This is a genomic window from Amycolatopsis sp. lyj-84 (assembly GCF_046549075.1).
Taxonomy (GTDB): Bacteria; Actinomycetota; Actinomycetes; order Mycobacteriales; family Pseudonocardiaceae; genus Amycolatopsis.
On record NZ_JAJPWO010000004.1, the window covers coordinates 112,434 to 166,909 of the forward strand.

A 54,476-nucleotide genomic window follows, 5' to 3' on the forward strand; every position below is an offset into this window, starting at 1 on the left:
GCAGCCCGCACCCGCGCCGAGGTTCGACCGCACGCCGTCCGCGACGCCGGAACCGCCGCGGCCCAAGGGCGGCGACACCGCCGACGTCCTCGCGGAGCTCGGTGTGGACGCCGACGGGATCGAGCGGCTCAAGGCCGCGGGCACGATCGTCTAGCCGCGTTCCGGGTCGGGGCCCAGGTCCGATCGCACCATCGAATAGAGGATGTGGTCGCGCCAGGCCCCGTCCCGGAACGCGTAGCCGCGCAGCACGCCTTCCTTGGTGAAGCCCGCCTTCGTCAGGGAACGCTGCTCCGCGACGTTGCCGGCCTCCGTCGACGCCTCGACGCGGTTCATCTGCGTGTGCGCGAAGAGGTAGCGGACCAGCAGCCGCTGGGCCTCGGTCCCGTGGCCGTGGCCGCGCGCCTCGGGGATGAGCACCAGCCCGGCGTTCCAGCAGAACGACGTCGACCCGCTCCTGGTCTTGTGCCAGGAGACGAAGCCGAGCCGCTGCCCGGCGAGCTCGATCATCAGCATCCCGTTGTCCGCCGCGAGCATGCCGGTCTCGGTCCAGCGGCGGCGCAGGAAATGCGGGTCGTGCCAGCCATGCCATTCGAACGAGCCCGCGGCCTGGGGATCGTTCGTCAGGCTCTCGAGCATCGGCAGGTCGGCTTCGGATACCGGTCTGAGCGCTACTCCGGTTTCGGTCATTTGACAGAGACTAGGACCGCGGGGTGCCGAAATCGCCGTGACGCCCCGCGCCGTCACTGAACCGGCTCGCGCCCTTCACCGCCTCTTCGGCGAGCCCGCCGCCGATCAGCGCGTTCGAGAACTCGGCGCGCATCGCCTCTTCTTCGGTGAGCCCGTACTGGCCGTACGCGGATTTGCGATCCGCGCGCAGACAGGCTTGCGGGAACGCGGCCAGCTCACGCGCGAGTGCTTGCGCGGCCGAAAGCGCTTCGCCGTCGGGGACGACCCGGTTCGCCAGCCCGATCGCGAGCGCCTCGTCCGCCTCGACCGGGCGGCCGGTGAGGATCAGGTCCATCGCCCGCGAGTGCCCGATCAGCCGGGGGAGCCGCACCGTGCCCCCGTCGATCAGCGGAACACCCCAGCGGCGGCAGAAGACCCCGAAGACGGCCGTGCTGTCGGCGACCCTCAGATCGCACCACAGCGCCAGTTCCAGGCCACCCGCGACGGCGTGCCCGCGGACCGCGGCGATCACCGGCTTCGACAGCGTCATCCGCGACGGCCCCATCGGCCCGTCACCCACCGGGCCGAGCGAGTTGGTGCGGTCGGTGCCGACGGCCTTCAGATCGGCTCCGGCGCAGAACGCGTCACCCGAACCGGTGAGGACGGCGACCGCGGCCTCCTCGTCGGCGTCGAATGCCCGGAACGCTTCCGCCAGCGCGGCCGCGGTCGGCCCGTCCACCGCGTTGCGGGCGTCGGGCCGGTTCAGCGTGACCGTCGTCACCGGTCCTTCCCGGTGGACGAGAACGTTTTCGCTCATCATTCGCTCCTCGGGGGAAACCGGGTGGGCATCAAGGCCCGAATCTCCTTAAAGTGGTGACAAAGTCCGCAGTGCGCGCGGAGTCATCGTCTGGACACTACGGTGTGATGGGATGGAGCCATGTCGCCCGGCTTGAAGAAATTCGTTGTGATCGCCGTCGTCGCGCTCGTGCTCTTCTTTCTGATCAGCAGGCCGACCCAATCCGCCGACGCCGTCCACACCGCGCTCGGCTGGCTCCGGTCCGGTGCCGAAGCCATCGTGACGTTCGTCCGGAGCCTCTTCTCCTGACCCCGTCGTGACCTCACCGGTGTCCCTGGCGACGCCGGTGATCACCGTGCGCGTCCACCAGCAGTTATCACTCAGCGTCACCCGTCTCGCATTTCGGTCGGGCGACTCGACCATCCGGGTGGATTGCCCCCGAAAACCCGCTGGTCGACGAATTCGTGCCCCAGAAGCTCTGGCGGAAAAGACCTCCGCGCCCCTACGGTGCTCACATTGCGTGATCGGTTGGTCCTCCAGGCGCCGGAGCCGGCCTCCTGGGCGAAGGGTTTCCGCAGGTGCAAGCCTCAGGGCAGCGGAACTTTCAGCCGGGCAAGTAAGTCAGGACTTGTCAGTCGGGGAATCATGAGGAGGCAGGGATGACCGGAGATCCCGGAGTCGATGCGTTGATCCGGCAGTGGGCCGCCGAGCGTGAGCAGACCCCCGAGGAGCAGGAGACCGACCGGATCGCGTCCGCGTGGCTCGCCGACGCTCCCCGTCAAGCTCCCGGTATCCCCGGCCAGCGTCAGCAGTCCGGCCAGGCGCGCTGGGCGCCGGTCGAGGCCGCGGACCCCGGCTACGTCGACGCGATGCGCAGCCGTCTTCCCGAGGTCCCGCGGGACCTGCTCGTCGCGGCCGCCGGCTGGTGGCAGATGGTCGGCGGCGTCGCCGAGGCCGAAGCCTGGTGGGACGCCGGCATCAGCCCGCTCGACCAGCGTGCGTTGGACTACCGCGCGGCCGGGCTCGCCCCGTCCGACCTGAGCCGCCGTCTCGGCCCGATGACCGTCTTGCAGCACCTTCGCCGCGGCAGCGCCCCGGCCTGGTGCGTGGCACGGCTGGCGAGGCAGCAGAAGTCCGCCTGATGAGAACTTCTCGCACGCGCGGGTGAACCGGCGTGGCAGGGGCGATCTCGGCAACCGCGTAACGCTAACCTGCGCGGGCTCGTTGTTCGAGCATCGGTCGTGATCGCCGCCCACGCTGGAGGACTCGCTTCGTGCGCACCACCCCGGAAAACGACGAGCTCGTCGCCGACCCGGCCAAGCCCGCTCCGCCACGCCGCGGGGTGGGCGCCGCCGTCTTCGGCAGGCTGGTCATCGTGCTGGCCGTACTGGGTCTCGCCGGGGGTGGGATCTGGCTGGTGACCAAGGCGTCCGCCCCGGTCGCGAGCCCCACGACGATGGAGATCCCCGCCCTTCAGGTCAAGGCGGCGGACGTCAAACCGGGCACGGTCGTGCCGGTCAACGCCACCCCCGCCGGCGGCGCGGCCCAGCAGACCTCGCCGCAGCAGGTACAGCCGAAACCGGGCAAGGATCCCCTGGCGGCCTGGACCGAGCGGGCCGCGCAGGCCACCGGCATCCCGGCCAGGGCGCTGCTCGCCTACGGCAACGCAGAACTGGCGATGCGCCAGATGCAGCCGAACTGCAAGATCTCGTGGGCCACCCTCGCGGGCATCGGCCGGATCGAGTCGAACCACGGCCAGTACGGCGGCGCCGTCCTCGGCCAGGACGGACGGCCCTCGAAGCCGATCATCGGCGTCCCGCTCGACGGCTCGCCCGGCGTCAAGGCGATCGGCGACACCGACGGTGGCCAGTTCGACGGCGACGCGGCCGTCGACCGCGCGGTCGGCCCGATGCAGTTCATCCCCAGCACCTGGCGCCGGTACGCCGCCGACGGCAACCGCGACGGCGTCGGCGACCCGCAGCAGATCGACGACGCGACGCTGGCGGCGGCGCGCTACCTGTGCGTGAACAACCGGGACATGTCGGCCGCCTCGGGGTGGTGGGAGGGGATCCTGTCGTACAACAACTCGACCGAGTACGCGCAGAAGGTCTTCGGGCTGGCGGACGACTACGCGAAGGCCGTCCAGACCGCTAAGTGACGCTCGGCGGTTCCTCCCTCTCTCGTGTGTGTGCCATGAAAGGCCCGTTGCTTGCAAAATTTGCAAGTAACGGGCCTTTCATGGCGTCGGCGCAGGGGGTCGTGAGTGGCGATTCGGGTTAGAACCCGAATCGCCACTCACGACCAACCCGACCGACCACTCACGAGCGGCAGACCCGGTCCGCGGGAAGCTCTCCGCTCAGCAGGTAGTCCCGCGCCGCCGCGTCGACGCACTTGTCGCCCTTCAGGAACACGGCGTGCCGGAACGCCCCTTCCACCGTCACCAGCCGCGAACCGCCGAGCGCCCGGTGCAGCGCGAGTTGCCCGGCGTACGGCGTCGCGGGGTCGCCGGTCGAGCCGAGGAGCAGGGCCGGCGAGGTGTTGTGGATCCGGGTGGCGGGTTCGGCGGGAGCCACGGGCCAGAACGCGCACGGCGTGATGTTGCGGGCCAGCGGCCCGAACAGCGGCTCGGCCGCCCGGTGTTCCTGGATGTCCCGGTAGTACGTCGCCGGGTCGCGGGAGGCCGCTCGATCCGCGCAGATGACCGGCGTCCCCGCCCGGTCGGTCGCGGAGCCGGAGCCGGTCGTCAGGCCGTCGAGGAGCGCGGCGAGTCCTTCCGAAGGAGTGACGGGACGGCCTGCCGCGGCGTCGCGGAGTGTCCGTACGGTCGCGGCGAACTCGGCCTGTGAAGCGGGACGGTCGTCGTAGAGGTTCGCGAAGAACAGATACGGCACCATGTGACCGTCCACTGTGTACTTCCCGATCTCGAACGGCCGTCGCTCGGCCGACCGGGCGACGTCCCGCACGGTCGTCACCACCTCGTCCGCGGTCTCCCCCAGGCCTTGCCCCACGGCGCTCTTCGCCCAGTTCCGCAACGCGGCGTCGAGCGCCGGGGCGGTCGGGCGGAGCAGGCCCGGACCGTACGCCTCGGGATCCACCGACGAATCGAGCACGAACCGATCGGCCCTGGAACCGAACATCTGGAGATAGACCGCGCCGAGATAGGTCCCGTACGACGCGCCGAGGTAGGAGATCTTCCGTTCGCCGAGCGCGGCGCGCACGACGTCCATGTCCCTGGCGGTGTTGCGGGTCGAGGCGGCCCGCAACAACTCGTGGTCGTTGCCCGAGCAGCCGCGCGCCAGGTCCTTCGCGAGCGCCACGCTCTCGCGGAACGTCCTGAGGTCCGGCCCGGCCGACCGCGCGAACGTGTCGGTCGTCCAGGTGCACCTCAGCGGCGAACTGCGCCCGACGAACCGGGGGTCCATGCCGACGAGGTCGTAGCGGGCCGCGATCTCCGGCATGAGCGGCCCGGCCAGGACCAGTTCCATGGCCGGGCCTCCCGGACCGCCCGGATTGAGCATCAGCGTGCCGAGCCGGTGCGCGGGATCGGTGGCCTTCACCCTGGCCAGCGCGACGGTGAGCTTGCGCCCCCGCGGACGGCGATGGTCCACCGGCACGGCGATGTCCCCGCACTGCGCGCCCGCCTTGTCCAGCTCCGCGCCGAGGACGTCACCGGGGCCGGTCGTGCAGCCGTGCCAGGTGATCGAAGGGACCGCGACGGCGGGCACCGACGGCAGCAACGCCCCGGCGACGAGCAGTGCCACCACGATGGCTGTTTTCCTGAGCAACCCGAACTCCCTGATATCCAACGAAATTCCCGATATCAGGCTAGAAGCGCTACACCCGCGAAGGCGTCCGTCCCGGGGCGGAGACGTCTAGCCCGCTGGGGGGCTTTTTCGGGGTTTTGCGGCGCTCCAGCACCCAGTCGGTGAGCACCAGCAGGAGCAACGGGCTGAGCCAGGCCCCGATGCTCATCGCGCTGTACCGCATGAGCACTTCGCTGCCGCCGAAGGTCGTGCCGATCTCCGGTGTCAGCACGATCGTGGCCACGACGTTGATCACGCGGCTCAGCACGATCGACATCGCGAGCGCGAAACTGCGGGACATCCACCGTCGATGCTCGCCGAAGCGACGCTGCCTGGCCATCCGGATCCCGATGACCGTGACCGCGATCCACAGCACCGAGCCCACCAGGTTGGCCACCCGCACGGACGGGCCGACGCTGGTGTGCCAGCCGATGTACAGGCCGACGAACCCGGCGGGGAGCGCACCGGCGAAGACGTAGATCCGGCCGGTGATCCGGTGCCCGCGCCGGTAGCGGGCGCGGAACGCGGGCCAGATCTGGAAGCAGGCGGTCACCATCGCGACCGTGCCGAAAAGGACGTGCGCGACGAGCAGCGGGTAGTAGAGGCCGTTCCCCGGCGGCGCTTCCAGCCGCGACTCGGCCGGGTCGAAGGTCAGGTACGGCGGCACCGAAAAGGCCAGGAAAGCCGCCGCCACCAGCATCAGCGGCACGATCCAGGGGCGCCGCCACCAGCGGGGCGCGTTCGACGAGGTCATGGTGGTCCGTTCGGGAGAAGACGATCAGAAACTATGTACACCATACACATGAACGTACGTCATACAGAGTTTTAGGATGGTCATCGACGACACCGACGGGATGGCTGATGGCGACACGTGACAACAAGGGCCCGGATCTCCAGCGCAGCCTCGCGCTGCTGTGGGCGGGGCGGACTCCCGGCAGGCGCGGGCCGCGGGCCCAGCTCACCGTGGAGCGGATCGCGCTGGCCGCGATCCAGGTCGCGGACGCCGACGGCCTGGACGCGCTCTCCATGCAGCGGGTCGCCACCGAACTCGGTTACTCGACGATGTCGCTCTACAACCACATCCCCGGCAAGGACCTGCTGCTGGAAGTGATGGCCGACGTCGCGGCCGCGAAACCGCCCGAACTCGACAGCGCGAAGGACTACCGCGACGCTGTCCGGCAGTGGGCAAGCGCGCTCTGGTCCGCTTTCAGGACCCATCCCTGGCTGCTGCGCGTCCCACTCGACCACTCGCCGATCGGCCCCAACCAGCTCGCCTGGCTGGACCGCCTGCTCCGGCCCCTGCTCGAAGCCGGACTCGCTCCCCGCGAGGCGCGGGCCGCGGCCCTGCACCTGACCGCCGTCGTCCGCGGCACCGCGCAGATCGGCCTGGACATGAACAGCGCGCACAAGACCGACGGCGGGCGGCCGCGCACGGAAACCGAGCTGGCGCGGGCGTTGTCCGAGCTCATCGACCCGGAGGGCTACCCCGCGCTGGCGGCCGTCCACGCGGCCGAGGCCAGTGTCGCGTCAGGACCCGAGCAGACCGGCGAGGGAACACTGCCCGCCGAGATCGGCTTCGGCGTGGACCGGTTCCTGGACGGCATCGACGCCTGGGTGGCGAAGTCGTGAGAAAACCAACGTCCCGGACCGGAGCGAGACGCTCCGGCCCGGGACGACCCCCGGTTCAGGTTCCGGCTCAGCGGTCGCGTTCCTTGGCGAACAAGGACTTCGACCACAGGTAGCCGACGATCGACAACACCGCGCACCAGCCGACAGCGAGCCAAGCGCTGCCACCGATCGGGGTGCCGAGCAGCAGTCCCCGGAGCGTCTCGATGACCGGCGTGAACGGCTGGTACTCGGCGAACCAGCGCAGCCAGGCGGGCATCGAGTCGGTGGGCACGAAACCGCTGCCGAGGAAGGGAAGCAGCATGAACACCATCGGGGTGTTGCTCGCCGTCTCGACGCTCTTGGCGGCCAGCCCCAGCGCCACCGACAGCCAGGTGAGCGCGATGGTCAGCAGCAACAGCACCCCGACCGCCGCGAACCATTCGCCGACGCCCGCCGTCGGCGAGAAACCGACGAGCAGCGCGACCCCGAACACGACGGCGAGCGCGAACGCGGTCTGGATGAACGCGCCGACGACGTGACCGGTCAGCACCGACGCCTTGCTGATCGCCATGGTGCGGAACCGGGCGATGATGCCCTCGGCCATGTCCGTCGCCACCGAGATGGCGGTGCCGAGGGCGGCGCTGCACACGGTGATGAGCAGGATGGCGGGCGTGACGTAGCCGACGTATTCGGCGCGGCCGCCCCCGCCGCCGAGGCCGTTGCCGAGGGTGCCGCCGAAGACGTAGACGAACAGCAGCAGGAACACGATCGGCTGGCCGACCAGCATGATGGTGAGCGACGGATACCGTTGCATATGTCTGATGTTGCGGCGCAGCATCGTCGACGAGTCGCGCATCGAGAGGGTCAGGCTGGTCATCGGGCCAACTCCTTGGTCGCTTCGGTCCGGTGACCGGTGAGGCTGAGGAAGACGTCGTCGAGATCCGGGGTGTGCACGGTGAGGCTGTCGACAGCGACGGCTTCGGCGTCGAGCCGGTCCAGCACCGCGCGGAGAGCGGCGACGGTGCCATCGGTCGGCACGCGCAGCGCCAGGCCCTCTTCGTCCGAAGTGGACACTTGCAGCGCGCGGGTCGCGTCGCGCAGCGAGCCCGCGTCGGGGAACTTCAGCTGCATGTGCCCGCCGGGCACGCGCCGCTTCAGTTCGTCGGGCGTGCCCAGTGCGACGACCCGGCCACCGTCGAGGACGGCGACGCGATCGGCGAGCTGATCGGCCTCCTCCAGGTACTGGGTGGTGAGGAAGATCGTCACGCCGTCGGCGACGAGGTCGCGGATGATCTGCCACATCGTGCGGCGGCTGCGCGGGTCGAGACCGGTGGTCGGCTCGTCGAGGAAGATGACCTGGGGATCACCGATCAGGGTCATCGCCAGGTCGAGCTTGCGGCGCATGCCGCCCGAGAAGGTGGCCGGGGTCTTCTTCGCGGCGTCGCTCAGTTCGAACCGTTCCAGCAGTTCGGCGGCACGCTTGCGGCCCGCACGGCGCGGCAGATGGTGAAGATCCGCCATGAGGAACAGGTTTTCCTCGCCGGTGAGCAGATTGTCGACCGCGGAGAACTGGCCGGTGAGGCCGATGGAGGCGCGGACGCCGTCCGGATCGGTGGCCAGGTCGGCTCCGGCGATGGTGGCGCCCCCGGCGTCGGGACTGACCAAAGTGGACAGGATGTTGACCGTGGTGGTCTTGCCCGCGCCGTTGGGGCCGAGCAACGAGAAGACGGTGCCGGTCGGGACGTGCAGGTCGACTCCGTCCAGGACGACCTTGTCACCGTAGGACTTGCGCAGTCCGGTCGCGGAGATGGCCGGGTGTTTCATGTGGATTCCCCTGGTGTGTAAAGGACCCGGAGGGTCAGGAACGGTGAACGAGGATGTCGCCGACGGACGTTCCGGCGTGGACTTCGAGCTTGTCGGTCGTGGCGTCGGGCGCGCCGGCGGCGGCCATGTCGTTGACGACGCGGCCGAAGCGGGTGTTCACGTCGAGCCAGGCCGCGCTGCCCTCGCGGATGCCGACCTCGATGTCCCCCATCGACGTGTCGAGGTCGAGCTTGCCCCTGGCGGCGTCGAGCACGCGGACCGAACCGTTGGCGGTCTTGGCTTCGACGTCGCCCTCGGCCCGCTCGACGGTGATGTCGCCGTTGGCCGAGCGGAGGCGGATCGAGTCGCCCGCCGCCCCGATCGTGGTGGTGCCGTTGGAGTTCTTCACCACCGCGGTGCCCGCGATCTCGCCGACGTGCACCCGGCCGGAGCTCGTGCTGATGTCGGCGTTGCCGTCGACGTGCTCGACGACGATGTTCCCGGACGCGGAGTGCACTTTCAGCTCACCGGTCCGGTCGAGCCGGATGTGCCCGGTCCCGGACTTGTAGCGGCAGGAACCGAGCCGCCCGGTCGCGGTGAGGTCGCCGAGACCAGTGCTCCCTTGCACCCGGGAGCCGGCGGGCAGCTCGATGGTCACGTCGATCGACCTGGTCTTGTTGGAGAAGTCGAGCAGGCGCATCTTCGGTGCGCGGACGGTCAGGATGCCGCCGGAGAATTCGACGACGGTCCGCTTCGCGGCGTCGACGTCGGAGTCGTTGTTCTCGTCCACCGGAGTGACTTCGACGACCGTTTCCGGGCGGTCGCCGGCGACGATGCGGACGTAGCCGACGACCGGCTCGAGGTCCGCGAGAATGGGTTCCGGGGTGGCGAAAGAAGGCATGGTTGTCCCCTCAAAGGTGGTGTGATCGGTGTTTGTGCTGGTCGGACGGGGTCTAGCTGACCCAGCCGGTGTAGCGCTGCGCGGCGCGGTGGCCACTGGTCGCCGAGGTGGGCGGGGCGGGCGGTTCCGACGGCCTCAGCGCGGCTGACGCGGCCCGCACGAGCCACGCGTTGACCGAACGGCCTTGTGCGGCCGCCGCTTCTTCGACGCGCGCCTTGAGCGGTTCCGGCAGCCGGAAGTTGATCCGCGCCGTGGCCCCCTCTTCCTCCGGCAGCGGCGGAGGCGGGGGCATCGGCGGCTCCGGTACCGATGCCGCGACAGCGACGGCAGGTTCGGCTGCCGGAAGCGTGACGGCGAAGCTGGCTTCACCGGCCCGCAGCCGGACCTCGACCGAGCCGGGTGCGAGATCCCGGGTGATCTCGTCCGACGCGGCGGACAACGCGTCCAGCAGCGCGAGACGGATGGCCGACGCGAGCGGCGCGGTCAAGCGTTCGGCGAGGGCGCTCGCCTCCGCTCCGCCTGCCTCGGCGGCGACGGCGAGTTCCCGGCGAACGGTGTCCACAAAGGGCGTCAAGTCCATGGCACCATCATGGCACCGCGATGGCACCAGTGCAAGAACAACTTGGCGCCAAGTGGCGCCACAATGGCGTCTATGCAGGTCGGGGGCCTAAAATTGCTGAAGGGGGCACTCTGGCCGTGCTCTGTGGCCGACGCGCTGCACCGGGTCAGGCAGCGAAGCCGGTACTCCCGGACAGCGGCGGATACGCACGTGCCCATTCGGCCAGGTTCCGCTGGCGGGGCAACCAGGACCCGGCCGAATACGTTGCCGCACCCCTGAGGCGAGGCGAGGATTGCCTTGAGCCACAAGAAAAAGGGAGCGACCCACCGTCAAGTGTGGGGGTCACCGAGGCGGGTCGCTTCCCGAACTCCACGGTACAAGAACTCCGCCCGCTCAGAGGGGCAAGGCTTTCTGTACCGGCGGCTCTTGACAAATCAGGATCCACAGTGGACACGGGCGTCCACGGCAGAAGAGGAACGCATGCGAGCAGTTCGGGTGAGCGTCTGCGCCCTGGACCCCATCACGACGGCCGGGATGGCCGACCTCCTCGGGACACGGGCGTCCGTGAGGGTGGTCGACGACCCGGCGCGGGACGGGATCGAGGTCGTCGTCGCCGCTTTCGAAAGGCTTTCGGCCGACGCGGTCACCGCGTTGCGTGAAGTCGCCCTCGAACTCGGCAAGCCGATCGTGCTGGTGACCGACCGGATCGAGGAAGGCGGTCTCGCGGTCGCGGTGGAGTGCCGGGTGGCCGCCATCCTGCCGAGGTCGGCGGCGACCGACTCACGGGTGGCCGACAGTGTCCGGCGTGCCGCTTCGGGTACCCCGAGCCCGCCGTCCACCCTGCTCGACAGGCTGACCGCACACGCCGAGCGGCTGCACCGGGAGACGCTCACGCCGGGCGAGCCCCCCGGGTCGGCGCTCTCCTCGCGTGAGATCGACGTCCTGCGCCTGATGGCCGACGGGCTCGACACCCAGGAGATCGCCACCGAACTGTCCTATTCGGAGCGGACGGTGAAGAACATCATCTACGCCGTCACCGACCGGCTCCGGCTGCGGAACCGGTCGCACGCGGTGGCGTACGCGATCCGGGAAGGCGTCATCTGAAGATGCCTGTCAGATAAGGCCTTCGCGAAGCGCGTAGGCCACGACGTGCGTGCGGTTCCGTAGACCGAACCGGCTCAGCAGGCCGTGGAGGATGTTCTTCACGGTCCGGTCGGAGTAGGCCACCCGCCGGGCGATCTCGCCGGTGTCGAATCCTTCCGCGAGCAGCCGGAGCACCTCGGTCTCACGGGGCGAAAGCCCGCTGAGCGTGAGTTCGCGCGGCTCGAGGACTTCCTTGTGCAGTCGCGAAATCCCCCGCAGCAGGCTGCCGAGCTGGTCGGCGGGCAGATCGCCCCGGCCGGCGTGGGCGTCCGCGACCGCGCGCAGCAGCCGCCCGGGCGTCGCCTCGGAGCGCGCGACGACGACGGCGAGCCCGCGTTCCACCGCGGCCCACAGTTCGGCCTGATTGGGCTTGTCGGCGACGAGCACCAGCCGCGCGGGCCCGGCCGGGATCCGGTGCGGCTCGTTCCCCGCGACCGCGACGAGGACGTCGGCCGCGGCCGGATCGTCCCGCAAGGTGATGCCGGGGCCCGCGCCGAGCGCGCTGCGCAGGCCCGCCAGGACGAGCGGGTCGCCGGCGTGCACGGCGACCCGGATCTCCCGGCGCTCCTCGGCCCGGACGACCGGCCGCACGGGCGTCGTCATGATCGTGGACATGCTTCCAGGTAACCGGCCGCCGGGAAGGGCGGACAAGCAGAAGAAGGGGGCAGCTTTTCGCCACCGCAAGCCTGCCGGTTGAATGGACCGCGGTGAAACCGGTGGAAGCGAGTGAGAAGCGGTCGGTGTTCGGAAAGCTCCTGCTCGAACACCGGCGGGCCGCGGGCTGGACACAGGAGCGGCTGGCCGAGGCCTCGGGACTGAGCGTCCGCGCCCTGCGCGAGCTGGAACACGGCCGCGCGCGGGCCGCCCAGCAGCGCTCGTCGGAAGTGCTCGCGGACGCGCTCGGCCTGACCGGCGGTGACCGGGAGTTCTTCCTGACCGTCGCGAAACAGGGCAGGCGCCGCAACCCGGCACTGGCCGCCCAGGTCGCGGCGACCTGCTCACTGCCCGCTCCCCTCGCGGATCTCTCCGGCCGGGAAAGCGAACTGGACCAGCTGTCCGCGAAGGTCGCCGAGGGTGGCGGCGTGGTCGCGATCGTCGGGCAGGCCGGGGTCGGGAAGACCGCGCTCGCGGTGACGGCGGCGGACCGGTGGCGCGGGGACTTCCCGGACGGGAGCTACGCCGTCGACCTGCGCGGGATGGACGAAGAACCGTTGAGCGCCCGGGCCGCGCTCGACCGGCTGCTGCGCGCGCTGGACGTCGCGCCGGGGCACGTGCCCGCCTCCGAAGCCGAACGGTCGGCGTTGCTGCGGATGCTGCTCGACGGCCGGAAGGTCCTGCTGCTGCTCGACAACGCCGCCGACGAGGCGCAGGTCCGGCCGCTGCTGGTCACCGGGCCCGGCTGTCTCACCCTGATCACCTGCCGCCGCACGCTCGCCGGGCTCGAAGGCGCGCGCTGGCTGGGGCTCGAGCCGCTTTCGGACGGCGGCGCGACCGGCCTGCTCACCAAGATCATCGGCGAGGAGCGCGTGCGCGCGGAGCCCGCCGCGGCACGGGAACTCGTCGAGCTGTGCGGTCATCTGCCGCTCGCGGTCCGGATCGCGGGCAACCGGCTCGCCACCCGGCCGCAGTGGTCCCTCGCCCAGCTGGCCGACCGGCTGCGCGACGAGAGCACCCGCCTGCGCGCGCTCGCGGCGGGCGATCTGCAGCTGCGATCGGCGTTCGACCTGTCCTATCGCGCGGTTTCGACCGGGGCGCGACAGCTGTTCCGGCGGCTGGCGACCGTTCCCGGCGCGGACTTCGGTCCCGAACTCGCGGCCGTCGTGTCCGGCGCGACCGACGCCGACGTCCGTGACCACCTCGACGAACTCGTCGACGCCAGCCTCCTGCAGACCACGGCCGAGCCGGAACGCCACCAGTTCCACGATCTGATCCGCCTGTTCGCCGAAGAACGGTTCGAGGCGGAGGAGGACCCGTCCGCGCGGGACACCGTGCTCGCCCACCTGCTCGACAAGGCGGCCGAAGCGGCCCGGTTGTTCTACCCGAAAGCACCGGAGACCGGGCGGTTCGGCTCACGGGACGAGAGCGCCCGCTGGCTGGACGTCGAAGGCGGGAACTGGGTCGCCGCGCAGCGGGTGGCGGCGCGGAAGGGCTGGCACCGGGAGGTCGGCGATCTCGCCGTCGCGCTGCACTGGTACTCCGACGGACGGAGTGCCCAGCGGCCGTGGCTGGAGATCTTCTCGCTCGGCGCGGCCGCGGCGAGCGAGCTGGGCAACGCCAGGGACGAGGCGAAGCTGCTCAACTTCGTCGGCTGGGCCTGCAGTGTCTGTCTCGACGACGAAGAAGGCGCCGTGGCGGCACATCGCCGCGCGCTGGACATCGCCACCCGGGTCGGCGACCGCACCGAGCAGACCTGGGCGTCCATCTATCTCGGCCAGGTGCTGCGGTACATCGGCGAGACCGCGGAAGCGTTCGAATACGCGAAACGCGGGTACGAATCGGCGGACGAACTGCCGTTCTGGGACGGGCAAAGCTCGGCCCGGAACGTCTACGGGCACTCGCTGCGCGCGGCCGGGCGGTACTCCGAAGCGCTCGCCGTTTTCCGTGCCGTCCTCGCCGACGCCGAACGGCTGGCGGCCGACACCTACCCCGGACTCCACCGGATGCTGAAGGCACTGTGCCTGCGCGCCATCGGCGACGTGCTCGGGGATCTCGCCGAATGGCGGGAAGCGGCGGGCTACTACCGCACCAGCCGATGGCTCTCGTGGGAAGGCGGATTCGCCGCGATGGAGGCGATCTGCGCGCTCCGCGAGGGGCGTGCCTGGCGGGAAGCGGGCGCCTTCGAGGAGGCCAGGGAGTGCCTCACCCTGGCCGTCGAGCTCTCCCCCGGGCCGTCGTTCAAGGCCCGGAGGGAACAGGCGCTGGCCGAACTGGCGCTTCTGCCGGACGCCTAGCCGACCACGGCGCGGCTTCCTCCAGTTGCGAGGCCAGCCGGATGAGGACGTCTTCGCGATCCTGGGCCGCGACGAGCTGGACGCCGATCGGCAGGCCGTCGGCGTTCCAGTGCAGGGGCAAGGAGATCGCGGGCTGGCCGGTGATGTTGAACGGCGCCGTGAACGCCGCGCCCGTGGCGATACCGGCGGCCAGTTCCTCGGGCGACTTCGCGTCCGGGGCCAGTTCGCCGAGTGCGGCGGGCGGCGCGGGCGACGTCGGGGTGAGGAGGACGTCCAGTTCGTCCTCCCAGAGCGCCGCCACCCCGCGAGCCCATCGCTGCGACGAGAGCGACGCGGCGATCCACTGCACGGCGGTGACCGACCGGCCCGCTTTGGCGAGCATCGCGTTCATCGGCTCCAGGTCGGACGAAGACAGCCGCTCACCGAGCCGCTCCGACCAGGCATCGAGTTCCCAGGTGACCACGGCCGCGAGCAGGGCGGGCATGGTGTCGAACATCCCGGGCGCGTCCAAGGCGGCCGCCGCGCTGGGAGCGACCTGATGGCCGAGGGATTCGAGCAGCCGCGCGGTCCGTTCGACCGCGCCGACGCAGTCGGCGTGCGCGGTTTCGCAGGTGCCCGGCGCGGTGATCCGGTACCCGATCCGCAGCCGTCCGGGATCCGCGCCGACCTCCGTCCGATATGGACGGTCGGGTGGCGGCGCGGAGTAAGGGTCACCCGGCGCGGCCCCCGCCGTGACGTCGAGGACCGCCGCCGTGTCCCGGACCGATCGGGTGAGGACGTGTTCGTGGGTGACCTGGCCCCAGTACTCGCCGAAGTCCGGCCCGAGGCTGGTCCGCGCGCGGCTCGGTTTCAGCCCGACCAGCCCGCAGGCGGCCGCGGGGATCCGGAGCGAACCCGCCATGTCGTTGCCGTGGGCGACGGGGACCATGCCCGCGGCCACCGCGGCGGCCGAACCGCCGCTCGACCCGCCCGGCGACCGCGCCGGGTCCCACGGATTCCTTGTCGCGCCATGGAGAAGCGGTTCGGTGGTGATGCTCGTCGCCAGTTCCGGCGTGTTCGTCCGGCCGCAGAACAGGAAACCCGCGGCCCGCAGGCGCGCGGCGAGGTACGAGTCCGACTGCGCGCGCCAATCCCGCTCCCACAGGGCGCGCATGCCGCCGTGCACCGGATCGCCCGCGGTGTGGCAGAGGAAATCCTTCAGCAGCATCGGCACGCCGCGGAACGGTCCCGGCCCTCGCGCCGTCACCGCCTCACGCCGCGCCTGCTCGAAGCGCGTACTGACCACGGCGTTGAGTTCACCGTCGAGCTTTTCGATCCGCGCGATCGCCGCGTCGAGCAGTTCCAGCGGTGACACCTGTCCCGTGCGGACCAGTTCCGCCTGAGCCGTCGCGTCCAGCCAGGTGAAGTCATCGCCAGCCATCCGGCACGTCCTCCTCCGCACATGAGATCAAGGAGTCCATTGTCGATCAGCGGCGACCGGGCACCCGGTGATTCCGGCGGATCAGAGCGGTTCGTGCAACCGATCATGCCCCTTCGATTCCTCATCGGCCGTAGCTGCAACTAAGCTGCGGGCTCGACGGAGCGGGAGGGCCGATGACGGACGCGGACGGGCAGAGCCCGCGGGAGCGCTACCGCGACCAGGTGCGCGCGGAGATCAAGCAGCGCGCGTGGGAGCAGATCGCCGCCGCCGGGGTCCCCGCGCTGTCGCTCAACGCGATCGCCAAACAGGTGGGCATGAGCGGCCCGGCACTCTATCGGTACTTCGCCAGCCGCGACGACCTCATCACCGCGCTCATCCGCGACGCCTACCGGAGCCTCGCCGACACCGTCCGGGCGGCGTTCGACTCCGGAGCCGACCTTGCCGGGCTCGCCGTCACCATCCGGGACTGGGCCCGGAGCGACCCGCAGCGCTACTTCCTCATCTACGGCACACCCGTCCCCGGCTACCACGCGCCCGACGACACCACCGCCATCTCGCGAGAGGTCATGGCGGTCCTGCTCGAAGCGTGCCGCGCGATCACCGTGGACAAGCCGGACACCCCGTTCGACAAGCACCTGGAAGGTCACCGCGACTGGGCGGGCGACGACCCGGCCACGTCCGCGACCCTGCACCGCGCGCTCGCCTTCTGGACCCGCCTGCACGGCGTGCTCTCGCTCGAACTCGCCGGCCACTTCACCGGCATGAAGTTCGATCCCGACCTGCTGATCGCGGACGAACTGGACGACCTCACGACGCGGTGACCGGCTTTCGCCGAGACCGATCACGTTCGCACTGAACCTTTCACGGCCTTCGGGCGTCTTGCCCTGTGACGCTGCTGCCATCCGTGGGAAGCGTGGCTTCCGCGGTTGACATGCAACGTTGTAACGTTATAACTTCTAAGCAAAGTAAGAACTACTCACCAGCGGATCGGCCGCCTTTCGCCACCCGACGGCCGACAGCCGTTCCGCTTGCCCGTTTCCGGGTTTCCGACGCTTCGGATGGGGACTTCGATCATGAATCGCGGAGGGAAGAGCACCAGGGGGACCGATCGCGTCAGAGTCGCCGTGCACGCCCCGGATCTCCTGGCCGGGCTCGGCACGACGAGCATTCTCGGCGCCGACGAGCGACTGAACGTACTGCCCGACACCGACTTCGGCCGGGCCGAGGTGATCGTGACGGTCGGGGATTCGATCGGCGACGGGGTTTTCACGTTCCTGCGTCAGGTCCGTGCCGCGTCGTCACTCATGTCACCGCCGAGGTGCGTGATCGTCACGGACCATTTCCCGGTCCAGGTCCTGATGACGGCGATCGAATGCGGAATGGCCGCACTGCTGCCGCGGCGCGACCTCGACAGCGAGCATCTGGTGCGGACGATCCTGGCGGTCAGCCAGGGCGCCGCCGCCCTGCCGCCCCGCTTACAGGGCAGCCTGCTCTCCCAGCTCGAACGAATACAGGAAGACCTGCTGGTGCCCAACGGTCTCGCGCTGTCCGGTCTGTCCGATCGGGAGCGTGAAGTCCTCCGGCTGCTGGCCGACGGCCATGGCACGGAAGAGATCGCGGCCAAACTCGCCTACTCGGAGAGCACGGTGAAGAACGTCCTCCATCGGGTGATGGCGCGGTACGGGCTCCACAACCGCACGCACGCTGTCGCCTTCGCGCTGCGCACCGGCTCGATCTGAGGCGGGCCTCGTGAGCGGTAAGGACGGTTAGAACCGTCCTTACCACTCACGAGGCCCCGGTCGTCAGCTCCCGGACACGACGGCCGGCTTCAGCACCTCCTCGCACCACTGCCGGAAGGTCGTCGGCGTGGTGGCCTCCGGCGTCCGCGGCTCGGCGTTGTCGAGGCCCACTTCCTTGGCCGCCATCATTTCGACCATGCCCTGCGCGATCGCCTCGGACTGCCCGTGTTCGAGCTGCGTCGCGCGGAAGTCCTCCATGGGGACCCGCTGGTACCGGACCGGCCGCCCGAGGACGTCGGACATGATCTCCGCGAGGTCGTTCTGGGACAGGTCCTCCGGGCCGAGTACCGGGACGTCGGCCACGCCGTGCCACGACGGGTCGAGCAGCAGCTCGGCGGCGGTCGCGGCGATGTCGCGGATGGCGCAGGTCGGCGCCTTGCGATCGCCCGAAACCGGTCCGAAGAAGACGCCGTCCTTCCCGATCGGCCCGGCCTGCCACAGCAGGTTGTCCATGAACGAGGGCATCGTCAGCGCCCGGTAGCTCACGCCCGTTCCGGTGATCAGGGCGTCCATGGCGTGCGAGGCCGACACGTGCCCGGCGTTCTTCGTGACGCCACGGCCGAGAGCCGAGACACCGACCACCCGGGCGACGCCCTGCTTTTCGAAGGCTTCGCAGGCTGGCCGAGTGAAGTCCACGAAGGTGGCTTCGAGGCTCTCGGCGCGAGGATCCGCGGCTACCAGCCAGAAAACGGTGTCGGCACCGGCGAATGCCTCGTTGACGACGCCGGGGTCGCCGTGTGAGCCCTTGACGATCTCGACGCGCTCGCGGACGCCATCGGCGAGGCGGGCGGGATCACGGACGATCACGCGGACCGGCTCACCGCTTTCGAGGAGGGTGCCGAGCACCCGGCTGCCGATCTGCCCGGTCGGCGTGGTGACGACGATCATGAAGACTCCGTGGTGCTAGGGGATTTTCGACATCCCCAGTTAAGGCGCGAAGACCGCCGAACCGAAGGACCGGCCCGGTCGCCATTGATACCCTGGGGATATGAGTGATCTGGAGACGCGGCAGCTCAGGTACTTCGTGGCGGTCGCGGAGGAGCTCCATTTCGGACGGGCGGCCGAGCGGCTCGCGATGGCGCAACCGCCGCTGTCCAGGGCGATCCGGGATCTGGAGCGACGGCTGGACGTCCGGCTGTTCGAACGCACCACCCGCCAGGTCACGCTGACGAACGCGGGCGAGGTGCTCCTGCGGGACGCCAGGACCGCGCTCGAGGCGGTCGCCGCGGCGGACCGGCGGGCGAGGCAGGCGGGCCGCCCCGATCCCCGGTTGCGGCTGGCGCTGAAGGCCGACCACGACGCCGGGTGCCTGCCGAAGATCATCGAGGCCTACGAGGCCGAGGAAGGCGCGCCGCCGATCGAACTGATCCTCGGCGGCCGGGGCGAGCAGCCGCGGCAGCTCCGCGACGGGCGGGCGGACGTGGCGCTCGTCCCCAGCCCGTTCGACGCGCGCCGCCTGGACTTCGAGCCGTTGCTGACCGAACCCCGGCTGGTCGCGCTGGCGGCGAACGACCCGCTGGCGGCCAGGTCACGGCTGACCCTCGCGGATCTGGCCGGCCGGATTCTGCCCGACGGCGCCCCCGCCGACGAGGGCCCCTCGACCGGTCCTCCCGCCTCCGTGGTGCCCCACGGTCCCGTCTCGGATCTGACGCAGATCCTCAAACTGGTCGAACTGGGCAGCATCGTCTGCTTCATGGCCGTTTCGGTGGCGGATCGCTACCGCAGGCCGGGCATCGCGTACCTGGCCGTCGACGATCTGGAGCCCACGACCCTCACGGTGATGTGGCCGCAGGACTCCCGTTCACCGGCCGTCGCCGCCTTCGTCCGCGCGGCCACCACGGTGGTGTCGACGACCTTCGCGCTCGGTCACCGGAGCTGAACGCGGCTCAGCACCCGGTCCACGACGTCGGGAAGCGGCTGATCGTCCGGGCCTTCCAGCCACAGCACGTTCCCGGTCCTCAGCGTGGCGAGGAACGTCGCCGCCGTGAGCCGGGCCAACTCCTGGTCGAGGCCGTGCCCCCTGGCGAGCAGCACCGCGATCAGGTCGCGTTCGAGGGCGATCTGGTCGCCCGCCTGCCGCGCGAGCAGTGACGGGTGCCGTCGCAGCAGCCGCAGCTGCGCCACCCATTCACGGTCCGGCACCGGGTGCGCCCGGTACAGCTCCCGGCACGCCGCGCGCAGCGCTGGCCACGGTTTCTCACCCGGCGGCCTGCCTTCGACCAGCGACACCAGCAGCCCGGTCCGCTCCCGGTCGGCGTGCAGGATCGCGTCTTCCTTGTTCGCGAAGTAGTTCGAGAACGTCCGCCGGGACACCCCCACCGCGTCGGCGATGTCCTCGACGGTCACCCCGTCGAGACCGTGCTCCATCGCCAGGCGCAGGGCGGCCTCGTGCAGCGAGTGCCGCGTCGCCGCTTTCTTGCGGGTGCGGAGCGTGTCGAGGGTGTCCACCAGGACAGCGTAGCGAGGGGAATAAAGTTCCCACTGTGCAAGTTTGCACAGTGGGCAATAATTGCCCCGAACGCTCGAAGGGACGCCATGAAGACCGATGGAACGACGGTGGCGGCGCCGTCCGGCGCGATGGGGCACCGTCAGGTGCTCGAGTCGCTGTCCGGGCTGCTGCTCGCGCTGCTCGTGGCGATGATCAGCTCGACGGTCGTGTCGACCGCCCTGCCGTTGATCATCGGCTCGCTGAACGGCACGCAGACGCAGTACACGTGGGTGGTCACGGCCACCCTCCTGGCGGCGACGGCCACCACCCCGATCTGGGGCAAACTCGCCGACCTGTTCAACAAGAAGACGCTGGTGCAGATCGCGATCGTGATCTTCGTGATCGGCTCGATGATCAGCGGGTTCAGCCAGAACACCGGCCAGCTGATCGCCGCCCGCGCGTTCCAGGGCATCGGCGTCGGCGGCCTGCAGGCACTGGTCCAGGTCGTGATCGCGGCGATCATCCCGCCGCGTGAACGCGGCCGCTACAACGGCTACCTCGGCGCGGTCATGGCGGTCGCCACGGTCGGCGGACCGCTCCTCGGCGGCCTGATCGTGGACGTGCCGTGGCTGGGCTGGCGCTGGTGCTTCTTCGTCGGCGTCCCGATCGCGGTGCTCGCGTTCGCCGTCCTGCAGCGGACCCTGAAGCTGGAAACCGTGCGCCGCGAGAACGTGCGCGTCGACTACCTCGGCGCCGCTCTCATCGCCGCGGGCGTGAGTGTCCTGCTGATCTGGGTCTCGTTCGTCGGCAACACCTTCGACTGGCTTTCGTGGCAGACGGCCCTCATGGTGGGCGGCGGTGTCGTACTCCTCGCGCTCGCGCTGATGGTGGAACGGAAGGTCAGCGAACCCGTCGTCCCGCTGCACATCATCACCCAGCGCACCCCCGCGCTGGCGATCGTCGCGAGCCTGGCGGTCGGCATGGCGATGTTCGGCGGCGCGGTGTTCCTCGGCCAGTACTTCCAGGTCGGCCGCGGCTACTCCCCCACCGAAGCCGGTCTGCTGACCATCCCGCTGATGGCGGGCGTGCTCGTGTCCTCGACCGTGTCCGGGCGCCTGATCAGCCGCACCGGGCGGATCAAGCCGTACATCGTGGCGGGCACGATCACCCTGGTGATCGGGTTCCTCGGGCTGGGCACCGTCGACCACGCCTCGCCGCTGTGGCTGGTCGGCGTCGCGATGGCGATCGTCGGCATCGGGGTCGGTATGACGATGCAGAACCTCGTCCTCGCCGTGCAGAACACCGTGCCGTTGCGGGATCTCGGCGCGGCGAGCGCCTCGGTCACGTTCTTCCGGTCGCTCGGCGGCACCATCGGGGTCTCGGTACTGGGCGCGGTCCTCGCGAACCGGGTCACCGCCGACCTGTCCACCGCGCTGCACGTGCCTGCGGGGCAGGCATCGACGGGAAGCGTCAGCGCGCTGAACCTCAAGGCGCTGCCGCCGGAGGTCCAGACGATCGTGCACACCGTGTACGGCGACGCGACCGCGCACATCTTCCTGATCTCCGCGGCGGTCGGCGTCGTGGGCGTGATCGCGGCGCTGCTGCTCAAGCCGCTCACCCTGCGCACCACCATCGACCTGGAGTCGAAGTCGGACTCCCCGGCGTCCGACCCGGTCGCGGGATGAGCACGCCCGGGGCTTTCGAGTCCACTGTGGAGCGTTTCGGCCCGCCCCGGAGGACTTCGGGGCGGGCCATCCTGGCCGGGGTCGACGGCTCCGACACGGCGATGCGGGCGGCCGCCTTCGCCTTCGGCATGGCCCGGCGCGAGGGCGGCAGGCTGCTCGTCGCCTTCGTCGTCAGCCGCACGGTGCTGACGAACCTCGGACCGGCTGTCGCGGCGACGGTGGAGCACGACACGACACTGCAGTTGTACGCCGAACTCCGCGAACAGATCCGCGAGGCCGCCGAAGAGCTGGAAGTGCCGGTCAGCTTCCTGAAGACCTACGGCGATCCGTACACCGCGCTCCGCGACACGGCCGACCGCGGCCAGGTCGACATGGTGGTGGTCGGCGCCTCACAGAAGGCGGGCCACCGGTTCGCGGGCTCCGTCGCGACGAAGCTCATCAAGACCGGGCACTGGCCGGTGCTCGTGGTCCCGTGAAGGCCGGCCGCCCAGGAACGAAACGGCGCCGACCACCACGACGACGAGCGCGCACCCCGCCAGCTGCAGCGGGGTCGGCCACTGGCCGAGCAGGGCGGCCCCGAAGAGGATCGCGGCGGCGGGTTGCAGCATGAGCACGGCGGACCCGCCGCTCGCCGGGAGCGCGGACAACGCCTTGCTGATCAGCAGCCAGCCGATCACCTGCCCGGTCAGGGCCAGCACGAGCAGCCACAGCAACGCCGAAGGCGGCGGCGTCACGTCGAGGTTTCCCGCCACCAGCCCCGAAAGGCCGCCCACACTCGCGGAGGCCGCGGTCGCCGTGGCGAGCATCGTCGTCCGGCCGCCGCACTCGGTACCGGCGCGGCGCAGCAAGACGAGGTAACCGGCGTAGGCCACACCCGCCAGCAGCGCCATGACTGTGCCGTACCAGGGATCGCTGCCCGCGGCGCCGCCGTCCGCCAGTCCCCCGGCCAGTGCCGTGCCCGTCAGCATCAGCGGGATCGACAGCCAGAACAGCCGCGACGGCCGCTCGCCGAACCACAGCATCCCGGCCAGGGGAACGAGGACGACCTGGACGTTGACCAGCGCCGTCGCGACGCCGGCGCCGACGGAGAGGATCGCCTCGCTCCACAGCACCATGTCGATCCCGAGCAGGACACCGGCCAGCACGTGCCGTCGCCGCGCCGCCGGGGTGGGCCGGTGTCCCCGCTCTCGCGAGCGTGCCAGGAGCACGAGGATCGGCAACGCCAGCAGGCAACGGAAGAACGTCGCCGTCGTCGAACTCGCGCCGGACAGCGCGACGAGCGGGGCGGACAGGGCGATCGCGAGGGCACCGAGTACTCCTTGTGCGCGCGGATCGGCGAGAACTCTCTGGCGTGGCATGGATTCGATTCGACCGTACGACGCCGGGGAGGACCAGCGAGATCCTCTTACCGCGAGGGTTAAGCTCGGCTAATGAGTGGCGATCTGTCCAATGTGGAGCGGCTGCGGATGCTGCACGCGGTGTGGCGGCGGGGTTCACTCGCCGCGGCGGCCGAACTGCTGCACGTGACACCGTCGGCGATCTCCCAGCAGCTGACCAAACTGGAGCGGGAGGCGGGCACCCGGCTGCTCGTCCGGCACGGGCGCGGCGTCCGGCTCACCCCGGCGGGATTGCTGCTCGCGCAACGCTCGGACCGGGTCCTCGCCGAACTCCGGGCCGCCCGCGCCGATCTGGACTCGCTCACCGGCGAGATGACCGGCGTCGTCGAGATCGGCGCCATCCCCTCCGGGGTGCACACGTTCATCACGCCCGCGCTCACCGGCCTCGCCGTCCGCCATCCCGGTATCGAGGCCCGGCTGCACGAGGTCGAACCGGAGGTGGCCCTGCCCGCGCTCGCCGACGGCGTGTTCGACGTCGTGGTCGTCGAGAGCTGGGAGAACCTGCCGCTCACCCGGCCGCCGGACACGCGCTGGACCGTCCTGCGCGACGACTCGGCGATGATCGTGCTCCCGGCCGGGCATCCCCTGGCGGGCGCGGACTCGATTCCCGCCGAAGACCTCGCGGACGAGATCTGGGTCGCCTGGGCGCGCCCGACCCTGGCGAACACCTGGCTCCGCCAGACCTTGCGCGAGCGCGGCATCGAGCCGACGGTGCGGCACACGGTCAGCGGTTTCGGCACCCAGTTCGCCGTCGTCGCCGGGCTCGGCGCGGTCACGCTGGTGCCGAGCATGGCCACCACGATCGCGCCGCCGACCGTGGTGTGCACCGAACTCGAACCCGCGCTGCACCGGCAGCTCTACGCCGTGCAGCCCCAGGGCGAGACGCGGCCGGCCGTCGCCGAATGCGTCACGGCTCTGGTCGACGCGGCCCGCGCCTGGGGCGGCTGAGGATCAGCCGCGACCGCAGAGGGCGTGGTCGATCACGGGATCCAGCGGATTCCCTTCCGGCAGTTCGGCACCGGGGTTGTAGGGCGTGAGGGTGTTGAGCGACACCATCACGCTGCGCTTGCCGTCCTCGGTCACGCCGTTGCCCGTCAGGTAGCCGGGCAGCGCGCCGCCGTGGCCCCAGTAGTCACCGCAAGAGCCGGTCAGCTTCATGAGCCCCAGCCCGTACGCGCCGAGCCCCGGCGCGGGCACGGTCTTCTTCATTTCGGCCAGCAACGCGGGTTCGAGCACCTCGCCGCCCAGCAGCGCCCGGAGGAACTTGTTGCCGTCCTCGGTGGTGCTGTTGATCGAACCGTCCGCTCCCCCGCCCGCCGACGGATTCATCAGCGTCACGTCCACCCGCCGTCCGAGCCGCGGCGGGTTCGAGCCCTCCTCGACGAACCGGTCGTAGCCACGGGCGTGCGGGGCGGGAAGGAACGGCGAGGTGTAGGGATGCGAGGTTTCCCGCAGGTCCAGCGGCCGGATGAGCCGGTCGGTGATCTCCTTCCGCCAATCCCTCCCGGTCACCTTCTCGGTCACCATCCCGGCGAGCACGTAGTTGGTGTTGGAGTACCCCCAGCTCGACCCGGGCGCGAACTCCGGCGGCTTGCCGACGGCGAGCTTCACCGCCTCGGAAGCGCTGAGCTTGTCGAACCGATGACGCAGGAAGCCTTCTTCGGTGAAGAGATCGAGCTCCGCCAGGTAGTCGTGCAGACCGCTGGTGTGCTGGAGCAGTTGCCGGACGGTGATGGCGCGGCCGTCGTTGCCGTTCCCGCTCACCACACCGGGCAGCCACCGATCGACTTTGTCCTCCAAGGAAAGCCGTCCCTCGCCGACGAGCTGCAGCATCGTCGCGGACAGGAACGTCTTGCTGAAACTGGCGATCCGGAAGTGCGCGTTCCACGGAACCGGCGTCTTGGCCCGCAGATCGCCATGGCCACTGCGCACCTTGACGCTGCCCTTGGCCGTGCTCACTTCCACCAGGGCACCCGGAGAACCGCCCGCCACGAGAGCGTCGGCGTCACGCTGCAGAGTCCGCTGCAACGGGTCTTTCGCTTGCGGCGTCGCGGACGCGACCGCCGGGGAAACGAGCGTAGCCGCGCAAAGTGCGGCGATCACCACTGAAGTTCGTTTCATATCGGTAAAACTACGAAGCATCGCCGCACCCGGCATCGGCTGTGAGGACGATGCCGCCTACCACCACGGTACTAACCCGGGGCAGGGTCGTCTCAGGGTTCAGCCGGAGACCAGGTCCATCCGGAGGAATTCGGTGACACGGAGCAACTTCGGCGGACGGCTCACCCCGGCGGGGAGCTCGTCCGCCCCGACGAGCCTCGGAGCGGCGAGTTCCACCTCCCGCCCGTCGATCCGCAGCCGTGCTCCCCGTGCCGCCATGGCGTTGCGCACCCAGTCCGAATCCGCGCCGTACACCAGGATGAACAGATAGCCGCCGTCGACCGGATGCGCGTCGAGCGGCGTGCGGTAGGTCTTTCCCGAGGTACGGCCGACGTGGATCAGCACCGGGTACTTCCCTCCGGCGATCGCGCGCGGGTTGAAGACCCGGTTGTTGACGCGTCCCCACCATCTCGGCAACGGCATCGGACTCTCCTTTCGATTGCCTTACGCCCGTAAGGTTGGCTTACACCTGTAAGGTTGTCAATGTGCCGCCTCGCCGATCGCTCACCAGGGAACGCGTACTGCGAGCCGCGATCGAGGTCGCGGACAGTGGCGGCGTGGAAGCGATGACGATGCGGCGGGTGGCGCAGCACTTGGGCGTGGAGGCCATGTCCCTGTACCACCACGTGCCGAACAAGGACGCGATCCTCGACGGCGTCATCGACACGGTCTTCGCGGCGATCGCACTGCCCGATGCCGGAAACGACGACTGGCGCGAGGCGATCCGCGCACGCGCTTCGTCCGCCCGCGAAGTTCTGTCACGGCACAGCTGGGCTCTGGGTCTCATGGACTCCCGCCGCAATCCCGGGAAAGCGACGCTACGCCACCACGACGCCGTCCTGGGGGTTTTGCGGCGAGCGGGATTCACGCTCCCGATGGCCGTGCACGCCGTCTCGCTCATCGACAGCTACATCGGGGGCTTCGTTCTCCAGGAGTCGAACCTGCCGGTGAGCGGCGACGTCGATCAGGTGGCGGGCGACCTTCTCGAACAGCTGCCGCCGGACGAGTTCCCTTATCTCACCGAGGTGGTAGTCGAGCACTCCCGGCGGCCGGAGTACGACCACACGGGCGAGTTCGCCTACGGTCTGGATCTCATCCTGGAAGGCCTCGAAGCTCGCCGGAAGTGACCGAGAGGGTCATGCCTGCCGGCGCCACGAGGGCCAGGCGCGCCACTGGTGGCAGCGGCACCTGTTCCGGCGCGGCCCGGAAAGCCTGGATCACCAGCGCCGCGAACCGCCGGGACGCCGCGACCTGCGCGGCGGGCGAAACGGCCTGGATCCCGTTGTTGGCCATGAGCATGAGGATCAGGTCGTCGAGGACGAAGTCGGGCCGCAGGTTCCCGGCGTCCTTGGCCCGGCCTGCCAGTTCGGCGATCGCCTTGAGCGCGTAGTCGCGGTCCGTGGTGAAGTCGATCGCCTTGGGGAAGGCCGAAACGAAGGCCGCGGTGAAACCCCTGTCGCGCGCGTGCAGCTCGCAGATCTTCTCGATCACGGAACAGAAGCCGTGCCACGGATCCGGGTCGGCGAGCCCTTCGTCGACGACGAGGTGACACAAGCGCATCTGGTCGGAGAAGGCCTCCGTCGCCAGGATCTCCTTGGTCGGGAAATGGCGATACAGCGTGGCGGGGCCGACATCGGCACGGCGTGCGACCTCCCGCAACGGCACGTTCAGCCCTTCGGTGGCGAACAGCGCGCGAGCCGCTTCGAGGATGCGGTCGCGGTTGTCCAGGGCGTCGGAGCGCGGGATCCGAGGCAAACGACTGGTCACCACTCTCACTTTAGCGAAAACGGACGGGGGCGTCCGTTACCTTTCCGCCTGACCGAAGACGAAGGACGAGGAGACGAAATGCGAGCAGTCGAGATCCGGGCGTTCGGCGGCCCCGAAGGCCTGGCGGTCATCGACCTCCCCACCCCGGTTCCCGCCGCGGGAGAAGTGCTGATCAGTGTCGAAGCGATCGGCGTCGGCGGCGTCGACACCGTGATCCGGAGCGGGGCTCTCTCCGGATTCGGCTTCCGGGAAGGGCATGTACCCGGCAACGAGGTGGCCGGGACCGTCACCTCGGCGGGCGACGGCGTCGACCCGTCCTGGATCGGGCGGCGCGTCTGGGCGTTCACCGGCGAGGGCGGCGGCTACGTCGAGCACGCGGCCGTCCCCGTCGAGCGGATCGTGCCTCTCCCCGCGAATCTCGCCACCACCGACGCGGTCGCCCTCGGGACTTCCGGCGTGGTGGCCCATTTCGCGCTCGCCCGCGCGCGGTTCGCCCCCGGCGAGGCGGTGCTGGTGCGCGGGGCGGCGGGCAGCATCGGGATCATGACGGTGCAGCTCGCGGCGGCCGGGGGCGCGAGCGCCGTGGCGGTCACGACGTCGTCGGCCGAACGCGGCGAGCGTCTGCGCGAACTGGGCGCGACCCACGTCCTCGGCCGTTCCGGCGACGGGGACGGCCCCGCGGGGTACGACGTCATCATCGACATCGTGTCCGGTGTGGACATGCCTTCCTTCTTCGACCGGCTCGAACCGAACGGCCGCATGGTGGCGGTCGGCGTCGTCGCGGGCATGCCGCCCGCGGACTTCGGCACCAAGCTCATCGCGGCGTTCCGGAAGTCCCTGTCGTTCTCCGCCCTCAGCGCCGACACGGTGCCCCGTTCCGATCAGCGGGCGGTGGGAGCGGCCCAGTTCGACGCCGCGGCCCGCGGTGAACTGCGCCCGGTGGTGCACGAGCTGCTGCCGCTGGAGAAAGCCGTTCTGGCGCACCGGAAGATGGACGACGGCGAAGTGTTCGGCAGGATCGTGCTGACGCCGTAGCCCGTCCTTTGTGGAGTGCGGTCTCCGGATCCGATGAGGACACCCGCGTCACCCGGTCAGTGCAATTTTCGCCACCGCAAGCGTTCTTCGCACTAGGCTGCGCACTCGTGCCCGATCCGACACCCGAGGGACCCGGCTTCACGGCGGTCGACCTGCGTCCGCTCTCCGCCGGAGAGGGCACCGGCGCCTACTGCGTGAACGACGCCGGGATGATCGTGGGCGAGTCGGGGGCGCGGCCGGTGTCCTGGGACGGCGACGGACGTCCGTCGCCGTTGCCGATCCTCGACGGCTTTTCCGGCGGCCGCGCCGTCAGCGCCAACACCGCGGGCCTCGTCGCCGGCGCGCTCTACACCGGCGAGAACCTCCGGCCCGCGTGCTGGGAACCCGGCGGCCGGGTCCGGGTGCTCGAACTCCCCTCCGGCATGGTCTCCGGCACGGCGTGCCGGGTGAACGAACGCGGATCGATCCTGGGGAACGCGATGCGGCCGGGTTACCGGTGGCGGGCGCTGCGGTGGGAACCCGGCGGTGAGGCGGTGGAACTCGGCACCCTTCCCGGCGGCGGTGACACCCAGGCCCACGACCTGAACGGACTGGACGAAGTCGTCGGATCGGCCAAGGACGGCACGGGCGCCCGGACCGCGGTGCGCTGGACCCCGTCGGGCAAGATCGGGAAACTGCCGCCGCCCCGCCGCGCGACCGCCTGCGGCATCACCGATTCCGGCGCCATCCTCGGCGACGGGGTGGTGTGGAACCGCGACGGCGGCACCGTCCTGCTGACCGGAGAACCGGAGTTCACCGCGGGACAGGTCGTCCGGATCGCCGGGCCAGGCGTCGCGATCGGCTGGGGCGTGACACCGGACCGGCGCGGCACCTGCGCGCGCTGGGATCGCGACGGACGGCCCACCGTGCTCCGGCCCCTGCCCTCGGACGTCGCCAGCACGTGCTTCGACCTCGACGACGCGGGAACGGTCGTCGGCGAGTCCGTGAGCCAGGGAACGGTGCGGCCCGTCCGCTGGGACGCCGACGCGACACCCATCCCGCTCCCGTCGCCCCGCGAGCTCACGGCGATCGTGGCCCAGCACATCAACGCGGTGGGCGCCGTCATCATCGGCTACGGCTTCGCCGCGGACAGCTCCACTTATCGCGGGATCGCCTGGCGCCGCTCGTGAACCGGCGGCTCGTCAGGCCGTCGCGAGATCGATCGCCCGCCGCATCGCGTCGTCGAGTGGAATCCCCTCGCGCACGGCGGTTTGCCCGGCGGCGAAGACGGCACCGGTGACGGCGCCGACGATCGCCGCGGCGTCGATCTCGTCCAGCTCGCCGTCGCAGGCCCGGCGCAGCGCGGCCGAAAGCCGCTGCTGAGCGTCGAATGCCCGCTGCAGCATCGTCGCGCGCAACGACGGCACCGACGTGATCAGGTCCAACCGGATCCGCTCCGGCTCGGCCGCCGGGTCGCGGATCCCGGTCCCCGCCTCGGCTAGCATCCGGTGCATCGCGCGCCGCAGAAGTCCCGCCGCCGTCTCGCCCGGCTCGCGCGCCGCGAGCACGTCCAACCCGGCACGCAGGATGTGCTCGCCGTCGTCGGTGAGGAGGAGGTCCTCCTTCGTCGCGAAGTGGTTGAAGAACGTCGCGGTGGACACCTCGGCGGCCGCGGCGATCTCGGCGGTGGTCGTCCGGTCGTAGCCCTGCTGCTCGAAGAGCCGGTACGCCGTCTCGATCAACGCCTTCCTGGTGCGCCACTTCTTCCGTTCCCGCAAGCCCACCGGTTCGGTCATGGGCCCAGCATACTGGAGCCGAGCCAAACTTAGAGCTACTCTAATCTTAGAGTTAGTCTAACGAATGGAGGCGGCATGACGCTCGACGCGTTCCTCGACCGGTTGAAGTACCGCGAACCTGTCCGGCCGGATCTGGCGACGCTGCGGAACCTGCACCGGGCGTGGCGGCTGCGGATCCCCTACGAGAACCTCGACATCCAACTCGGCAGGCCGATCCTGCTCACCCCGGACGCACTGCTCGACAAGTTCACGCGTCGCGGCCGCGGCGGGCTCTGCTACGAAATGAACGGCGCACTCGCCCTCCTGCTCCGGGCAGCCGGATTCACCGTGACGATCGTGGAAGCCGCGGTACAGCGCGCGACCCGCGGCGACGGTCAATGGGGCAACCACATCGCCCTGCTGATCGACGTCGACGGCGAGCGCTGGCTCGCCGACACCGGCATCGGGGACGCGTTCCTCGAGCCGCTACCGCTACGGGAAGGCACGCACCGGCAAGGAGAACTGCCCTACCGGATGGAACGTCTCGACACCGGCACCTGGCGAGTGCACCATCATCCGAACGGCACGATCGCCTCCTGCGATTTCCGCACCGCGCCCCGCGAACTCGCCGAATTCGCCGACCGGGCCCTGACCAGGGACCCGGCCTCCCCGTTCGCCAGAGTGCTTGTGGCGCAACACCATCGCGACGGTCACGAACTGGCCCTCCGCGCGCGGACGGTCACGCGCGACGGCACCGATCGCCGCACACTGTCCACCCTGGACGAATTCGCGGGGGCACTGACGGAATTCCGCATCCCGCTGGAGGACATCGGGACCGGTGAACTGGCCGCACTCTGGGACAGGACGGAGGGGCAGCACGAAGCCTGGCTGGCCATTCAGGCCGACGCCGCGCGGAGGTGAGCGACGCCCCGCCTTAACCTGGCGCGATGGACCACAGCGAGTTGATCGAGTACGTGCGCGCGCAGCGGACAGGTGTCGTGTCGACGCTCGGCCCCGGCGGCGCGCCCCAAGCCGCCTATCTCCCGCTCGCGGTGACCGATCGCGGCGAGCTCGTGTTCGACGCGAAACCGGACTCCCGCAAGGTCGCGAACCTGCGCCGCGACGGGCGGATCGCGATCGTCATCGGCGGCACGGACGGCACGACACTGCAATGCGAAGGTGTCGCCGACGCTCCGGCCGGAAAGGAACTCGAGCGCTGCGAGGCCGCCTATCTCGCGACGTTCCCGGAGTTCGCGGACTCGATCGGCGGCGGGGGCGTGGTCGTCCTGCGCGTCGCGCTCCACTGGGCGAGGTACGGCGATTTCCGTGCTGAGACACCGGAAATGCGGGAGGTCGAGCTTCCGCGGTCCGGCTGAAGTGAGGCGCCGGTACAGGTGGTCGTGAGTGGCGTTTCGGGATCGAGGTGAAGGGCAAAGGTGGCGTGTTCGGGCGGCGTCTACGTGTGTTTGAGGGGCGATCACGTGTGATGGGAGACGGATCTCGCGTGATCGGACGGCGATCACCGTGGGTGCAGACACAACGCCACCTTTGACTTACCCCTCAATAACCCGAATTGCCACTCACGACCCAGCGCATTCCGTCACGCGGACGCGGGCTCATTCCCGCCGGAATCACCCTTCAGTGGCGTTTGTTCGGTTTCATTGTTGCTTAAAATTACGAACACCTGTTCGATAGGTTTGCGGTATTCTTGTGGGGTGTCCGAGACCTTCCTTCCCGAGTTGCCGCAGGAGTTGTGGCGCGCCGGCAAGCTGGAGCTTGCCCATGGCGTGCAGCAGTTTCTGCAGGTGATGCGGGTGGCCTCCGCGGGGTTGGGCCAGTATTTGGCGGAGATTGATTCTCGTGGCGCGAAAGACTTGTACGGTTATGGGACGACGGTGGCGTGGTTCGCCGATGTCGCCGGACTGAGCCAGGGCGAAGCTCGGCCGTATGTGAATCGCGCTATCGATCTGAACCCCACGTGTGGCTTGGATGGCACGGAGATTCCGGCCTTCGCACCGGCGACCGCTGTTGCGGCGGCGGAGGGGGCGATCGGCGAGGAACGGATCAAGCAGATCGTGGAGATCCTGCGGAAGATCCCGGCTGGGGTGTCGGTGGAGGATCGGGAGCACGCGGAGACAACCCTCGCCGATCTCGCCCGGAAGGCGGGACCGCAGCAGGTGTCGGATCTCGGGGACCAGCTGCTGGGCTGGCTGGACCCGGACGGCAAGGAACCGAAGGATCCCGAACCCGCCCAGCCCCGCCGCGAGCTGACCCTGGAGCGCCGCAAAGACGGCTACTGGAAACTGAACGGCCTGCTGGATGACGAGGCCGGTGCCCGGACCGCCGCCGCCCTCGAGGCTCACGCCGCACCCCGTCCGATCGACGAGTTCGGCCAGGCGGATCTGCGGACCAAGGCCGAGCGTCAGGGTGACGCCTGGGTCGACCTCGTGGATCTCGCGGTTGCGTGCCCGGATCAACCTGGGACGAGCGGCTACCGGACGTTGATTCATGTGACGATCAGTCTCGACGAGTTGAAGTCGGGCCTGGGTACGGCGTGTGTGGACTTCGTCGGAACCATGACCGCCCGCGAAGCACGCATGGCCGCCTGCGACTGCCTCATGCTCCCCGTCGTGCTCAACGCCGCCGGTGAGCCCCTCGACGTAGGACGACTGAGACGATTCGTCACCCCCGGACAACGCCGCGCCTTGAACATCCGTGACGGAGGCTGCGCGTTCCCCGGCTGTCATCGCAAGCCGAAGAACTGCCACGCCCACCACATCCACCACTGGGCAGACGGAGGCCCCACCGACCTCCGCAACCTCGTCCTACTGTGCGGCTTCCACCACCGCCTGATCCACCACGGCGACTGGCAAGTCCACATGGCGGCCGACGGGCTACCGGAATTCATCCCACCCCAATATCTGGACCCGCTACGACGATCCCGGCGCAACACCCGTGTGTGACCCGAGGAGCCCGCCAGCCACACCGGCGACGGGCCCCTCGCCATGCCCACAGGTCGAAAGAGCAGTCCTAGCCACGACCATGTCCGCCGACCCGGTCCAGCACCGCGCGCGTGTACCCGGCGGTGTCCGCGGTCCCGCCGAGATCGGCGGTGCTGACGCCGTCGGCCAGCACGCCGAAAGCGGCGGCCAGCAGTTCCTCGCTCGCCTCGGGATGACCCAGGTGGTCGAGCATCATGGCCGCGGACCACAAGGCGCCCAGCGGGTTGGCCTTGCCCTGCCCGGCGATGTCGGGAGCGGAACCGTGCACCGGCTCGAACATCGACGGGAATTCCCGCTCGGGATTGAGGTTCGCCGCCGGGGCGACGCCGATGCTCCCGGCCACGGCGGCGGCCAGGTCGCTGAGGATGTCACCGAAGAGGTTGGAGCCGACGATCACATCGAACCGCTCCGGCGCCAGTACGAGTTTCGCGGCGAGCGCGTCGATGTGTTCCTTGGCGCTGCGCACATCGTGGTGCCGCGCCGCCACTTCTTCGACCAGTTCGTCCCAGAACGGCATCGTGTGGACGATTCCGTTGCTCTTCGTCGCCGAGGTCACGTGCTTCCGGCGGCTCGCGGCCAGCGTGTAGGCGTACTCGACGACGCGGGTGACTCCCTTGCGGGTGAACACCGCCTCCTGCACGGCCAGTTCGTCTTCGGTACCCCGGCCGAGCCGCCCGCCGATCTCGGAATACTCGCCCTCGACGTTCTCCCGCACCACGACGAGGTCGACGTCCCCGGCGCCCGCGGCGCGCAGCGGGCTGGGCACGCCGGCGAGCACTTTGACCGGCCGCAGGTTGACGTACTGCCGGAAGCCTCGCCGGATGGGGATCAGCAGCCCCCACAGCGACACGTGGTCAGGCACGCCCGGCCAGCCGACCGCGCCCAGCAGGACGGCGTCGTGCCGCCGGATCCGGTCGAGGCCGTCCGACGGCATCATCGCGCCCTCGGCGAGGTAGCGCTCGCATGACCAGTCGAAGGAGTCGCAGGTGAATTCGATCCCGTGGCGTTTGCCGACGGCGGCGAGCACCGCCTGGGCCGGGGGCAGTACTTCGGTGCCGATGCCGTCGCCGGGGATGAGCGCGATGCGGTAGCTGGTCATGGGTCCAGTGGACGCCGGGCCTTGCCGCCGCGTCCAAGACCCAGTTCTTGCCGCGGTGAAAGGCTGCGCCTATCAACCGGCTTCCGCCAGAAGCGGTCATACCCGGGTCGGAGGCTTTCGATCCCGCGGTCTGATTCGCCGATCGCGGTGGCGGGAAAGCATTGTCGCCATGATTGAGATCAGGGAACTGACCAAACGCTATGGCCCGACGCTCGCCGTGGACCACCTCTCCTTCCGGGTCGAACCCGGTTGTGTGACCGGCTTTCTCGGTCCCAACGGCGCGGGCAAGTCCACCACGATGCGAGCCGTTCTCGGCCTGGACATCCCGACCTCCGGCGACGCGGTGATCAACGGCCGGCACTACGCCGACATCGATCGCCCCCTTCATCACGTGGGCGCGCTGCTCGACGCCGGCGCCGTCCACGGCGGGCGCGGCGCCTTCGACCACCTGTACTGCCTCGCCCGCAGCAACGGAATCCGGAAGGCGCGGGTGCACACGGTGCTGGACCGGGTCGGTCTCACCGGTGTGGCCGGAAAGAGGATCGGCGGCTTCTCACTCGGCATGAAGCAGCGGCTCGGAATCGCCGCGGCCCTGCTCGGCGATCCCGGGATCTTCCTGTTCGACGAGCCGATCAACGGTCTCGACCCGGAGGGCATCCGCTGGATCCGCGACCTCATGCGGTCGCTGGCGGCCGAAGGCAGGACCGTGCTCGTCTCCAGCCATCTCATGAGTGAAATGGAGCTGACCGCGGACCACATCGTGGTTGTCGGGCGGGGCAGGCTGATCGCGGAGACGTCGATCGCCGAACTCGCCGAGCGGTTCAAACGCGACGTGCTGGTACGCACGCCGGACGACGCCGAACTGGCCCGCCTGCTGCGGTCGGCGGGCGCCACCGTCACCCGGCAGTCCGACGGAAGCCTTGCCGCACAAGGCCTCGACGCGGTGGTCATCGGCGACATCGCGGTGCGGAGCCGAATCGCGGTGCACGAGCTCACGCCGCGGAGCGACTCGCTCGAGGACGCCTACCTCAAGCTCACCAACGACAGCCTCGAATACCGTGCCGAAAGGACAGCACCGTGATCGACGTCATCGCTTCGGAAGCCGTCAAGGCGAGATCGGTCCGCTCGACGCACATCCTGCTGGGCTTCTCGTTCGCGGCCATTCTCGTCGGCGGCCTGATGGCCCTGATCTCCGCAGACGCCTGGGACGCCGCCACTCCCGACGAGCGCGCCCACTTCGGCGGTCTCGGCGACGGAACGTCCGTCCTGACCGTGGTGCAGCTGTGCCTGATGACGTTCGGCATCCTCACCACCACGTCCGAATACTCCACCGGGATGATCCGCACCACCCTGGTCGCCGTCCCGGCGCGGAAGAAACTCTTGCTGGCCAAGGTTCCCGTCGTCGCGGCGATCACGCTGATCGCGGGCGAGGTGATCGCGGTGGCGACGTTCTTCCTGAGCAGGCTGCTGATCGGCGACCGGCCGATCGGGTCACTGACCACAGTGGACACCGGGCTCCCGGTGGTACTGGCCGAGGGCCTGCTCATGATGGTCATCGCCGTCATCGCGCTCGGCCTCGCCACGCTGATCAGATCCACCGCCGGCACACTGGTCACGATGGCGGTGCTGCTCTTCGCGTTGCCGATGCTGCCGCGAATGCTGCTGTCCGCGCCGTGGGACGACCGGATCGCCTCGGTGCTGCCTTCGGAACTGGCGGGCCAGCTCAGCGGCGCGGCGGTGGAAACCGCTCTGTCCCCGGTGGGCGCGCTCCTCGCGATGGCCGGGTGGGCGACAGCGGCGACCTGCCTCGGGCTGGCCGCGATCGGCAGACGAGACGCTTGATGCCTACCCTCGTCCGGACTCCAGCTGACCGTGGAAGGCCGCCGCCGCGGGACTCAACCGCCCCGGCCGGGACACCAGAGACACCTCCAGGGAATCGGCGCAGTCCAGTGCCCGCACAGCGGCGCCCGCCGATTTCGCCAGTGCGCGCCAGGAGTCGCTGACCACCGCGATGCCCACCCCGGCGAGAACGAGGGGCAGGACGGCCTCCCGATGTTCCACCTCGACCACGAACCGGCTGCCGGTGGCCTCACGGAGCACGGCGTCGGCCACGCGCCGCATGCCCGTGCCCTGCTGGCCGACGATGAGCGCGGCTCCGACGAGATCGGCGGGCCGGACCGGATCGGCCGGGGGCAGTGCCGCTTCGTCGCGGCCCAGCACGGCGAAACGCTGGGTCTCCAGGCGCACCGCCTCCAAGCCGGGCAGCGCGGGCGCCGTCGGCGAGGCCGCCACCACGCCGAGTTCGGCGTCGCCGGTCGTGAGCATCTTCGCCACGTCGCCGGGGGTGCTCGCCGCGCGGACGGAGATCAGCACGAACGGGTTGACGGCGGCGAAGGCGGCGATCAGGTCCGTGAGCGGGCTGACCGACTGCGACGGCATCGAGGCGATGACCAGTTCCCCGCCGAGCAGGCCGTCCACCGCCTCCACCGTGGCCCTGGCGAGGTCCAGCCCGCGCATGACCTCCCGTGCGGGCGCCACGAGGGCGTGTCCCGCGGCGGTCAGCACCAGCCGGCGGCCGGTCCGGTGGAACAGCAGGCTTCCCAGGTCCCGCTCGAGCGTGCGCAGGGCTTGGGAGACCGAGGGCTGGGCGACGTAGAGCAGCTCAGCGGCCCGGTGGACGCTCCCGGCGTCGACGACGGCCAGGAAGTACTTCAACTGACGAGCATCCACTCCGGAACCCCTCGTGGTCGATAGCCGGGACCTATCACCTTGCCAGCAACCCGGTCTTGGACCGGCGACCCACCGGCGGGGCTTACTGAGTCGCTACGAGGGACGGCACCGGCGCCGTCCCGCCTCGAGTCCGAGGAGGGCACCGTGTCCGATGCCTGGCTCCTTGCCCACACCGGCATCGCCATCGTGGGCATCGTCGTGATGATCACCTGGCTGAAGACACCGCCGATCTTCGGCCTGCTGATCGGCGCCACCTACCTGGGACTGGCCACGGGCCTCGGAGCGAGCGGCACGACCGAAGCGCTCGCCGCCGGATTCGGTGACGTGATGGCCGAGATCGGCATGCTCATCACCTTCGGCGTCGTCATCGGCTCGCTGCTCACCGCCACGAACACCCTGCATCGTGTCCTGGAACGGCTGCTGGGCGTCTTCGGGGAGAAGCGCGTGCCGATGGTGTTCGCCGTTTCGCTGTCGACGGTGTTCACCTCGATCTATTCCGACGTCGTCCTGGTGCTCACCGCGCCACTGGCCCGCCGTCTCGGCACCCGGCTGGGCCCGCGGGGCGTCGCGCTCATGGGCGGCGCGCTGACCGCGGGGATCGAGGTCGGCCTGGTTTTCGTCGTCCCCGGGGTCGCCGCACTCGCCGTCGCGGGCCTGCTCAAGGTGCCGCTCGGTGAGATGTTCCTGTTCGGACTGGCCGTCGGCCTCCCCACCGCCGTGCTGACCACGCTGATCTTCACCGTGCTGCTGCGGAGGGTGCTGCGCTGGAATCCGGCCGCGGACGAGCTGGAGCGCGATGACGACGAGGGTGTCGCCGAGGCCGCGAGTTCCCCGGCGTCCACGACCGTCCGGCAACTGCCCCTGTCGCTGGCCGTCTCCCCGGTGCTGCTGACGCTGTCGCTGATCGCCCTCGGCGCGCTCGCCGCCGCGTTCCGCTTCCCGCTGGGACCCGTCTCGCTGCTGAGCGAGCCGGTGATCGCCATGGCGATCGGCGCCGGCCTCGCGCATCTGCTGGCCCGGCGAGTCCTCGCCCGCCACGAGGTCAACGCGGCCGTGGGCAAGGCGCTCGCGCTGGCCGGACCCATTCTCGTGCTGTCCGGGCTCTCTGGCTCGGTCGCCGAGGTGATCGGCAAGTCGGGCCTGCGCGACGTGCTCGCCGGCTCGTTCGGCACCGGTTTCCTGCCGCCCTTGGCGCTCGTCTGGCTGATCGCCGCCGTCCTGCACATCGCGATGGGGTCCATCTCGATCTCGGCGATCACCGCGGCGGGCATCCTCGCGCCGATCGCGGGCTCGCTCGGGGTCCCGGTGGTGCTGGTCGCCCTCGCCGCCTGCTCGGGCGCGCTGTTCCTTCCGCACGTCAGCAGCAACTTCTTCTGGATGTTCCAGTCGCTGCTCGGGCTGAGCACCCGGGGCACGTTCAAGACCCACACCGTCGCCATGTCACTGGCCTCGGTGATCTCACTCCCGATCGTGCTGGCGTTCGGCCTCGTGGTCTGACGGCGAAGTCACTCGCGCCAGCGGTTGTTGAGGAAGGCGTCGTCCTCGTCGTCCACCGGAGCCGGACGACGAGGAGCGCGCCGAGGGGTGTCCCGCCCCACGCGGGCGGGCGGCTCCGAGGTGAACGGAGCCGCGGGGTCCTCGAAGGCAGGGGCGCCGTCGAACGCCGACGAGTTCCCGGGCTCCGCGTGCGACCGGTCGGTGCTCCAACCGGACTTCGTCTTGCGCTCCCCCAGCTCACGCCGGTGCTCGACGTAGCGCTGGGCGGTCTGGACCTGCTTGGTCATGAACTCCTGCGAGCTCGCCTTGATCTCGTCGGCCTTCTTGTCCCGCAGGGCCCGGCGCTCCGACTGCTCGCGGACCAGACCGTCCAGGGTCGCCTTCATCCCGGCGGTGTCATCGGCGCTCATCTGTTTCTCTCCTGCCTCGGCTTACCGCCTGCGGGTGACCGGCTGATCCTCATCGTCCAGCAGCGAACCGGTGATCCGGCCGGTGGGTTCGTTGATCTGGTCGAACACCTCGCCCTCGATCCGGTACGCCCGGTTGGACCGTTCCTGGTCACCGCCGCCTCCCTGGCCGCCACCACCCATGCCGCCCATCGGCGGCATCGCGCCGCCGCCGAACGACTGGCCGGTCGATCCGCTCACCGGAGCGGACGGGGCGCCCGCGGGCACGGGTTGCGGCTGATGCGCCCCGCCGCCGGTGTGCACGCCTTCGGTCAACGACGACGGCTGCCCGCTCACGGGGGTCGCGGTTTCGAACGGGGCCGCGATCCCCGCGCCGCCGCCACCGGCGTGGCCGCCGCCTCCTCCGCCGCCGCCGTGGCTGCCACCGCCACCGCCGTCGAGGTCACCGGCGCGGATACCGTCGGGGACGGTTCCCCCGCCACCCTGGTGCGGGGTGAGCGGCGCACGGTGCTCGGGCTGCGTCGTCCCGGTGAGGGGCTTGGCCTCGGATGAGGGCTTGTGCGTGTCCGAGGGGTCCTTGTCCTCGCCGAGGGTGTACGTGGTCGGTTTCCCGGTGCCGTCGTCGACGGTGACGACCGTCGGCCCGGACGGGCCGTCGGGACGTTCGGCGGTGATCTTCACATCGCCGTCCTGGATGTGGATCTTGCCGTCCGCCCCGGGGCGGTGGATGTCGTCCTTCTTGCCGTCGCCATCGGGAGCGTCGCCCAGCTTGGACTCGTCGCCGGTCCAGTCGAGCTTGAAGTCCTTGGCAGGCCCCGAACCGTCGCCGACCTTGATCTCCATCTCGCCGTCTTTGTCCGGCTCGGTCATCTCGAAGGTCTTGTCGCCCTGCTTGACCTTGAGGGTTTCGCGTTCGCCGTCTTCGGCCTTCTCGCCGTCCTTGGTCTTGTCGCCGTCCTCACCGGTCTTGTCACCGGTCAGCTTGTCGCCGTCCCCGCCCGGCATGTCGTCGCCGAGCTTGTCCAGCGCTTCGGATGCCTTCTTCTTCGCGTCCTCGGCGGCCTTCTCGGCGGCTTCCTTGGAATCGGTTTCGCCCGTACCGCCAGGAGCGTCACCGAGTTTGTCGAGCGCTTCGGAAGCCTGCTTCTTCGCTTCTTCGGTCGCCTTCTCGGCCGCTGCCTTGGCTTCGGACGCGGGATCCGTGCCGCCGCCACCGCCGCCACCGCCCGTACCGGAACCACCCGGACCGGATCCGCCGGAACCGCCGAGATCCGCGCCGGTGGGACCGTCGCCCAGCTTGCCCAGGGCCTCGGAAGCCTGCTTCTTCGCGTTCTCGGCCGCCGCTGCGGCCTGCTTCTTGGCCTCTTCGGCCGCGGCCCGCTGCTCGTCGCCGGAATTCGGCGGCGGAGCGGAACCCGAGGGGGACGTCTCGTCCTTGCCTTCCGGACCGCCACCGGAGCCACCGCTGGAACCGCCACCCGGCGATCCGCCGCCGGCTCCGCTGTCGGGGATCTTCACGTCCGGGATCGGCGGAGGCTTGGGCGGGTCCGCCGGGCCGTTGCCGCCACCCGAACCGGAACCGCCGGTGCCCGAGCCGCCACCCGTGCCGCCGCCCGAACCCTCCGGGCCACCGCCGGGTCCACCCCCGGAACCACCTTCGGGGATCTTCACATCCGGAACGGGCGGCGGCTTCTGGCCCGATGAGCCGGTGCCGTCGCCGGAGCCGCCACCAGGACCGCCGCCGGGGCCTCCGCTGCCGGAACCGCCCTTGCCATCGCCGGAACCGCCGGTGAAGTCCGGTCCGCCGTTACCCTGGCCGCCGGGTCCGCCACCCGTGCCACCGCCGGGACCGCCCGCGCCGCCCTTGCCGTCGGCGCCCGCGCCTTCGAACTCGTTCTTGACCTTGCCCATCACCTTGTCGAGTTCGTCATAGGCCTGGTTGACGAAATCCTTGGTTTCCTTGCAGTTCTTCTCGAAGCCCAGGTAGATGGCGGTCCACATCTCCGGGATGAACTGCCTCTGGATCCACTGCTTGGCGAGGTTCTGGCCCGCCTTCTTGAACTCGTCGTCGTCGCAGCAGCCGTCGTTGTTCAACTGCTGCACGAGGTTGGAGCCGAAGTTGGCGTCCATCCAGCCCGCGATCGCGCCGAGGTCTTCCTTGCCGCTCTTCTCGCCGGCGGCGATGGCGACGACCTTCTGCGCCATCGCGAAGTCGGCCTTGCCGACCACCTCTTTGTAACCCTTGACGACCTGGTCGGCCTTCTCCTTGCAGAGCTTGAACACCGTGGTGGTGGTGTGCAGCGTCGCTTCGCCGGCGGTGTTCAGCGTCTGGGCGAGTTTCTTGGCCTTGGGATGGATCTTCTCGTTGTAGTTCTCCGACGAAGCGTCCGCGGCCTTTCCGGTCCAGGTCCCGTACAGGGTGTTCAGCTGGGATCCGGTGTCGTCGATGGCCTTCTCGACGGTCTTCGAGCCCGTTTTGAAGTGCGCGGCGTCGTCGACGAAGTTCTTGAAGTTGATGCCGCGCTGCTCGTCGAACGGCTTCTTGATGTCCTTCTCGAAGTCGAGCGCGCGGCTGGTCCCCCGGCAGTCCTCCGGGAGCTTCGCCAGCAGTGAACCGAAGGTCTGGAAGACCTTGAGCGCGGGTACGGCGGCGTCGAAGATCTCGTCCGACGTCTTGGTCCCGCCGCCTTCCGGCGTGGGTTCCTTTGTGCCGTCCAGCTTCTTGTCGCCGTCGTTGACGGCCTTCGTTTCTTCCTTCTGGGTGAAGCTGGCCTGATCGCCTGCCGCCTTCGCGCCACCGTAGATCTTTTTGGTGTCGCCGTCGTACGGCATGAACGGAAGGGCGTTGAAGGTCTGCGCGTACTTTTCGGCTTCCTTGCGCTTCTGCTTGATCTCTTCCGGCTCCTCGACCCCGCCCCACGGGGGCGGCGCCGGATGCGTCTTGATCCACGAGCCGATGAGCGCCGTCTTGTTACCGGGCGGCACGCTCGGGTCGTCGAGGACGGCCTTGACTTCGGTCCAGGTGAGTTCGTCGGCCACTAGCGCGTCCCCGTCTTGGTGATCTTGTTCTTCGTCTCGTCCTCGTTGGCACCGTAAGTGGTGCCCGCGGTGCCGAGGTTCGTGCCGAACGAGCCGAGCGTTTTGCTGTAGCCCTGGACCGAGGCCCACAGCGCCGCCACGCCGTCGGTGTACTTCTTCGAGTGGTCGCCGTGAGCCTGGCCGAAGCCCGCCGCGTTCACCGGTGTGCTCGACAGATCAGGATTGTCTTCGAGCAACTGTTCCGTCAGCTTGCCGATGTCCTTCGATGCCGTTGAAAGCGCATCGGTCGCCGCGGTGAAGCCCCCGCTCATTCTTTTCAGCGCCTTTCGTCGGATCCGTCGGCTTTATCGCCGAGTGCCTCTGTGAGCACTTCGGCCACCGACCCGATGTCGGTGAACCGGTCGAGCTGGTCCAGATCAATCCTCACGTCGTGGTAGATCTCCAGCGCCGACAGGAGTTTTATCCGTCCCTTTGAGTCGATGCCCAGCTCTTCGAGCGGTGCGTCCGGCTCGATTTCGGCGGGATCAAGCCGAAAAGTCTCGCTGACGACCTTCACGACCTCCGCGCGGTGATCACCCACGGCGCCGACTATAACGCGCCTTGGCCGCCGCCCGCGCCACCTTGCCACTGGAAGTGCGCGGAAGGTCACCGGAGGGAACCAGACGTACCGATCGCAACGTCAGATCATGTTCACGTGACACCGCGCGTAATACCATCCGGGTGACTTCTTTGACATCGGCTTCGGCGTTCTTTGCCCATTCGGCTACCAACATCGCCCCTTCACCCATTTCGTCCGCCACCCCGAAAGCGGCGACGCGGTCGCGGCGGATCGCCGGATGCGCTTCACCCGCCACCGCTTCGATGTCCTGCGGGTGAAAGTTGCGGCCGTCGATGACGATGAGGTCTTTGAGCCTGCCGGTGATGTAGAGGTCGCCGCGGTGGACGACGCCGAGGTCGCCGGTGCGCAGCCAGCCGTCGTCGCCCTCGAGTTCCCCGCCGAACGCGGCGGCGTCGCCACGGCCCCAGTAACCGGCCGCGACGTTCGGGCCGTGGATCCAGATCTCCCCGGCCAAGCCGTCGGGCTGCGCGACACCGTCGCGGACGATCCGCACCCGCTGCCCGAGCGGACGGCCGACCGAGACGAGCTCCTGACCGTCCGGCACCTCGACCGCGCGCCCCTGCGCGAGGGCCTCCCTGTCGAACACCGCGCCCCGCGGTCCTTCCGCGCCCGCGCTCGCCACGTACACCGTGGCCTCGGCCAGACCGTAGGACGGACGGTGGGCTTCGGGCCGGAACCCGCGCGGGCCGAACACCTCCCGGAAGCGCGCGACCGTGCGCGGTTGGACCGGTTCGGCGCCGTTGAGCGCGATCCGCACGTCGGAAAGGTCCAGATCGTCCCCGGCGTCTTCCGCGGCGTCGGCGGCCAGGTCGAACGCGAAGTTCGGCGCGGCGGTGAACACGGCCGGGTGATCGGCGAGCTGACGCAGCCACCTCGCGGGCCGGTGCACGAACTCGGCGGGTGACATGAACACCGACCGCGCGCCCGCGAAGACCGGCAGGCAAAGAAGCTGGATCAAGCCCATGTCGTGGAAGAACGGGATCCAGCCCGCACAAGTGGTCCCCTCGTCGACCGCGTAGGCCTGACTCGCCTGCCAGCAGGCCGCGGTGACCGCCCGATGCGGGATCACGGCACCGGCGGGCTCCCGCGTCGACCCGGACGTGTACTGGAGGTAGGCGGGACCCTCGGGCGTGACCGGGAGCGGATCCGCGCCCGGCCCGGAAAGCTCGTCGACCACGAGAAGATGTTCGGGCGTCCCGGCTTCCCGCGTCTTCGCGGCGGCGGCCGACGACGTCAGCCAGACCCGGGCACCGCAGTCCTCCAGCACACCGGCGAGCCTGCCCCGCTGCGCGGGGCTGCCCGGCGCCATCAACGGCACGGCCACCAGCCCCGCGGCGAGTGCTCCGAAGAACGCGAGGGGGTAGTTCAGGTCTTGGCCGGTCAGCACGGCGACGCGATCACCCGGACGCGTGACCCGGCCCAGCTCCCCCGCGACTTCCCTGACCCGGGAGACGAACTCCGCCCAGGTGACCGTGGTGTCCACGCCCGCGCCGTGATCCTGATGCGTGAACAGCGGGCGCGGGTCGGTCTCGCGAGCGAACAACCGCTCGACGATCGAGGTGCGCAGCACCTGCTCCGGGACTTCCACCGGCGACGCGGTCATGTCCGGCAACTTACTGGAGCCGGTGATCATCCGCTTAGCGCCCCTGCGGGGGTACGCAGGGGCGCCGGGAACCGGGTCAGTTCACCGTCACGGTCGCGAGCGAGGCGTCCTGGCCGGGGGCGATGCCGCACGGCAGGTCGAACGTGCCGAGGTCCGTCGGCGTCCCGTCCGCGTGCCTCGGCGTGACCTTCCCGGTGAAGGCGCCGCCCACCGCGAAGGCGACCGAACCGGGCTTCTTCACGGTGAGCCCGGGGATCGGGCCGGTGATACTGAGTGCCAGCGGGCCGTCCTGCGGTACGGCGGTGACCGGGAAACCCAGGCCGTTGAGCGTGACACCGAGTTCAGTGCCGTTGTAGTCGACGTCGACGTTGGCCGACGCCGTTCCTTCGATCGTCGCCGCGCCGATCAGATTCAGCGCGGTGACGCTGTCCCCGTCGAGGGAAACGGCCACCGAAAAGCCGGTGACATCGATCGGAGAGCCCGCGGTCACCGCCTCGGGAAAGGTCGCTGTCACCTTCGCGGCGACAGGCTGCGCTCCGATGAGCGGCATTTCGCAGGTGAAAGTCAGGTCCTTGGTCACCGGTCCGGCGAGCGGCGCGGCGCTCGCCGAAACGGCGGGCAAGGTGACCGCTGCTCCGGCGAAGACGAGAACGGCGGCGATCCCGGCAAAAGGTCTTACGGACGAAACGCGCGTCATGGAAATCCTCCGGTCAGGAATTCTGGAAAAGGAATGACGAAATCCGGGAAAACGTTACGGCGGCCCGAACCGGTCAACAACACACCAACGTATTCGTATCGATTCAGGCGACCGGGATCCGATTGTTCTTGTCATTCGAGGACGATTCCCGGATCGTATTCTTGCCAGGCGGGTACGCCGCCCGGCTCCTCCCCTCTCGACGCCGCGTGCGCCGCTCGACGCACCGGACACGGCCACTCGTTACTCCGACCGGCCGTTCGCTTCGGCGAATTTCGGACAGAAGACCGGACATTTCTCGCCCTTCCGCAGTCCTCGGCCGCACACTCTGCGAGCAGTGTGTTTCTTTCCCCCGGCCCTGGAGGATCCCATGCGTCGAAGAATCGCCCTGGCACTCGGCGGAGCCGCCGTCCTGACCGCGAGCCTCACTTCCGCCGCCCTCGCCCCCGTCGCGCTGGCTTCCCCCGGACTGATCACCGCCATGCAGCGGGATCTGGGGCTCACCGCCGCACGAGCCGAAACCCGGCTCGCCCAGGAAATGACCGCCTCACGCGTGCTGCCCGCCGCCCAGCAGGCCGCCGGTGCGGCGTTCGGCGGCGCCTGGTTCGATCCGGCCCGCGGCAAACTCGTCGTCGGGGTGACCGACCCCGCAGCGGCTTCCGCCGTCCGGCGGGCCGGTGCCGAACCCGCCACCGCCGCCATCAGCGCGGCGAAACTCGACGCCGCGAAGGCCGAAATCGACTTGTCGGCCCAGAGCAGGCCCGCCCCCGCGGCGGTCAGCGGCTGGCGTGCCGACCCCCGCAGCGGCAGTGTCGTGGTCGCCGTCCGGCCAGGCGCGCACGGCCCTGACATCGATGACTTCCTGGCCAGGGCCAGGAAAGCCGGTCCGGTCACGGTGGTCACCGCGCCGAAGGCCGAACCGTTCGCGGCGGGCACCGTCGGCGGCGACCCGTACTACATCAACGGCAACACCCGCTGCTCGATCGGTTTCTCCGTCCACGGCGGATTCGTCAGCGCCGGCCACTGCGGCGGCAACGGCAGTCCGGTCGTCGGCTGGGACGGCTCGGCGATGGGCAACTTCGCCGGTTCTTCCTTCCCCGGCAACGACTACGCGTTCATCCGGATCGGCAACGGCTGGTGGACCGCGCCGGTCGTCCTCGGCTGGGGCACGGTGAGCGACGCACTCGTCCGGGGTTCGTGGGTCGCCCCCGTCGGCACCTCGGTGTGCCGGTCGGGCTCGACGACGCACTGGCACTGCGGCACCGTGCTGGGGCACAACGAGACCGTCAACTACTCCCAGGGCGCGGTCCACCAGATGACCCGCACCAACGTCTGCGCGGAGCCCGGCGACTCCGGCGGCTCCTTCATCACCGGCGACCAGGCGCAGGGCGTCACCTCCGGCGGCTGGGGCAACTGTGGCTCCGGCGGCGAAACCTGGTTCCAGCCGGTGAACGAGATCCTGCAGACCTACGGTTTGTCGCTCGTCACCGCGTGACCCCCTCGTGAGTGGTAAGGACGGTTAGAACCGTCCTTACCACTCACGAGTTCGGGACGTAGGCGGGAAGCGCGTCCAGGCTGTGGCGCACGGCCTCGGCACCATAAGCGAACATCTGCCGCTCGTAGTCACCGACAGCGCCGAGAAGGTCCTGTCGGCCCTCCGCGGCCTCGATCAGGCAGCGGCGCAGCAGATCGGCGTCGCACAGGGCGGCGTTCGCGCCGTTGCCGCCGGTCGGCGAGGTGGCGTGGATCGCGTCACCGAGCAGGGTGACCGGACCCGGCGCCCAGCGCTCGCGGGGATCGACCACACGGATGGACAGGAGGGTGCTGTTGTCCGGATCGGACTGCTCGACGAGCGCCCGGAGTTCCGGATGCCAACCGTCCATCCTGGACAGAGCGGCGTCTTGCGGGGTCGCGGCGCCGAGCGGACCGGTCGGCAGGATCATCGCCCAGCGCACGTAGTCACGGACATCGGGAAGGGTCACCTCGGGCGCCAGCCGCTCGGCCGCCTCCTTCGGCGGGGTGCGGAACCGCATCGCCCCGAGCAGCAGGCTCACCCCGTCCCCGGCGATCTTCGAGCCGAAAGCCCGCGAAAGTTCGGTTAAGCGTTCGGTCAGCGGCGTGCGGCCGATGACGAACCGGACACCGGTGTCGGTCGGGGTGATCCGCGGTGCCAGCGCCGCGCGGACGGCGGAGCCGACCCCGTCCGCCCCGACCAGCAGATCGGCGGTCACCGGGTCACCGTGCGCGAGGCGGGCGGAAACCTTGCCGCCGGGCAGTACGTCGTAGCCGGTCACCCCGGCACCGGTCCGCACCTGGAGCCCGGTCAGCAGCAGATGCCGGAGCACGTGCCGGTCGACCACGGTGCCGGTCCTGCCGGGGCCGAGCTCACCGATCTTGTTCAGGTGCCGGTCCAGGATCAGGCGCTCGCCGTAGGCGTCACCGACGATCGCGTCCAGCAGTGGATGCCAGCGCGGCGGCAGGCAGGCGCGCACCGCTTCGAACCCCGCCGGGTTCAGCACGAGCCGGTAGCCCTGGAACCGCGCGGTGATCGCCGGATCCCGCTCGTAGACCTCGGCCTCGATGCCGGCGCCGCGCAGACCCTGCGCCAGGCAGAGACCTCCCAGACCGGCTCCGGCAACTGAAACTCGCATCACACGCCTCCGAATCGAACTTAGTTCGCCGCTAACGAACTAAGTTCTACGCGGCGAACTAAGTTCGCGTCAAGCTAGAGTGACCGGCATGCCCTCCGACCCCCGGCAACGCCGAGCAGCTCGTCACGCCCAGCCCACCGGGGATTCCGCGACGTCGCCGCCGCGCAAGAAGCCCATCACGGTCGACCGGATCACCGACGCCGCATTGCAGGTCGTCGCCACCGAGGGCTACGACGCCCTGACCATCCGCCGGGTCGCCGCGGTGCTCGGCGCCGGGCCGTCGTCGCTGTACGCGCACATCGTCAACAAGGACGACATCGACGATCTGCTCGTCGGCCGGCTCTATGCCGGGGTCGTGCTCCCCGAACCGGATCCGGCGCGGTGGCGACAGCAGATCCGCGACGTCTACACGCAGATCCGCGACCAGTACCTGAAGTACCCCGGTGTCTCCCGTGCCGCGCTGGGCACGGTCCCCACCAACCTTCACACGCTGCAGGTACGCGAAGGGCTCCTGACGATCCTGCTCGCCGGGGGCATCGAACCGCAGACCGCCGCCTGGGCACTCGACGCCCTTTCCCTCTACGTCAGCGCCTACGCCTTGGAGCAGTCACTCGTCCAGCAACGGCGGAAAGACCCGGAGCAGGAGTGGGTTCTCAGCCGCGAGGAGCTGCTACGCCGGTTCGCGGCCCTGCCGGCCGACGCGTTTCCGCAGACCAGGCGCCACGCCGACGCGTTGACCTCCGGCACCGGGCACGACCGGTTCGACTTCACCCTCGGCCTGATCATGGACAACCTCACCCGGCCCTAGCGGGATGATCACCACTCGGCCAGCCGTGGCGTCAAAGCGTCCTCGAGTGCCTGCTGCCGCCTGGCCTCCGGGTTCCGGTACTCCTTGACCATGTCGTCGGTCGTCAGATATTCGTCAGGCCGGCCCGACGGGCCGGCGGTGGTGAGCAACGTGGTCGCCGGATACTCGATTTCGAAAGGGCCGTACGTCCCGCTCTTCTTCTCTCGGTAGAAGCGCGTGATCGCGAGTCCGTTGCTCACCGCCGCTTTCGCCCCGAGGTGCACGGTCAGCACTTGACCCGCTCCCGCCTGCCATCCCTGCTTCCACATCGGGGCCGCGAGGACCGGGACGAGAAGGTGGGTGACCCCGGCAGCGACGAGGTGCAGGCGCCGCGCCGGGCGGGTGAAGTCCTCGCACACCTGGACGGCGAACCGCCCCGCGCGGGAGTCGAGCACGGTGATCAGGGAATCGTGGGAGATGCGTTCGTCGCGTTTGACCCCGCCGAGTTCGACCTCGTACTCCTTCTGTTTCCCCACCGTGAAGCAGAATCCCGACATCTTGTCCTGGGTGAGCATCGGCTCGACCCAGCCGTTGCGATGGACGAGGACGGCGCGGTTCGGCGGACGACTGCTGGCCGGATGAGGTCCTACACCGATCACCGGACCGGTTCCCAGCAGGAGCCAGGTGAGCGAGCTCCCTTCGGGCCGCGGCGTGGCCCGGAGCAGCTCGCGCCATCGTTCGAGGAGGCTGTCGTCCAGGCAACCCTCCGGAAGGATCGCCAATACCGCCCCGCTCTTGTCGAGAACGTTCAGCGCCCTCGCGATCCGGTCGTCGAGTCGCGTGCTGACGGGCCCGACGGTGTAGAACCCACCGTCGGGATGATCGGGCTCCCAGCGCAAGTCGGCCGGGTCGGCCAGCAGGGGCAGCTGCGCGATCCTGAGCAGGCCGCGCCCGTCCGGCCGCGGCAGGTCGCGAACGGCGGGGACCCGGGAAATCTGCAGATTGGCGCTGACATAAGGCGGGATCCGCAACAACTGGAGGAAATCGTCGAGATCCTCCGCGTCCTCGTTCGGACGGCAGGGGGAAGTACGGCGGGGCAGCAGGATGCCCCCGGTCTGGTCGTTGAGCCTGCCGTTCATCTCCAGCCGCACCTGAAGGTAGTCGAGTGCCCGGAAACCCAGGTAGGACGTGTCGGCGTTGGCGTCGAGGAGCGCGAGGTCGAGACCGAGCAGAATGCCGAAACTCGTCGGATCGTCCGGGGAGTCGGAGATCCACTCCGCGGAAAGGAAGCCCGTCGCCCGCACCTCGTTTCGCACGGCTTCCTTGACGGCCTGGACGCTGTCGCGCACCGACCACTCGCTGAGCGTGTCCCCGTGCACTTTCTTGAGCTCGTCGTAGAGGTTGACGAACTCGTCGGCAGGATCCATACTTAACACTTCCTTGATTCTGGAGGTGGAGAGCCCATGCCCTCGACTGCGACAGCCGTACCGGACACGACACCGGCGAGCCTGAGGCCCACCGCCGAGGGGGTATCCCGAGGCTTCGAGGCCTGGGCGACGAAGCTGAAAGAAGAGACCGGTGAGGGAAAGGTGCTCGGCGACCACGCGGCGGTCGACCGCTGGGCGGCCGCGGTGGGCAGATGGCTGGTCGACGCCGCCCTGCTCGCGGACATTCCGTCACTGAGCTCGGCGTTGCGTGCCTTCCAGAACGCGGGGATGCGACTGCAACCGGGCGGCCACACCATGCGACTCGAGGCCGTCGTCATGGGATTGGCCGAGGTGGCACAAGCCGCGCTCGACCGGGCGGAGCAGGCGGCGCTGGCCGACACCCTGGACCCGAAGTCCTGGGCGGCCAAGATGCTCGTGCTGGTGCACCGCGAACCGCACATCACCAGTTCTGACGTCTGCGATCGGCTCAAGGTCCACGAAGCGCAGATCAGCCGCAGCGGAAAGATGCTCCTGGAGCGCGGCCTGGTCGTCAAAACCCGGCTCGGCCGGTCGAAGGGCTGGTACGCCACTCCCCGGGGCGAAGCCGTGGCCGAACAGCTCGCGGAGCGAGGAGACGAATAGTCGCGCTCCGACGACCCCGATCGCCGTTCCCCGCCGTTGTCGCGAATGGCGATTTTCATCCCACCCTCCGGCCGCCGTTCCTGAACTAGTCGCCGGCAGGCCGTGAATGGTTACGCGCAGCAATACCCGTGAGACGCGATTTGACGCTTCCTTTGAGAGGAAGTTCGAAAGTGTGGGATGCGAAGTCCGCGCACCATTCTCTTCCCGCTCAACAGTCGACCTCACTGCGACGTTCGAGGAAAACGGTGTCGTGCCAGACATCGCCACGCCGGGCGATGCGTTCGCGGATGCCCACGGTGCGGTAACCGGCGCTGCGATACAGGGCGATGCTCGCGCGGTCATCGGTGAAGACGGAGGTTTGCAACGTCCGGATCCCGGCGGCGTCGGCTTCGGTGACCTGTTTGTGGATCAGAGCCTTTCCGACGCCGCGACCGCGGTGGCTTTCGACGACATGGACGATGGTCTCGGCGACACCTCGATGACGAGCACGCGACGAAATCGGGGCCGCGACGGCCCAGCCGACGACTTCACCATCGCTTTCCGCGACCCATTGGTGATCCGGCAATCCTTGAACGTCGAATTCGGCGGCGACATCTTCACCGGAAATCCGTCGTAACGTCTCCGCGTCGTCGTCGATCATCGGGCGCACGGTGACGTCGTCAGGCACGTTGTCCGGGCAGCAGGGCCGAGGGGCGAGCAGACCCATGACGGCGTCGGCCGCGTGCGGGAGACCGCTGCAGCAGGCCTGGTTGATCGTGACGACGGTCGCGGTGCCCTCCTTGCGCAGGTGCAGGAAACCGACCTCGGCCAGCTTCCGGACATGATGCGAGCACGTCGACTGGCTGGTCCCAAGGATCTCGGTCAGGGCTCCGACGGTCAGGCCGCGGGGCGAGGTCGCGACCGCGTGCAGCAGTTTCACCCGCATCGGCTCGGCCAGGCAGGCGAACCATCCGGCGTAGGTCGCGGCTTCCTGTTCGGGCAGGAGGCCGACTAGGGGAACGGGCACCACCGAGGTCATGGCACACAGTATCGACCAGAATCGATGGTTGCGTCAATCGATGGCCATCGATACAGTCCCCGCATCGACTCAATCGAGCGTGATCGATGAAAGGGGCATGGGGATGAACGAGCTTCCTGTCGTAGTGATCGGAGCGGGCCCGGTGGGACTGGCGGCGGCCGCCGAGCTGGTGGAACGGGGTCTTGAGCCACTCGTACTGGAGCGCGGCCCGCGAGCGGGCGCGGCGGTGGCGGCGTGGAATCACGTCCGGCTGTTCTCCCCTTGGTCCGAGCTCGTCGCTCCGGCGGCCGGGCGGCTGCTGGAGAAGACCGGCTGGACGAGGCCCGATTCCGAGGCTTGTCCGACGGGTTCGGACTGGGCCGGGTCGTATCTGCGGCCGCTGGCGGAAGCGCTGTCTGACCGGGTGCGGTTCGGCGCCGAGGTGACCGGCGTGGCACGCCGCGGCCGGGACCGGGTGGTGGACAGCGGCCGGGACGACGAGCCGTTCACCGTGCACGTCCGCTCCGCCGACGGTTCGGAGGAGCGGATCGCGGCGCGGGCGGTGATCGACGCGTCGGGGACCTGGACGACCCCGAATCCCCTTGGCGGGGAAGGACTTCCAGCCGCCGGAGAGCGAACCGCGGCGGACCGGATCGGCTACCGGGTCCCGGATCTGGGCGACGAGACCGTGCGGGCGCGCTACGCGGGCAAGCACGTGGTGGTCGCGGGCAGCGGGCATTCGGCGCTGACCGCGCTGGTCGCGTTGTCCGGCCTGGCGAAGGACTCGGCGAGTACGCGGATCAGCTGGGTGCTGCGCCGCGGTTCGGTCGGCGACACCTTCGGCGGCGGCGACGCCGACCAGCTTCCCGCCCGGGGCGCTCTCGGCCTGCGCGCGCGGGCCGCGGTGGACGCGGGACTGATCACGGTCGTGACCGGGTTCCGCACCGAGGCTGTCGAACGCGACGGCGACGGGCGGCTGTCGCTGCTCTCCTCCGCCGGGCAGCGGCTCGGCCAGGTCGACGAAGTGGTGACCCTGTCCGGGTTCCGCCCCGATCTGACCTGGCTCTCGGAGATCCGGCTGGAACTGGACCCGACCCTGCAGGCGCCGGTCGCGCTCGCGCCGCTGATCGATCCGAACGTGCACTCGTGCGGAACCGTGTACCCGCACGGCGCCAAGGAACTCGCCCACCCGGAGAAGGACTTCTACCTCGCGGGCATGAAGAGTTACGGCCGGGCGCCGACCTTCCTCGCCATGACCGGCTACGAACAGGTGCGCAGCATCGCCGCCGAGCTCGCCGGTGACCACGAAGCCGCCGCCCGCGTGGAGCTCCGGATGGCCGAAACCGGAGTCTGTGGTGGCGCCGGCCTGTTCGACGAGCCGGACGACGCACCGGCCGCCGGAGGCTGTTGCGCGGCACCGGAGCCGGTGGCCCTCTCGCTCGGGGTCACGAGCCGCTGACAGGCCAGCGTTTCCGCAGCCACAGGCTGACGTAGACCAGGCCGACCAGCACCGGTACTTCGATCAGCGGGCCGACGACACCGGCGAGAGCCTGCCCGGAGGTCACGCCGAAGACGCCGATCGCGACGGCGATCGCGAGTTCGAAGTTGTTGCCCGCAGCGGTGAACGCCAGTGTCGTCGTTCGCTCGTAGGACAGGCCCGAAGCCTTGCCCAGCGAGTAGCCGCCGACCCACATGACCGCGAAGTACACCAGCAGCGGCAGCGCGATCCGGGCGACGTCGAGCGGCCGCGAGGTGATGTTCTCGCCTTGCAGCGCGAAAAGGATCACGATGGTGAACAGCAGGCCGTACAGCGCGACCGGACCGATCTTGGGCAGGAACGTGCTCTCGTACCACTCGCGGCCCTTGGCCCGCTCCCCGGCGCGGCGGGAGAGGTAGCCGGCGGCGAGCGGGATACCGAGAAAGATGATCACGCTCAGCGCTATCTCCCACGGTGAGAAGTCCAGCGTCGTCGTGTCCAGACCCAGCCAACCGGGCAGCAGGTCGAGGTAGAACCAGCCGAGCACACCGAACATGATCACCTGGAAGACCGAGTTCAGCGCGACCAGCACCGCCGCGGCCTCGCGGTCACCGCAGGCGAGGTCGTTCCAGATGATCACCATCGCGATACAGCGGGCCAGCCCGACGATGATCAGCCCGGTCCGGTACTCGGGAAGGTCCGGCAGCATCAGCCAGGCGAGCGCGAACATCAGCGCCGGACCGAGAATCCAGTTGAGCACCAAGGAAAGCACCATGGTGCGCCGGTCACGGGTGACGGTGTGCAGCCTGTCGTAGCGGACCTTCGCGAGGACCGGGTACATCATCAGCAGCAGACCGAGCGCGATCGGCAGCGACACCTGCCCGATCTTCACCGCGTCCAGCACCCCTTGCAGTCCGGGGATCACGCCGCCCAGCACCAGTCCGGCCACCATGGCGGCGACGATCCACACCGGCAGATAACGGTCGAGAAAGGACAGTTTGCGCACGACATCGGCGGTTTGGGTCACGCGGGATCCTTGGGGGTGTCGAGGATTTCGGTGACCAGGCGGCGGACGCGGCGGTCGATCTCGTCGCGGATCGGGCGGACGGCGTCCACTCCCCGACCCGCCGGGTCTTCGAGCGGCCAGTCGAGGTAACGCTTGCCGGGGAACACGGGGCAGGTGTCACCGCAGCCCATGGTGATCACCACGTCGGAGGCTTCGACGTCCTCTGTGGACAGTTTGACCGGAATCTCGGCGGTGATGTCCAAGCCCCACTCCGCGAGCGCGGCCGCGGCGGCGGGGTTCACCGCCTCGGCGGGTTCGGACCCCGCGGACCGGACGGCGATCCGGCCGAGCGAGTAGTGCCGCACCAGCGCGGCGGCCAGCTGGGACCTCCCGGCGTTGTGCACGCAGACGAACAGCACTTCGGGCGTGCGGGTCATACCATCTCCTCGAGACTGGATCGAAGTTCGCCGATGCAACCTAGGAGACTGGATCGAGATTTGTCAATCCAGCGGGTATGGTGGGATGCCAGGTGTGAAGGGAGGGTCGTGACGAGCGAGAAACTGACCCTGCTGATGGCCGCCCCCGCGGCGGTCGTCGATCCCGGTGACGCCGAGACGGCCGCGAAGCTGTTCAAGGCGTTGTCGGATCCCGTGCGGATCCGGCTGCTGTCGCTGGTGCGGCACTCCCCCGGTGGCGAGGCGTGTTTCTGCGACCTGGCCGAAGAATTCGACATGCCCCAGCCCTCGCTCAGTCATCACCTGCGCGTGCTGGTCTCCGCCGGCATCCTCGTGCGGGAACGACGCGGAACCTGGAGCTGGTACACCGTCGTCCCCGAACCGCTCGAAACCCTGGGAACCCTGCTCCGCGCGGGCGGCCCGCTCGCCGACCGGCCCGCCCGCCTCACCGACGCGGGGTGCTGAACAACCGGTCCAGCGCCGACGGCCACCCCAGACGTCGCGAAAGCCACTTTCGCGACGTCTGATGTCCCGAAAGTGGCTTTCGCGACACCGCCACCGGCCCCGTATTTCCCCATCCGTCGGGAAGAGTTCCCCTACCTGCCGGGAAAGATCCGAACCTAGCCTTTGGGCACCGGTCGGCCATCTCGGCAACGCTCGCTGTCCCTC

The 54,476-nt window shown here is 69.6% G+C and carries 57 protein-coding genes (1 of these 57 only partly in view); 27 read left to right on the forward strand and 30 right to left on the reverse strand.

The features are described from left to right. Positions 1 to 154, forward strand: the final stretch of a protein-coding gene (locus tag ACLJRM_RS14670; protein ID WP_101613044.1) for a CaiB/BaiF CoA transferase family protein. The gene continues 989 nt to the left of window position 1, outside the view; only the last 154 of its 1,143 coding nucleotides appear in the window; the start codon falls outside the window, past its left edge; it ends in the stop codon at positions 152 to 154. On the opposite strand, the gene ACLJRM_RS14675 is transcribed toward ACLJRM_RS14670, so the two are convergent. Both ACLJRM_RS14675 and ACLJRM_RS14680 read right to left on the reverse strand, forming a co-directional pair. Further along, positions 151 to 687: a GNAT family N-acetyltransferase gene (locus tag ACLJRM_RS14675; protein WP_101606483.1), complete on the reverse strand. Its 537-nt coding sequence runs from the start codon at positions 685 to 687 to the stop codon at positions 151 to 153. The genes ACLJRM_RS14670 and ACLJRM_RS14675 overlap by 4 nt on opposite strands. 10 nt (positions 688 to 697) lie before the next feature. Continuing rightward, positions 698 to 1,483 (reverse strand): crotonase/enoyl-CoA hydratase family protein, encoded by a 786-nt coding sequence (locus tag ACLJRM_RS14680; protein WP_410663236.1) that lies wholly within the window; start codon positions 1,481 to 1,483, stop codon positions 698 to 700. 132 nt (positions 1,484 to 1,615) lie between these two features. Between ACLJRM_RS14680 and ACLJRM_RS14685 the strand changes: the two genes are divergently transcribed. The 3 genes from ACLJRM_RS14685 to ACLJRM_RS14695 all read left to right on the forward strand — a co-directional run bounded on the left by ACLJRM_RS14685 (position 1,616) and on the right by ACLJRM_RS14695 (position 3,620). Then, entirely contained in the window at positions 1,616 to 1,771 is a 156-nt protein-coding gene (locus tag ACLJRM_RS14685; protein WP_162182762.1) for a hypothetical protein, read from the forward strand. A gap of 350 nt (positions 1,772 to 2,121) precedes the next feature. Then, positions 2,122 to 2,604 (forward strand): transcriptional regulator, encoded by a 483-nt coding sequence (locus tag ACLJRM_RS14690; RefSeq protein WP_101606484.1) that lies wholly within the window; start codon positions 2,122 to 2,124, stop codon positions 2,602 to 2,604. A gap of 131 nt (positions 2,605 to 2,735) precedes the next feature. Further along, a complete protein-coding gene (locus tag ACLJRM_RS14695; protein ID WP_410663237.1) occupies positions 2,736 to 3,620 on the forward strand; it encodes a lytic transglycosylase domain-containing protein in 885 nt (294 codons plus the stop codon). 160 nt (positions 3,621 to 3,780) lie between these two features. Here the strand turns inward: ACLJRM_RS14695 and ACLJRM_RS14700 are convergent, their stop codons facing one another. Both ACLJRM_RS14700 and ACLJRM_RS14705 read right to left on the reverse strand, forming a co-directional pair. Continuing rightward, positions 3,781 to 5,247 (reverse strand): alpha/beta hydrolase, encoded by a 1,467-nt coding sequence (locus ACLJRM_RS14700; RefSeq protein ID WP_410663238.1) that lies wholly within the window; start codon positions 5,245 to 5,247, stop codon positions 3,781 to 3,783. Between the two features lie 49 nt (positions 5,248 to 5,296). Beyond that, positions 5,297 to 6,019, reverse strand: a complete 723-nt coding sequence (locus ACLJRM_RS14705; RefSeq protein WP_101608997.1) for a DUF2306 domain-containing protein — start codon at positions 6,017 to 6,019, stop codon at positions 5,297 to 5,299. A 107-nt stretch (positions 6,020 to 6,126) separates the two neighbouring features. Between ACLJRM_RS14705 and ACLJRM_RS14710 the strand changes: the two genes are divergently transcribed. Further along, positions 6,127 to 6,894 (forward strand): TetR/AcrR family transcriptional regulator, encoded by a 768-nt coding sequence (locus ACLJRM_RS14710; RefSeq protein WP_101608998.1) that lies wholly within the window; start codon positions 6,127 to 6,129, stop codon positions 6,892 to 6,894. A gap of 67 nt (positions 6,895 to 6,961) precedes the next feature. Here the strand turns inward: ACLJRM_RS14710 and ACLJRM_RS14715 are convergent, their stop codons facing one another. From ACLJRM_RS14715 to ACLJRM_RS14730, 4 genes are read right to left on the reverse strand one after another with little or no spacing between them, the layout of a single operon-like run. After that, positions 6,962 to 7,750 carry an ABC transporter permease gene (locus tag ACLJRM_RS14715; RefSeq protein ID WP_410663239.1) on the reverse strand — a complete coding sequence of 263 codons (789 nt, stop codon included), beginning with the start codon at positions 7,748 to 7,750 and terminating at the stop codon, positions 6,962 to 6,964. Then, positions 7,747 to 8,697 (reverse strand): ATP-binding cassette domain-containing protein, encoded by a 951-nt coding sequence (locus tag ACLJRM_RS14720; RefSeq protein WP_410663240.1) that lies wholly within the window; start codon positions 8,695 to 8,697, stop codon positions 7,747 to 7,749. Before ACLJRM_RS14720 ends, ACLJRM_RS14715 begins: the two co-directional genes overlap by 4 nt. Before the next feature lie 34 nt (positions 8,698 to 8,731). After that, positions 8,732 to 9,577: a DUF4097 family beta strand repeat-containing protein gene (locus ACLJRM_RS14725; RefSeq protein ID WP_410663241.1), complete on the reverse strand. Its 846-nt coding sequence runs from the start codon at positions 9,575 to 9,577 to the stop codon at positions 8,732 to 8,734. Positions 9,578 to 9,629: 52 nt separating this feature from the next. Continuing rightward, complete coding sequence (locus ACLJRM_RS14730) at positions 9,630 to 10,157, reverse strand: toxin-antitoxin system HicB family antitoxin (protein WP_199193122.1); 528 nt, start codon at positions 10,155 to 10,157, stop codon at positions 9,630 to 9,632. Positions 10,158 to 10,670: 513 nt separating this feature from the next. Between ACLJRM_RS14730 and ACLJRM_RS14735 the strand changes: the two genes are divergently transcribed. Continuing rightward, complete coding sequence (locus ACLJRM_RS14735; protein ID WP_410663542.1) at positions 10,671 to 11,240, forward strand: response regulator transcription factor; 570 nt, start codon at positions 10,671 to 10,673, stop codon at positions 11,238 to 11,240. Between the two features lie 9 nt (positions 11,241 to 11,249). Here ACLJRM_RS14735 and ACLJRM_RS14740 read toward each other — a convergent pair whose 3' ends face one another. Further along, a complete protein-coding gene (locus ACLJRM_RS14740) occupies positions 11,250 to 11,894 on the reverse strand; it encodes a helix-turn-helix transcriptional regulator (RefSeq protein WP_101609003.1) in 645 nt (214 codons plus the stop codon). Positions 11,895 to 11,986: 92 nt separating this feature from the next. On the opposite strand from ACLJRM_RS14740, the gene ACLJRM_RS14745 reads away from it, so the two are divergent. Next, positions 11,987 to 14,230, forward strand: coding sequence for an ATP-binding protein (locus tag ACLJRM_RS14745; protein WP_410663242.1), 2,244 nt, complete (start codon positions 11,987 to 11,989; stop codon positions 14,228 to 14,230). Here the strand turns inward: ACLJRM_RS14745 and ACLJRM_RS14750 are convergent. Then, positions 14,175 to 15,650, reverse strand: coding sequence for an amidase (locus tag ACLJRM_RS14750; protein ID WP_410663243.1), 1,476 nt, complete (start codon positions 15,648 to 15,650; stop codon positions 14,175 to 14,177). The genes ACLJRM_RS14745 and ACLJRM_RS14750 overlap by 56 nt on opposite strands. Positions 15,651 to 15,823: 173 nt before the next feature. On the opposite strand from ACLJRM_RS14750, the gene ACLJRM_RS14755 reads away from it, so the two are divergent. Further along, on the forward strand, positions 15,824 to 16,471 hold the full coding sequence (locus ACLJRM_RS14755) for a TetR/AcrR family transcriptional regulator (RefSeq protein WP_410663244.1): 648 nt from the start codon (positions 15,824 to 15,826) through the stop codon (positions 16,469 to 16,471). A gap of 252 nt (positions 16,472 to 16,723) precedes the next feature. After that, positions 16,724 to 17,389, forward strand: a complete 666-nt coding sequence (locus ACLJRM_RS14760) for a helix-turn-helix transcriptional regulator (protein ID WP_101613324.1) — start codon at positions 16,724 to 16,726, stop codon at positions 17,387 to 17,389. A gap of 63 nt (positions 17,390 to 17,452) precedes the next feature. Here the strand turns inward: ACLJRM_RS14760 and ACLJRM_RS14765 are convergent, their stop codons facing one another. Further along, entirely contained in the window at positions 17,453 to 18,337 is an 885-nt protein-coding gene (locus ACLJRM_RS14765; protein ID WP_410663245.1) for an NAD(P)H-binding protein, read from the reverse strand. Between the two features lie 100 nt (positions 18,338 to 18,437). On the opposite strand from ACLJRM_RS14765, the gene ACLJRM_RS14770 reads away from it, so the two are divergent. Then, entirely contained in the window at positions 18,438 to 19,328 is an 891-nt protein-coding gene (locus ACLJRM_RS14770; protein WP_410663246.1) for a LysR family transcriptional regulator, read from the forward strand. On the opposite strand, the gene ACLJRM_RS14775 is transcribed toward ACLJRM_RS14770, so the two are convergent. Beyond that, entirely contained in the window at positions 19,316 to 19,897 is a 582-nt protein-coding gene (locus ACLJRM_RS14775) for a TetR/AcrR family transcriptional regulator (protein ID WP_410599377.1), read from the reverse strand. The two genes, ACLJRM_RS14770 and ACLJRM_RS14775, sit on opposite strands and share 13 nt — an antisense overlap. 87 nt (positions 19,898 to 19,984) lie before the next feature. Here ACLJRM_RS14775 and ACLJRM_RS14780 point away from each other — a divergent pair, with 87 nt between their 5' ends. Further along, a complete protein-coding gene (locus tag ACLJRM_RS14780; protein ID WP_101609010.1) occupies positions 19,985 to 21,562 on the forward strand; it encodes an MDR family MFS transporter in 1,578 nt (525 codons plus the stop codon). After that, on the forward strand, positions 21,559 to 22,038 hold the full coding sequence (locus ACLJRM_RS14785; protein WP_410663247.1) for a universal stress protein: 480 nt from the start codon (positions 21,559 to 21,561) through the stop codon (positions 22,036 to 22,038). The genes ACLJRM_RS14780 and ACLJRM_RS14785 overlap by 4 nt, the downstream gene beginning before the upstream one ends. Here ACLJRM_RS14785 and ACLJRM_RS14790 read toward each other — a convergent pair. Then, positions 21,952 to 22,920, reverse strand: coding sequence for a DMT family transporter (locus ACLJRM_RS14790; RefSeq protein WP_410663248.1), 969 nt, complete (start codon positions 22,918 to 22,920; stop codon positions 21,952 to 21,954). The two genes, ACLJRM_RS14785 and ACLJRM_RS14790, sit on opposite strands and share 87 nt — an antisense overlap. A gap of 72 nt (positions 22,921 to 22,992) precedes the next feature. On the opposite strand from ACLJRM_RS14790, the gene ACLJRM_RS14795 reads away from it, so the two are divergent. Then, positions 22,993 to 23,907 carry a LysR family transcriptional regulator gene (locus tag ACLJRM_RS14795; RefSeq protein ID WP_101609013.1) on the forward strand — a complete coding sequence of 305 codons (915 nt, stop codon included), beginning with the start codon at positions 22,993 to 22,995 and terminating at the stop codon, positions 23,905 to 23,907. 3 nt (positions 23,908 to 23,910) lie between these two features. Here ACLJRM_RS14795 and ACLJRM_RS14800 read toward each other — a convergent pair whose 3' ends face one another. Together ACLJRM_RS14800 and ACLJRM_RS14805 are read right to left on the reverse strand one after the other, a co-directional pair. After that, positions 23,911 to 25,080, reverse strand: a complete 1,170-nt coding sequence (locus tag ACLJRM_RS14800; protein ID WP_410663249.1) for a serine hydrolase domain-containing protein — start codon at positions 25,078 to 25,080, stop codon at positions 23,911 to 23,913. Between the two features lie 99 nt (positions 25,081 to 25,179). Continuing rightward, a complete protein-coding gene (locus tag ACLJRM_RS14805) occupies positions 25,180 to 25,542 on the reverse strand; it encodes a nitroreductase/quinone reductase family protein (protein WP_101609015.1) in 363 nt (120 codons plus the stop codon). A gap of 62 nt (positions 25,543 to 25,604) precedes the next feature. On the opposite strand from ACLJRM_RS14805, the gene ACLJRM_RS14810 reads away from it, so the two are divergent. Continuing rightward, positions 25,605 to 26,246 (forward strand): TetR/AcrR family transcriptional regulator, encoded by a 642-nt coding sequence (locus ACLJRM_RS14810; RefSeq protein WP_101609016.1) that lies wholly within the window; start codon positions 25,605 to 25,607, stop codon positions 26,244 to 26,246. Here the strand turns inward: ACLJRM_RS14810 and ACLJRM_RS14815 are convergent. Then, a complete protein-coding gene (locus tag ACLJRM_RS14815; protein WP_101613325.1) occupies positions 26,212 to 26,886 on the reverse strand; it encodes a TetR/AcrR family transcriptional regulator in 675 nt (224 codons plus the stop codon). The genes ACLJRM_RS14810 and ACLJRM_RS14815 overlap by 35 nt on opposite strands. 78 nt (positions 26,887 to 26,964) lie before the next feature. On the opposite strand from ACLJRM_RS14815, the gene ACLJRM_RS14820 reads away from it, so the two are divergent. Together ACLJRM_RS14820 and ACLJRM_RS14825 are read left to right on the forward strand one after the other, a co-directional pair. Then, positions 26,965 to 27,921, forward strand: coding sequence for a zinc-binding dehydrogenase (locus ACLJRM_RS14820; protein ID WP_410663250.1), 957 nt, complete (start codon positions 26,965 to 26,967; stop codon positions 27,919 to 27,921). A 107-nt stretch (positions 27,922 to 28,028) separates the two neighbouring features. Then, on the forward strand, positions 28,029 to 29,090 hold the full coding sequence (locus ACLJRM_RS14825) for a hypothetical protein (RefSeq protein WP_101609018.1): 1,062 nt from the start codon (positions 28,029 to 28,031) through the stop codon (positions 29,088 to 29,090). A 12-nt stretch (positions 29,091 to 29,102) separates the two neighbouring features. On the opposite strand, the gene ACLJRM_RS14830 is transcribed toward ACLJRM_RS14825, so the two are convergent. Next, positions 29,103 to 29,696: a TetR/AcrR family transcriptional regulator gene (locus ACLJRM_RS14830; protein WP_101609019.1), complete on the reverse strand. Its 594-nt coding sequence runs from the start codon at positions 29,694 to 29,696 to the stop codon at positions 29,103 to 29,105. Positions 29,697 to 29,771: 75 nt separating this feature from the next. On the opposite strand from ACLJRM_RS14830, the gene ACLJRM_RS14835 reads away from it, so the two are divergent. From ACLJRM_RS14835 to ACLJRM_RS14845, 3 genes are all read left to right on the forward strand, one after another. Further along, the gene (locus ACLJRM_RS14835; protein WP_410663251.1) at positions 29,772 to 30,596 is read left to right on the forward strand and encodes an arylamine N-acetyltransferase family protein; all 825 of its coding nucleotides are present in this window, start codon (positions 29,772 to 29,774) and stop codon (positions 30,594 to 30,596) included. Between the two features lie 26 nt (positions 30,597 to 30,622). Beyond that, a complete protein-coding gene (locus ACLJRM_RS14840; RefSeq protein WP_410663252.1) occupies positions 30,623 to 31,051 on the forward strand; it encodes a pyridoxamine 5'-phosphate oxidase family protein in 429 nt (142 codons plus the stop codon). 339 nt (positions 31,052 to 31,390) lie between these two features. Then, positions 31,391 to 32,638 (forward strand): DUF222 domain-containing protein, encoded by a 1,248-nt coding sequence (locus tag ACLJRM_RS14845; RefSeq protein ID WP_410663253.1) that lies wholly within the window; start codon positions 31,391 to 31,393, stop codon positions 32,636 to 32,638. 67 nt (positions 32,639 to 32,705) lie between these two features. Here ACLJRM_RS14845 and ACLJRM_RS14850 read toward each other — a convergent pair whose 3' ends face one another. After that, positions 32,706 to 33,776, reverse strand: coding sequence for a tartrate dehydrogenase (locus ACLJRM_RS14850; RefSeq protein ID WP_410663254.1), 1,071 nt, complete (start codon positions 33,774 to 33,776; stop codon positions 32,706 to 32,708). Between the two features lie 169 nt (positions 33,777 to 33,945). Here ACLJRM_RS14850 and ACLJRM_RS14855 point away from each other — a divergent pair, with 169 nt between their 5' ends. After that, positions 33,946 to 34,857, forward strand: a complete 912-nt coding sequence (locus ACLJRM_RS14855; RefSeq protein ID WP_410663255.1) for an ATP-binding cassette domain-containing protein — start codon at positions 33,946 to 33,948, stop codon at positions 34,855 to 34,857. Beyond that, the gene (locus tag ACLJRM_RS14860) at positions 34,854 to 35,618 is read left to right on the forward strand and encodes an ABC transporter permease (protein ID WP_410663256.1); all 765 of its coding nucleotides are present in this window, start codon (positions 34,854 to 34,856) and stop codon (positions 35,616 to 35,618) included. Before ACLJRM_RS14855 ends, ACLJRM_RS14860 begins: the two co-directional genes overlap by 4 nt. A 3-nt stretch (positions 35,619 to 35,621) precedes the next feature. Here the strand turns inward: ACLJRM_RS14860 and ACLJRM_RS14865 are convergent, their stop codons facing one another. Further along, the gene (locus tag ACLJRM_RS14865) at positions 35,622 to 36,506 is read right to left on the reverse strand and encodes a LysR family transcriptional regulator (protein ID WP_410663257.1); all 885 of its coding nucleotides are present in this window, start codon (positions 36,504 to 36,506) and stop codon (positions 35,622 to 35,624) included. A gap of 144 nt (positions 36,507 to 36,650) precedes the next feature. On the opposite strand from ACLJRM_RS14865, the gene ACLJRM_RS14870 reads away from it, so the two are divergent. Beyond that, positions 36,651 to 38,003: a GntP family permease gene (locus tag ACLJRM_RS14870; protein WP_410663258.1), complete on the forward strand. Its 1,353-nt coding sequence runs from the start codon at positions 36,651 to 36,653 to the stop codon at positions 38,001 to 38,003. Positions 38,004 to 38,011: 8 nt separating this feature from the next. Here ACLJRM_RS14870 and ACLJRM_RS14875 read toward each other — a convergent pair whose 3' ends face one another. From ACLJRM_RS14875 to ACLJRM_RS14900, 6 genes are all read right to left on the reverse strand, one after another. Continuing rightward, positions 38,012 to 38,413 (reverse strand): hypothetical protein, encoded by a 402-nt coding sequence (locus ACLJRM_RS14875; protein ID WP_101609023.1) that lies wholly within the window; start codon positions 38,411 to 38,413, stop codon positions 38,012 to 38,014. 21 nt (positions 38,414 to 38,434) lie between these two features. After that, positions 38,435 to 41,449: a WXG100 family type VII secretion target gene (locus ACLJRM_RS14880; protein ID WP_410663259.1), complete on the reverse strand. Its 3,015-nt coding sequence runs from the start codon at positions 41,447 to 41,449 to the stop codon at positions 38,435 to 38,437. Beyond that, the gene (locus ACLJRM_RS14885) at positions 41,449 to 41,760 is read right to left on the reverse strand and encodes a hypothetical protein (RefSeq protein WP_410663260.1); all 312 of its coding nucleotides are present in this window, start codon (positions 41,758 to 41,760) and stop codon (positions 41,449 to 41,451) included. The genes ACLJRM_RS14880 and ACLJRM_RS14885 overlap by 1 nt, the downstream gene beginning before the upstream one ends. Positions 41,761 to 41,765: 5 nt before the next feature. Further along, positions 41,766 to 42,029, reverse strand: coding sequence for an acyl carrier protein (locus ACLJRM_RS14890; RefSeq protein ID WP_168214359.1), 264 nt, complete (start codon positions 42,027 to 42,029; stop codon positions 41,766 to 41,768). Then, on the reverse strand, positions 42,022 to 43,671 hold the full coding sequence (locus ACLJRM_RS14895) for a fatty acyl-AMP ligase (protein ID WP_168214360.1): 1,650 nt from the start codon (positions 43,669 to 43,671) through the stop codon (positions 42,022 to 42,024). The genes ACLJRM_RS14890 and ACLJRM_RS14895 overlap by 8 nt, the downstream gene beginning before the upstream one ends. Before the next feature lie 76 nt (positions 43,672 to 43,747). Beyond that, positions 43,748 to 44,368 carry a DUF6801 domain-containing protein gene (locus ACLJRM_RS14900; protein WP_410663261.1) on the reverse strand — a complete coding sequence of 207 codons (621 nt, stop codon included), beginning with the start codon at positions 44,366 to 44,368 and terminating at the stop codon, positions 43,748 to 43,750. Positions 44,369 to 44,735: 367 nt separating this feature from the next. Between ACLJRM_RS14900 and ACLJRM_RS14905 the strand changes: the two genes are divergently transcribed. Then, positions 44,736 to 45,860 carry a S1 family peptidase gene (locus ACLJRM_RS14905; RefSeq protein WP_410663262.1) on the forward strand — a complete coding sequence of 375 codons (1,125 nt, stop codon included), beginning with the start codon at positions 44,736 to 44,738 and terminating at the stop codon, positions 45,858 to 45,860. 43 nt (positions 45,861 to 45,903) lie between these two features. Here the strand turns inward: ACLJRM_RS14905 and ACLJRM_RS14910 are convergent, their stop codons facing one another. After that, entirely contained in the window at positions 45,904 to 47,016 is a 1,113-nt protein-coding gene (locus ACLJRM_RS14910; RefSeq protein ID WP_410663263.1) for an FAD-dependent oxidoreductase, read from the reverse strand. A 79-nt stretch (positions 47,017 to 47,095) separates the two neighbouring features. Between ACLJRM_RS14910 and ACLJRM_RS14915 the strand changes: the two genes are divergently transcribed. Next, a complete protein-coding gene (locus tag ACLJRM_RS14915) occupies positions 47,096 to 47,824 on the forward strand; it encodes a TetR/AcrR family transcriptional regulator (protein WP_101609030.1) in 729 nt (242 codons plus the stop codon). 8 nt (positions 47,825 to 47,832) lie between these two features. Here ACLJRM_RS14915 and ACLJRM_RS14920 read toward each other — a convergent pair whose 3' ends face one another. Continuing rightward, entirely contained in the window at positions 47,833 to 49,230 is a 1,398-nt protein-coding gene (locus tag ACLJRM_RS14920; protein WP_101609031.1) for a hypothetical protein, read from the reverse strand. 36 nt (positions 49,231 to 49,266) lie between these two features. Here ACLJRM_RS14920 and ACLJRM_RS14925 point away from each other — a divergent pair, with 36 nt between their 5' ends. Further along, positions 49,267 to 49,872 carry a MarR family transcriptional regulator gene (locus tag ACLJRM_RS14925; RefSeq protein ID WP_101609032.1) on the forward strand — a complete coding sequence of 202 codons (606 nt, stop codon included), beginning with the start codon at positions 49,267 to 49,269 and terminating at the stop codon, positions 49,870 to 49,872. A 208-nt stretch (positions 49,873 to 50,080) separates the two neighbouring features. Here the strand turns inward: ACLJRM_RS14925 and ACLJRM_RS14930 are convergent, their stop codons facing one another. Then, on the reverse strand, positions 50,081 to 50,890 hold the full coding sequence (locus ACLJRM_RS14930; protein WP_101609033.1) for a helix-turn-helix domain-containing GNAT family N-acetyltransferase: 810 nt from the start codon (positions 50,888 to 50,890) through the stop codon (positions 50,081 to 50,083). A 103-nt stretch (positions 50,891 to 50,993) separates the two neighbouring features. Here ACLJRM_RS14930 and ACLJRM_RS14935 point away from each other — a divergent pair, with 103 nt between their 5' ends. Next, a complete protein-coding gene (locus tag ACLJRM_RS14935; RefSeq protein WP_101613328.1) occupies positions 50,994 to 52,328 on the forward strand; it encodes an FAD-dependent oxidoreductase in 1,335 nt (444 codons plus the stop codon). On the opposite strand, the gene arsB is transcribed toward ACLJRM_RS14935, so the two are convergent. Both arsB and ACLJRM_RS14945 read right to left on the reverse strand, forming a co-directional pair. Then, the gene (gene arsB / locus ACLJRM_RS14940; RefSeq protein WP_101609034.1) at positions 52,315 to 53,373 is read right to left on the reverse strand and encodes an ACR3 family arsenite efflux transporter; all 1,059 of its coding nucleotides are present in this window, start codon (positions 53,371 to 53,373) and stop codon (positions 52,315 to 52,317) included. The genes ACLJRM_RS14935 and arsB overlap by 14 nt on opposite strands. Then, positions 53,370 to 53,789, reverse strand: a complete 420-nt coding sequence (locus ACLJRM_RS14945) for an arsenate reductase ArsC (protein WP_410599406.1) — start codon at positions 53,787 to 53,789, stop codon at positions 53,370 to 53,372. Before ACLJRM_RS14945 ends, arsB begins: the two co-directional genes overlap by 4 nt. A 108-nt stretch (positions 53,790 to 53,897) precedes the next feature. Here ACLJRM_RS14945 and ACLJRM_RS14950 point away from each other — a divergent pair, with 108 nt between their 5' ends. Next, positions 53,898 to 54,272, forward strand: a complete 375-nt coding sequence (locus tag ACLJRM_RS14950) for an ArsR/SmtB family transcription factor (RefSeq protein WP_233224276.1) — start codon at positions 53,898 to 53,900, stop codon at positions 54,270 to 54,272. Positions 54,273 to 54,476: the final 204 nt, after the last annotated feature.

Excerpts from the sequence above, each read along its gene's own strand:
- ACLJRM_RS14675 (WP_101606483.1), bottom strand. The coding sequence starts at position 687 with ATGACCGAAACCGGAGTAGCGCTCAGACCGGTATCCGAAGCCGACCTG.
- ACLJRM_RS14680 (WP_410663236.1), bottom strand. The coding sequence starts at position 1,483 with ATGAGCGAAAACGTTCTCGTCCACCGGGAAGGACCGGTGACGACGGTC.
- ACLJRM_RS14690 (WP_101606484.1), top strand. The coding sequence starts at position 2,122 with ATGACCGGAGATCCCGGAGTCGATGCGTTGATCCGGCAGTGGGCCGCC.
- ACLJRM_RS14705 (WP_101608997.1), bottom strand. The coding sequence starts at position 6,019 with ATGACCTCGTCGAACGCGCCCCGCTGGTGGCGGCGCCCCTGGATCGTG.
- ACLJRM_RS14710 (WP_101608998.1), top strand. The coding sequence starts at position 6,127 with ATGGCGACACGTGACAACAAGGGCCCGGATCTCCAGCGCAGCCTCGCG.
- ACLJRM_RS14715 (WP_410663239.1), bottom strand. The coding sequence starts at position 7,750 with ATGACCAGCCTGACCCTCTCGATGCGCGACTCGTCGACGATGCTGCGC.
- ACLJRM_RS14720 (WP_410663240.1), bottom strand. The coding sequence starts at position 8,697 with ATGAAACACCCGGCCATCTCCGCGACCGGACTGCGCAAGTCCTACGGT.
- ACLJRM_RS14725 (WP_410663241.1), bottom strand. The coding sequence starts at position 9,577 with ATGCCTTCTTTCGCCACCCCGGAACCCATTCTCGCGGACCTCGAGCCG.
- ACLJRM_RS14730 (WP_199193122.1), bottom strand. The coding sequence starts at position 10,157 with ATGGACTTGACGCCCTTTGTGGACACCGTTCGCCGGGAACTCGCCGTC.
- ACLJRM_RS14735 (WP_410663542.1), top strand. The coding sequence starts at position 10,671 with ATGGCCGACCTCCTCGGGACACGGGCGTCCGTGAGGGTGGTCGACGAC.
- ACLJRM_RS14740 (WP_101609003.1), bottom strand. The coding sequence starts at position 11,894 with ATGTCCACGATCATGACGACGCCCGTGCGGCCGGTCGTCCGGGCCGAG.
- ACLJRM_RS14750 (WP_410663243.1), bottom strand. The coding sequence starts at position 15,650 with ATGGCTGGCGATGACTTCACCTGGCTGGACGCGACGGCTCAGGCGGAA.
- ACLJRM_RS14755 (WP_410663244.1), top strand. The coding sequence starts at position 15,824 with ATGACGGACGCGGACGGGCAGAGCCCGCGGGAGCGCTACCGCGACCAG.
- ACLJRM_RS14760 (WP_101613324.1), top strand. The coding sequence starts at position 16,724 with ATGAATCGCGGAGGGAAGAGCACCAGGGGGACCGATCGCGTCAGAGTC.
- ACLJRM_RS14765 (WP_410663245.1), bottom strand. The coding sequence starts at position 18,337 with ATGATCGTCGTCACCACGCCGACCGGGCAGATCGGCAGCCGGGTGCTC.
- ACLJRM_RS14770 (WP_410663246.1), top strand. The coding sequence starts at position 18,438 with ATGAGTGATCTGGAGACGCGGCAGCTCAGGTACTTCGTGGCGGTCGCG.
- ACLJRM_RS14780 (WP_101609010.1), top strand. The coding sequence starts at position 19,985 with ATGAAGACCGATGGAACGACGGTGGCGGCGCCGTCCGGCGCGATGGGG.
- ACLJRM_RS14785 (WP_410663247.1), top strand. The coding sequence starts at position 21,559 with ATGAGCACGCCCGGGGCTTTCGAGTCCACTGTGGAGCGTTTCGGCCCG.
- ACLJRM_RS14790 (WP_410663248.1), bottom strand. The coding sequence starts at position 22,920 with ATGCCACGCCAGAGAGTTCTCGCCGATCCGCGCGCACAAGGAGTACTC.
- ACLJRM_RS14795 (WP_101609013.1), top strand. The coding sequence starts at position 22,993 with ATGAGTGGCGATCTGTCCAATGTGGAGCGGCTGCGGATGCTGCACGCG.
- ACLJRM_RS14800 (WP_410663249.1), bottom strand. The coding sequence starts at position 25,080 with ATGAAACGAACTTCAGTGGTGATCGCCGCACTTTGCGCGGCTACGCTC.
- ACLJRM_RS14805 (WP_101609015.1), bottom strand. The coding sequence starts at position 25,542 with ATGCCGTTGCCGAGATGGTGGGGACGCGTCAACAACCGGGTCTTCAAC.
- ACLJRM_RS14820 (WP_410663250.1), top strand. The coding sequence starts at position 26,965 with ATGCGAGCAGTCGAGATCCGGGCGTTCGGCGGCCCCGAAGGCCTGGCG.
- ACLJRM_RS14830 (WP_101609019.1), bottom strand. The coding sequence starts at position 29,696 with ATGACCGAACCGGTGGGCTTGCGGGAACGGAAGAAGTGGCGCACCAGG.
- ACLJRM_RS14835 (WP_410663251.1), top strand. The coding sequence starts at position 29,772 with ATGACGCTCGACGCGTTCCTCGACCGGTTGAAGTACCGCGAACCTGTC.
- ACLJRM_RS14840 (WP_410663252.1), top strand. The coding sequence starts at position 30,623 with ATGGACCACAGCGAGTTGATCGAGTACGTGCGCGCGCAGCGGACAGGT.
- ACLJRM_RS14850 (WP_410663254.1), bottom strand. The coding sequence starts at position 33,776 with ATGACCAGCTACCGCATCGCGCTCATCCCCGGCGACGGCATCGGCACC.
- ACLJRM_RS14855 (WP_410663255.1), top strand. The coding sequence starts at position 33,946 with ATGATTGAGATCAGGGAACTGACCAAACGCTATGGCCCGACGCTCGCC.
- ACLJRM_RS14875 (WP_101609023.1), bottom strand. The coding sequence starts at position 38,413 with ATGAGCGCCGATGACACCGCCGGGATGAAGGCGACCCTGGACGGTCTG.
- ACLJRM_RS14885 (WP_410663260.1), bottom strand. The coding sequence starts at position 41,760 with ATGAGCGGGGGCTTCACCGCGGCGACCGATGCGCTTTCAACGGCATCG.
- ACLJRM_RS14895 (WP_168214360.1), bottom strand. The coding sequence starts at position 43,671 with ATGACCGCGTCGCCGGTGGAAGTCCCGGAGCAGGTGCTGCGCACCTCG.
- ACLJRM_RS14900 (WP_410663261.1), bottom strand. The coding sequence starts at position 44,368 with ATGACGCGCGTTTCGTCCGTAAGACCTTTTGCCGGGATCGCCGCCGTT.
- ACLJRM_RS14905 (WP_410663262.1), top strand. The coding sequence starts at position 44,736 with ATGCGTCGAAGAATCGCCCTGGCACTCGGCGGAGCCGCCGTCCTGACC.
- ACLJRM_RS14910 (WP_410663263.1), bottom strand. The coding sequence starts at position 47,016 with ATGCGAGTTTCAGTTGCCGGAGCCGGTCTGGGAGGTCTCTGCCTGGCG.
- ACLJRM_RS14920 (WP_101609031.1), bottom strand. The coding sequence starts at position 49,230 with ATGGATCCTGCCGACGAGTTCGTCAACCTCTACGACGAGCTCAAGAAA.
- ACLJRM_RS14925 (WP_101609032.1), top strand. The coding sequence starts at position 49,267 with ATGCCCTCGACTGCGACAGCCGTACCGGACACGACACCGGCGAGCCTG.
- ACLJRM_RS14930 (WP_101609033.1), bottom strand. The coding sequence starts at position 50,890 with ATGACCTCGGTGGTGCCCGTTCCCCTAGTCGGCCTCCTGCCCGAACAG.
- ACLJRM_RS14935 (WP_101613328.1), top strand. The coding sequence starts at position 50,994 with ATGAACGAGCTTCCTGTCGTAGTGATCGGAGCGGGCCCGGTGGGACTG.
- ACLJRM_RS14945 (WP_410599406.1), bottom strand. The coding sequence starts at position 53,789 with ATGACCCGCACGCCCGAAGTGCTGTTCGTCTGCGTGCACAACGCCGGG.